At 51.8% G+C, this 57,671-nt stretch carries 41 protein-coding genes; 19 read left to right on the plus strand and 22 right to left on the minus strand.

Going from position 1 to position 57,671, the window contains the following annotated elements; genetic code table 11:
* Nucleotides 1-111: 111 nt before the first annotated feature.
* Nucleotides 112-702 (minus strand): MalM family protein, encoded by a 591-nt coding sequence (locus tag ACNRUY_RS04970; protein WP_488110536.1) that lies wholly within the window; start codon nucleotides 700-702, stop codon nucleotides 112-114.
* A 1-nt stretch (nucleotide 703) separates the two neighbouring features.
* On the opposite strand from ACNRUY_RS04970, the gene ACNRUY_RS04975 reads away from it, so the two are divergent.
* Both ACNRUY_RS04975 and ACNRUY_RS04980 read left to right on the plus strand, forming a co-directional pair.
* Nucleotides 704-976 carry a hypothetical protein gene (locus ACNRUY_RS04975; RefSeq protein WP_488110537.1) on the plus strand — a complete coding sequence of 91 codons (273 nt, stop codon included), beginning with the start codon at nucleotides 704-706 and terminating at the stop codon, nucleotides 974-976.
* Nucleotides 977-1,406: 430 nt separating this feature from the next.
* Nucleotides 1,407-2,714, plus strand: a complete 1,308-nt coding sequence (locus ACNRUY_RS04980) for a maltoporin (protein ID WP_488110596.1) — start codon at nucleotides 1,407-1,409, stop codon at nucleotides 2,712-2,714.
* A 75-nt stretch (nucleotides 2,715-2,789) separates the two neighbouring features.
* Here the strand turns inward: ACNRUY_RS04980 and ACNRUY_RS04985 are convergent, their stop codons facing one another.
* The 4 genes from ACNRUY_RS04985 to ACNRUY_RS05000 form a co-directional block, all read right to left on the minus strand.
* A complete protein-coding gene (locus ACNRUY_RS04985) occupies nucleotides 2,790-4,241 on the minus strand; it encodes a sulfatase-like hydrolase/transferase (protein ID WP_488110538.1) in 1,452 nt (483 codons plus the stop codon).
* Nucleotides 4,242-4,372: 131 nt separating this feature from the next.
* Nucleotides 4,373-6,700 carry a beta-glucosidase BglX gene (bglX, locus tag ACNRUY_RS04990; protein ID WP_488110539.1) on the minus strand — a complete coding sequence of 776 codons (2,328 nt, stop codon included), beginning with the start codon at nucleotides 6,698-6,700 and terminating at the stop codon, nucleotides 4,373-4,375.
* 318 nt (nucleotides 6,701-7,018) lie between these two features.
* The gene (locus ACNRUY_RS04995) at nucleotides 7,019-8,026 is read right to left on the minus strand and encodes a hypothetical protein (protein ID WP_488110540.1); all 1,008 of its coding nucleotides are present in this window, start codon (nucleotides 8,024-8,026) and stop codon (nucleotides 7,019-7,021) included.
* Nucleotides 8,027-8,063: 37 nt separating this feature from the next.
* Entirely contained in the window at nucleotides 8,064-9,491 is a 1,428-nt protein-coding gene (locus ACNRUY_RS05000; RefSeq protein WP_488110541.1) for a hypothetical protein, read from the minus strand.
* Nucleotides 9,492-10,001: 510 nt separating this feature from the next.
* Between ACNRUY_RS05000 and ACNRUY_RS05005 the strand changes: the two genes are divergently transcribed.
* Together ACNRUY_RS05005 and ACNRUY_RS05010 are read left to right on the plus strand one after the other, a co-directional pair.
* Complete coding sequence (locus ACNRUY_RS05005) at nucleotides 10,002-11,318, plus strand: putative glycoside hydrolase (protein WP_488110542.1); 1,317 nt, start codon at nucleotides 10,002-10,004, stop codon at nucleotides 11,316-11,318.
* Between the two features lie 44 nt (nucleotides 11,319-11,362).
* Nucleotides 11,363-11,770 (plus strand): hypothetical protein, encoded by a 408-nt coding sequence (locus ACNRUY_RS05010; protein WP_488110543.1) that lies wholly within the window; start codon nucleotides 11,363-11,365, stop codon nucleotides 11,768-11,770.
* Between the two features lie 87 nt (nucleotides 11,771-11,857).
* Here ACNRUY_RS05010 and ACNRUY_RS05015 read toward each other — a convergent pair whose 3' ends face one another.
* The 4 genes from ACNRUY_RS05015 to ACNRUY_RS05030 all read right to left on the minus strand — a co-directional run bounded on the left by ACNRUY_RS05015 (nucleotide 11,858) and on the right by ACNRUY_RS05030 (nucleotide 18,525).
* The gene (locus tag ACNRUY_RS05015) at nucleotides 11,858-12,088 is read right to left on the minus strand and encodes an AbrB/MazE/SpoVT family DNA-binding domain-containing protein (protein WP_488110544.1); all 231 of its coding nucleotides are present in this window, start codon (nucleotides 12,086-12,088) and stop codon (nucleotides 11,858-11,860) included.
* A gap of 188 nt (nucleotides 12,089-12,276) precedes the next feature.
* Nucleotides 12,277-13,029, minus strand: a complete 753-nt coding sequence (locus tag ACNRUY_RS05020; protein ID WP_488110545.1) for a methyltransferase domain-containing protein — start codon at nucleotides 13,027-13,029, stop codon at nucleotides 12,277-12,279.
* Between the two features lie 249 nt (nucleotides 13,030-13,278).
* Nucleotides 13,279-16,725 carry a hypothetical protein gene (locus ACNRUY_RS05025; protein WP_488110546.1) on the minus strand — a complete coding sequence of 1,149 codons (3,447 nt, stop codon included), beginning with the start codon at nucleotides 16,723-16,725 and terminating at the stop codon, nucleotides 13,279-13,281.
* 243 nt (nucleotides 16,726-16,968) lie between these two features.
* The gene (locus tag ACNRUY_RS05030) at nucleotides 16,969-18,525 is read right to left on the minus strand and encodes a sulfatase family protein (RefSeq protein WP_488110547.1); all 1,557 of its coding nucleotides are present in this window, start codon (nucleotides 18,523-18,525) and stop codon (nucleotides 16,969-16,971) included.
* 537 nt (nucleotides 18,526-19,062) lie between these two features.
* On the opposite strand from ACNRUY_RS05030, the gene ACNRUY_RS05035 reads away from it, so the two are divergent.
* The 3 genes from ACNRUY_RS05035 to ACNRUY_RS05045 all read left to right on the plus strand — a co-directional run bounded on the left by ACNRUY_RS05035 (nucleotide 19,063) and on the right by ACNRUY_RS05045 (nucleotide 21,896).
* Nucleotides 19,063-19,437 (plus strand): hypothetical protein, encoded by a 375-nt coding sequence (locus ACNRUY_RS05035; protein WP_488110548.1) that lies wholly within the window; start codon nucleotides 19,063-19,065, stop codon nucleotides 19,435-19,437.
* A gap of 133 nt (nucleotides 19,438-19,570) precedes the next feature.
* Nucleotides 19,571-20,245, plus strand: a complete 675-nt coding sequence (locus ACNRUY_RS05040) for a GDSL-type esterase/lipase family protein (RefSeq protein WP_488110549.1) — start codon at nucleotides 19,571-19,573, stop codon at nucleotides 20,243-20,245.
* Nucleotides 20,246-20,327: 82 nt separating this feature from the next.
* On the plus strand, nucleotides 20,328-21,896 hold the full coding sequence (locus ACNRUY_RS05045) for an alpha-L-fucosidase (protein ID WP_488110550.1): 1,569 nt from the start codon (nucleotides 20,328-20,330) through the stop codon (nucleotides 21,894-21,896).
* Between the two features lie 40 nt (nucleotides 21,897-21,936).
* Here ACNRUY_RS05045 and ACNRUY_RS05050 read toward each other — a convergent pair whose 3' ends face one another.
* The 4 genes from ACNRUY_RS05050 to ACNRUY_RS05065 form a co-directional block, all read right to left on the minus strand.
* Nucleotides 21,937-22,650 carry a phosphatase PAP2 family protein gene (locus tag ACNRUY_RS05050; RefSeq protein ID WP_488110551.1) on the minus strand — a complete coding sequence of 238 codons (714 nt, stop codon included), beginning with the start codon at nucleotides 22,648-22,650 and terminating at the stop codon, nucleotides 21,937-21,939.
* A 176-nt stretch (nucleotides 22,651-22,826) separates the two neighbouring features.
* Entirely contained in the window at nucleotides 22,827-26,051 is a 3,225-nt protein-coding gene (locus tag ACNRUY_RS05055; protein ID WP_488110552.1) for a hypothetical protein, read from the minus strand.
* A gap of 128 nt (nucleotides 26,052-26,179) precedes the next feature.
* Entirely contained in the window at nucleotides 26,180-27,628 is a 1,449-nt protein-coding gene (locus tag ACNRUY_RS05060; RefSeq protein WP_488110553.1) for a sulfatase-like hydrolase/transferase, read from the minus strand.
* Nucleotides 27,629-27,665: 37 nt separating this feature from the next.
* Nucleotides 27,666-27,896 (minus strand): hypothetical protein, encoded by a 231-nt coding sequence (locus ACNRUY_RS05065; RefSeq protein ID WP_488110554.1) that lies wholly within the window; start codon nucleotides 27,894-27,896, stop codon nucleotides 27,666-27,668.
* Nucleotides 27,897-28,263: 367 nt separating this feature from the next.
* On the opposite strand from ACNRUY_RS05065, the gene ACNRUY_RS05070 reads away from it, so the two are divergent.
* Nucleotides 28,264-28,380, plus strand: a complete 117-nt coding sequence (locus ACNRUY_RS05070) for an alpha-L-fucosidase (protein WP_488110597.1) — start codon at nucleotides 28,264-28,266, stop codon at nucleotides 28,378-28,380.
* Between the two features lie 231 nt (nucleotides 28,381-28,611).
* Here the strand turns inward: ACNRUY_RS05070 and ACNRUY_RS05075 are convergent, their stop codons facing one another.
* From ACNRUY_RS05075 to ACNRUY_RS05095, 5 genes are all read right to left on the minus strand, one after another.
* Nucleotides 28,612-30,105, minus strand: a complete 1,494-nt coding sequence (locus tag ACNRUY_RS05075) for a sulfatase (RefSeq protein ID WP_488110555.1) — start codon at nucleotides 30,103-30,105, stop codon at nucleotides 28,612-28,614.
* Complete coding sequence (bglX, locus tag ACNRUY_RS05080; RefSeq protein ID WP_488110556.1) at nucleotides 30,102-32,351, minus strand: beta-glucosidase BglX; 2,250 nt, start codon at nucleotides 32,349-32,351, stop codon at nucleotides 30,102-30,104. The genes ACNRUY_RS05075 and bglX (ACNRUY_RS05080) overlap by 4 nt, the downstream gene beginning before the upstream one ends.
* A 247-nt stretch (nucleotides 32,352-32,598) precedes the next feature.
* A complete protein-coding gene (locus ACNRUY_RS05085) occupies nucleotides 32,599-33,792 on the minus strand; it encodes a YibE/F family protein (RefSeq protein ID WP_488110557.1) in 1,194 nt (397 codons plus the stop codon).
* A gap of 6 nt (nucleotides 33,793-33,798) precedes the next feature.
* Nucleotides 33,799-35,313 (minus strand): alkaline phosphatase, encoded by a 1,515-nt coding sequence (locus ACNRUY_RS05090; RefSeq protein WP_488110558.1) that lies wholly within the window; start codon nucleotides 35,311-35,313, stop codon nucleotides 33,799-33,801.
* A 156-nt stretch (nucleotides 35,314-35,469) separates the two neighbouring features.
* Nucleotides 35,470-37,221, minus strand: coding sequence for a sulfatase family protein (locus ACNRUY_RS05095; protein WP_488110559.1), 1,752 nt, complete (start codon nucleotides 37,219-37,221; stop codon nucleotides 35,470-35,472).
* A gap of 500 nt (nucleotides 37,222-37,721) precedes the next feature.
* Between ACNRUY_RS05095 and ACNRUY_RS05100 the strand changes: the two genes are divergently transcribed.
* Nucleotides 37,722-39,257, plus strand: a complete 1,536-nt coding sequence (locus ACNRUY_RS05100; RefSeq protein ID WP_488110560.1) for an ABC transporter substrate-binding protein — start codon at nucleotides 37,722-37,724, stop codon at nucleotides 39,255-39,257.
* Between the two features lie 83 nt (nucleotides 39,258-39,340).
* Here ACNRUY_RS05100 and ACNRUY_RS05105 read toward each other — a convergent pair whose 3' ends face one another.
* From ACNRUY_RS05105 to ACNRUY_RS05120, 4 genes are all read right to left on the minus strand, one after another.
* A complete protein-coding gene (locus ACNRUY_RS05105) occupies nucleotides 39,341-39,745 on the minus strand; it encodes a hypothetical protein (protein ID WP_488110561.1) in 405 nt (134 codons plus the stop codon).
* Between the two features lies 1 nt (nucleotide 39,746).
* A complete protein-coding gene (locus ACNRUY_RS05110) occupies nucleotides 39,747-39,923 on the minus strand; it encodes a hypothetical protein (protein ID WP_488110562.1) in 177 nt (58 codons plus the stop codon).
* Between the two features lie 122 nt (nucleotides 39,924-40,045).
* Nucleotides 40,046-40,462, minus strand: a complete 417-nt coding sequence (locus ACNRUY_RS05115; protein WP_488110563.1) for a hypothetical protein — start codon at nucleotides 40,460-40,462, stop codon at nucleotides 40,046-40,048.
* A complete protein-coding gene (locus ACNRUY_RS05120) occupies nucleotides 40,455-41,975 on the minus strand; it encodes a DUF4280 domain-containing protein (RefSeq protein WP_488110564.1) in 1,521 nt (506 codons plus the stop codon). Before ACNRUY_RS05120 ends, ACNRUY_RS05115 begins: the two co-directional genes overlap by 8 nt.
* Before the next feature lie 441 nt (nucleotides 41,976-42,416).
* Between ACNRUY_RS05120 and ACNRUY_RS05125 the strand changes: the two genes are divergently transcribed.
* The 10 genes from ACNRUY_RS05125 to ACNRUY_RS05170 all read left to right on the plus strand — a co-directional run bounded on the left by ACNRUY_RS05125 (nucleotide 42,417) and on the right by ACNRUY_RS05170 (nucleotide 57,652).
* Nucleotides 42,417-43,532 carry an ABC transporter ATP-binding protein gene (locus ACNRUY_RS05125; RefSeq protein ID WP_488110565.1) on the plus strand — a complete coding sequence of 372 codons (1,116 nt, stop codon included), beginning with the start codon at nucleotides 42,417-42,419 and terminating at the stop codon, nucleotides 43,530-43,532.
* 154 nt (nucleotides 43,533-43,686) lie between these two features.
* The gene (locus ACNRUY_RS05130; RefSeq protein WP_488110566.1) at nucleotides 43,687-47,079 is read left to right on the plus strand and encodes a GH36-type glycosyl hydrolase domain-containing protein; all 3,393 of its coding nucleotides are present in this window, start codon (nucleotides 43,687-43,689) and stop codon (nucleotides 47,077-47,079) included.
* Between the two features lie 334 nt (nucleotides 47,080-47,413).
* A complete protein-coding gene (locus ACNRUY_RS05135) occupies nucleotides 47,414-48,415 on the plus strand; it encodes a LacI family DNA-binding transcriptional regulator (protein WP_488110567.1) in 1,002 nt (333 codons plus the stop codon).
* Nucleotides 48,416-48,724: 309 nt separating this feature from the next.
* Nucleotides 48,725-49,984, plus strand: coding sequence for an extracellular solute-binding protein (locus ACNRUY_RS05140; protein WP_488110568.1), 1,260 nt, complete (start codon nucleotides 48,725-48,727; stop codon nucleotides 49,982-49,984).
* Nucleotides 49,985-50,051: 67 nt separating this feature from the next.
* A complete protein-coding gene (locus ACNRUY_RS05145) occupies nucleotides 50,052-50,930 on the plus strand; it encodes a carbohydrate ABC transporter permease (RefSeq protein ID WP_488110569.1) in 879 nt (292 codons plus the stop codon).
* The gene (locus tag ACNRUY_RS05150; protein ID WP_488110570.1) at nucleotides 50,930-51,778 is read left to right on the plus strand and encodes a carbohydrate ABC transporter permease; all 849 of its coding nucleotides are present in this window, start codon (nucleotides 50,930-50,932) and stop codon (nucleotides 51,776-51,778) included. The genes ACNRUY_RS05145 and ACNRUY_RS05150 overlap by 1 nt, the downstream gene beginning before the upstream one ends.
* A complete protein-coding gene (locus ACNRUY_RS05155; RefSeq protein ID WP_488110571.1) occupies nucleotides 51,778-52,248 on the plus strand; it encodes a hypothetical protein in 471 nt (156 codons plus the stop codon). The genes ACNRUY_RS05150 and ACNRUY_RS05155 overlap by 1 nt, the downstream gene beginning before the upstream one ends.
* Before the next feature lie 42 nt (nucleotides 52,249-52,290).
* Nucleotides 52,291-54,456: a glycoside hydrolase family 3 N-terminal domain-containing protein gene (locus ACNRUY_RS05160; RefSeq protein WP_488110572.1), complete on the plus strand. Its 2,166-nt coding sequence runs from the start codon at nucleotides 52,291-52,293 to the stop codon at nucleotides 54,454-54,456.
* Nucleotides 54,457-54,525: 69 nt separating this feature from the next.
* Nucleotides 54,526-56,175, plus strand: a complete 1,650-nt coding sequence (locus tag ACNRUY_RS05165) for a sulfatase family protein (RefSeq protein WP_488110573.1) — start codon at nucleotides 54,526-54,528, stop codon at nucleotides 56,173-56,175.
* Between the two features lie 88 nt (nucleotides 56,176-56,263).
* Nucleotides 56,264-57,652 carry a hypothetical protein gene (locus ACNRUY_RS05170; protein WP_488110574.1) on the plus strand — a complete coding sequence of 463 codons (1,389 nt, stop codon included), beginning with the start codon at nucleotides 56,264-56,266 and terminating at the stop codon, nucleotides 57,650-57,652.
* Nucleotides 57,653-57,671: the final 19 nt, after the last annotated feature.

Genomic DNA, 57,671 nt, shown 5'->3' on the forward strand with positions numbered 1-57,671 from the left:
GCTTATCAGTGAGCGAGGAGAATTTGGAAAACAGGGCTTTTGCAGACATCGAAAGACAGGAAAAACCCTGATTATACAGGCTGTTTCTTGATGGCGCTGTTCAATTGGTGATCATGTTTTTGCCCTGCCGGTTATGCCATGCCGGGCAAAGGTATCCGGCACCGGGGGCGGAACCACACCATGAACCCTGGCGTACTCTTTCGCCTCGTTCATCAGCCGTGTTTCTTCCTTCTGCAACTCGTCGGTAGTGTACACCAGCATACAGGCAACCCGGGGAGAAACACGGCTGTCTACCACAAAGCTGGCCCCTATGCCCTCCGGGGTGATAAAGCCGGGCCTCTGGTACTTCATCTGGCTGCCAGCGATGGTGCGGACAACACGGCGTTGTTTATCCAGCAAAGCGACCTCCGGATAGAAAAGGGTTTCTTTTTTCTGGCCTGCAACATGGGTCACCAGACTGCCCAGAGAGACTTTAAAATACCCTGTATTGGGCAACTCATAAGCCACATAAGGTGTTTTACCAGACGGCAGGTTCAACCAATGGGAGGACCTGTTCACCCGGGTTGAGAATCGAACCTTCTCTAAAGATGTCTCTGATAGTGGCTGGGGCAGTGGCTGGCATTGAACCTGCGCCAGATCATCCAATACCCGGGCTTCAGACTCTCTTGAATTGAGATCGGCTGAATCCGGAGACAAAGGCATTGTGTCGGCTTCTGTTTCAGAAGGCATGGAAAAAGAGCGACAGCCGGAAAGCCCCCCAACCAATAGGATCGTTGCAGCGGTTGTTATAGCTGCTGTAATAAATGAAGGAAATAAAGAAATCCGTGGATGTCTTTTCGAAAGAGAAAAAGATGCCCATAGCGAAAACAAAACCGCTTTAATCAATAAAACAAACCTGAAAACAGCCATCACGATAACACTCTTTTGCCTCAGGATGCAGGAAACTATATCTCAGTATCCGTACGATAAAAGTTAGACGACAAAAAAACACATTTTTTTTTTGCCCACTTCCCAACCCTGAACTAACTTTCCACCTGACAGTTTACTGAAAGAGAGCTGGCTTCAAGCTTACCAACACAAGCTGAAGCCATAAGGCTATAGCAATGGGTATTTCCTGAATAGTTCATTCAAAAAGAAAGATTCAGGGGTTAAACATAACCATACGCACAAGGTGAATGATCATGCTTTCCAGGCATACTGTTCGTTCTTATTCCCATGAACGGGCTGCTTTATCCAATTCAAGCCGCCACTCACAACCCTGTAAACTCAAAACCTGCAGAGTCACGAGCGCTGGCTTTCAAGCACCTTTGACACCTCAATCAAGGTTGGCACATTCTGTCGCGAAAATGGCGTCTGCCATTGCTTTAACAGCAGCCTCAACCAGCGCAGTAATGGCGGTTGAAGGGATGGACATCAATTTCCACGGTTATGCCAGGTCCGGTGTTGGCGCTTCAGCCGATGGCGGCAACCAGGTGGCCTTTCAGGCACCGGGTGCAGGCTCCAAGTTTCGCCTGGGTAATGAAACAGAAACATACGCGGAATTGAAACTGGGTGCTGACCTGTTCAATAACGATCATCAGTCGTTTATCCTGGACAGCAACATTGCTTTTGGCATTGACCAGGCCAAAGACTGGGAAGCCACTCAACCCGCTCTCAGGGAGATGAATATCCAGGGTAAAGGCGTTATCGACGTTTTTCCAGACGCGACGCTCTGGGTGGGTAAACGGTTTTATAAGCGCCACGATGTCCACATGAGCGATTTTTACTACTGGAACGTATCGGGTCCAGGAGCAGGAATTGAAAACATATCCGTGGGTGGTTTCGCTGATTTCAGCGTTGCATGGGTAAAAAGCAGCGCATCGTTTGAATACTACAATACGCAAGGCAATGCCGAAAACAGAACAAACGTTCAAAAATTTACTCTTGATCAAAATATCATGGACTTCCGCCTCGAAAATATGGCCATCAATCCTAATGGTGCCTTGACCCTTGGATTTGACTATGCCTTTGGCAATCCGGCGGGCGATTTTCCAGACAAAAGATGGGCAGCCGACGGTTTTGATCCAACCACAGGGGCAGGAAAAGCCAAACCGATCGATCCGATTAAAAAAGAAGATATGGAAAAGAAAGGCTACATGGGAACGATTGAACATACCCAGAGTGATTTTTTGGGAGGCTTCAATAAGTTCGTTGTCCAGTACGTAACCGACGGCATGACGGCCTGGGGCATAGGCAGCAATGGCCAGGGCATGTCTGCTTTTACCAGTGCAGACCTGGATGGTAACAAGCTGATTCGAGTCATGGACCATGGGGTACTGGGACTTGCCAGCGCCGTTGAAATGCAATACCTGCTCAGTTACAACAAATTAAGCTTCAAAGACGATAAAAAACCGGAGCAGACCTGGATCAGCGCCGGTATTCGTCCTGTCTATTTCTGGAATGACATTATGAGTTCGGCGCTCGAACTCGGTTATGACCAGGTACAAAATGCCTTCACAGATAGCAGTGGAGAATGGAAAGACGCAAAACTGACAAAGCTGACCGTTGCCCAGCAGTGGTCTGCTGGTCGCGGCTACTGGGCCAGACCTCAGTTAAGGGTTTTTGGAACCTACGCCGTGTGGGATGAGGACGCAAAAGGAAGAATCGGCGGCAGCGCTTTCGCGGACAAAACCGATGGTTTCACTTTTGGTGCCCAAATGGAAGTATGGTGGTAAGTCACCCTCACCCCAGCCCTCTCCCAGAGGGAGAGGGAGAGGGAGAAGGGAGGGCTAGCGCTGAAGGCTGAGGACTTATCCCCGCCCTCTATAGCCATTACTTACCGGGAACATTTTTTTCGACCAACCCCACTTGGGCGTGTCATTTTTAGCATTCCACTGGTCGTAAGCCTTTTGCAACCGGGCCACCTGCTCGGGGTACTGACCAGAAACATCCTGCTTTTCACTCATGTCGTCACTGATATGAAACAACTGTGGCTGGCTGGCTTTGTGCAACTTATTGTCCAGAACCAGCTTCCACTCACCATCCCTGACGGCATAACGCATATGGTTATCCCAGAACAGGAAGCGGTCTTCCAGCTGTTTCTGTTCCCCTTTCAGGTAAGGCAACAGGTTCTCTCCCTCCAATTGCCACTCTTTTTCCGGTTCCACTCCAGCAGCTGCCAGGGAAGTGGTCAGGATATCCAGGGAGCTGACCGGCTCATTGAGGGTCTGTCCCGCAGGAATCGTTCCTTTCCAGGTAACCGTATAAGGAATACGGATCCCCCCTTCATAATAAGTGCCTTTGGCTCCCCGGAGCGGAGTGTTATAGGAAGCATTCCCCTTTGGCTTTCCACCGTTGTCTGACAGGAAGTAAATCAGCGTGTTTTCAGACAGACCAAGACTCTCAACCTTATCCAGAATACGTCCGATGTTCTGGTCCATGTTGTAGTTCATGGCCACAGAAATACGACGCTTTTCATCCTTGATATGGCTGAACCGCTCCAGATCTTCCGGCTTCGCCTGCAACGGACCGTGAACCGCATTAAACGACACATAAAGGAAGAAGGGCTCATCCTTATGACGCTCGATATAGTCAACAGCTTCCTGTCCAAACCGGTCAGTGAGATAATCACCGAAATTCTCCACCGGTTCGTCATTACGATAGACCGCAGACCAGGGCTTTTTCTTCAGCTCCTGGCGGTTTTTCGGTCCTATAAAATAGTTGGCAGCACCGTTATTAAACCCAAAGAACTCCTCAAACCCACGGTTATGGGGCCAGAATTTCTTTTGATCGCCGTCGTGCCACTTGCCCACCAGCCCGGTTCGGTAACCGGCTGCTTTCAGGTAATCACCCATTGTTGATAACTCAACAGGCAGCCCCTGAACCACGTTTTCGTCACGAACGTAGGGTGCCACATTATCGTGGTACCCAAAGCGTTGCTGATATCGCCCGGTCATCATGCCCGCCCGTGAAGGTCCGCAAACGGAAGCCGTCACATAGCCGGTGGTCATGATCGCGCCATTGGCTGCCAGCCTGTCCAGATTCGGAGTTTCCACATCTTTGCTCTGTTTCTGGAAGCCGGTATCGGCATAGCCCAGGTCATCGGCAAAAATCAGCAGAATATTGGGCTTTTCAGCCACCTTCTTCATATCTGCCGAGACCGCCGGTTTGACCGGCGCAGCCTGAACGGTGGCAGGCTGCATGCCGCTCATGGCTACGGCACAGGCAGCAGCCATCAATCCCAGTTTTAATTTTGGTATCATCTCTGTTCGCCCTCTGGTCAAACGGTATTATTCATTTTCAAGCCGTATCCACCGATCAGGGTGAATACGCACAGTGTCAACTTCCCCAAACGGGGAGCTACAGGAAGCCAAAATCCAACACCGACACCGTGTTATTCAACTAATGTAAACTCAGCCATTTGCACCCGGTCTGAAGCGGTGCCGACAAATACCTGAAACTCACCCGGCTCACTGCCCCAGCTCATATCCGCCCGGTAAAACGCCAGATCCTCCGGAGTCAGAGTAAACGACACTTCACGGCTCTGGCCTTTGTCAAAATGCAATTTCTGGAAGCCTTTCAGCTCTTTCACAGGGCGAGTAGTGGAACCCACCAGCTGGCGGGTATAGAGCTGAACCACCTCTTCTCCGGCATAGTCCCCGGTATTGGTGACTTTGACAGTGACCTTCAACTCACCACCGTTCATTTTCAGCTGTTCAGTGGACAGTCGAACCTCACCATACTCAAATCTGGAGTAACTCAGGCCATGGCCAAAGGCATACAGAGGGGTATTGGGAGAGTCGTCATAGCGGGACTTGTAATGTTCTGCCCGTGGCTTTGGATTATCCGGGTTGTAGGGTCGCCCGGTGCTTTTCATGTTGTAATAAATGGGCACTTGTCCAACGGACCTGGGGAAGGTCATGGGCAACTTGCCAGATGGGTTGTAATCCCCCATCAGAACGTCGGCAACCGCCTGCCCACCGGAAGTTCCCGGGTACCAGGCATGGACAATGGCATCCAGGTTTTCATCTTCCCAACTAAGGTCATTGGGTCGACCGGACATCAGCACCAGTACCATGGGCTTGTTCAGCTTTTTCAGTTGCCTCATCAAGTGCTTCTGAGTACCAGGTAATCCCAGTTCCACCCGGCTGGAAGCCTCACCGGACATACGCCACTCTTCACCCATGGCCAGCACAATCACATCGGATTTTTTCGCCACCTCAATGGCTTCCCTCATATCCCACAGCAGATCCGGGTCATTGGTTTCCAGGCGGGCAACGCCATTGCCCTGAACATGGGCTTCAGTACTGCCAGGCTTATGGAGGTAGGCATAAGTCGCCCCCTTGGCATAGTGAACCTTTACCTTGTCTCCCAGACGAGCTTCCAACCCTTCACGAATGGAAACAGGATCACTCTTTCGATCCCCCGCCGCAGCCCAGTTACCGATCATATCCGCTTTGGAGTCGGCCATTGGGCCAATCAGGGCGATGGACTTAATCCTGTCTTCTTTCAGGGGAAGCGTCTGGCGGTCATTTTTCAGCAACACCATGGAACGGCGGGCCGCATCCCGGGCAAGCTCCCGGTTTTCCTGACTGAGAATCTCTTTTTCTGCCCGCTCAACGCTGGAGTAGCGGTAAGGGTCTTCAAACAACCCTAGGCGCCATTTCATTTCCAGAATCCGACGAACCGAGTCGTCAATCTTCGCCTCTGAGACTTTTCCTTCCCTGACCAGCGACTCCATGTAGTCGATATAAGACATGCCCACCATGTCCATGTCCGCTCCGGCATTGAAGGCTATTTCTGCAGCATGCTTGTCATCCCGGGCAAAACCATGGGGAACCAGCTCATTGATGGCGGTGTAGTCTGTAACCACAAAACCTTCAAACCCCCATTGCTCCCGGAGAATATCCGTAAGCAGTCGTTTAGAACCGGATGCCGGGATACCATTAAGATCATTGAATGCCGTCATCACCGTGGCCACACCGGCATCCACCATGGCCTTGAAGGGAGGTAACTGGGTGGTCCAGAGTTCGTGCTCAGAAACATCGGTGCTGTGATAATCCCGGCCAGCCTGAGACAGACCATACCCGACAAAATGCTTGGCCGTGGCCATCATCGTGTCCGGTGCACTCAGGTCATCTCCCTGAAAGCCCTGTACCCGGGCCACCGCCATTTTGGAACCCAGATAAACGTCCTCACCGGCACCTTCCGACACCCGGCCCCAACGGGGATCGCGGGTAATATCCGCCATGGGAGCAAACGTCCAGGCAATGCCATCAGCGGTGGCTTCACGGGCCGCTACACGAGCCCCTGTTCTTGCCACCTCTAGATCCCAGGAAGCCACCTCTCCCAGAGACTGGGGGAAAATAGTCTTGTGTCCGTGAATAATGTCATGGCCGATAATCAGGGGAATGCCCAGCCGGGTTTCCTCAACAGCGATCTTCTGAAGTTTTCGGGTAAAGTCGGCACCAAACGCATTGAATACCGCCCCCACACGGCCTTCACGAATCTGCTGCTCATAGGCCTCATTCACATAAGGTCCAGTGGTATCCCGGGAACCCGACTGAAGATCCAGCTGCCCGATTTTCTCTTTCAGGGTCATCCGGGCGATCAGGTCCGAAATAAAAGTATTCATCCGACCTTTATCATCGTGCCAGTGCTTGACCGATGCAGGCACTTCCGCCCGAACCGGGTTCAGGACTGTCCCGGCATCGGACGCCATGGAAGCGCTTGCATTAGCACTTGTGATAACACTTGAGATAGCGAGGGACATAACAACAGGCAGCAGTTTCTGCTTCATATAGGCTCAGTTAACAAACAACGAAAAGTTAAGGAAGGTGCGATTAAACTCTGTGCACCCCAGACCAGGGAATCCGAATTCGCAGCTTCCTTAACTTCACTCCCAACCGGAAGCGGATAAAAAAGATAAAAAAAAGCCCTGCTTTCACAAGGCTCCAGGCTTATAAAAAAAGCCACACAAAAGCGTCACACAAAACTCCGGAGCAATCGGCTTCCTGCCTTACAGGAAGCCGGTTTTTCATCAGAACTTGGAGACAATAGCCAGTTTGGTGAAGAACTGGTCTCGATCGCCCACCGTGTTACTGGCCTGGTTATATTGCTTGCCTACCTTGTAAGAAACGTTGGCGACAATATGGAAATGGCGATTGATCGGCCAGTTGGTGTTCAGGTTGTAATAGGTGTAATTGAAGCCTCTACGAACTTCCGCTTTATTATTATCGAAATCAAGCGCATCCCCACCGTCCTTACCGACAACAACCTGACCTTCTACACGAACACGATTCTTGAAGCGATAGTTAACCAGTGCCCGAAGATTCTTGTTGCGATTATCGGAGTCATTACCAGTTTCCGCGTAGAGAGCTTTAAGCCCCAGGTTCATGTTTCGCTTCCAGCGATACACATAGTTGGCTTCAAAATCAAAACCATAGGAGTTATTAATCTCCTTGTAGTTATGTTCTGTGGTCAGGCTCAAAAAGCTCTTGCCAAAGTTAAAGTTAAAACCTGGCTTGATTCGATACGTTTTTTCATCAATGTATTTCGTGGTCCCATTTGCCAGCTCATTGGCCTCATAGGAGGTTTTATACCCTGCCGCAATAAAGTAGTTAAACTTGGGGCTCACCCACTGCTCAAAACGGGGGGTAATGTTCAGGTTAATTCGGTCCGGCTGCTTATCATCGTGCTGGCCGAAGTATTGCTCCCTTTCTGACACCACATAACTGATCCGGAAGTTTGGACTGATACGGGTGTTACCATCCGCATAGATCTTGACCACGTTTTTGGTTCTCTGGCTATTCTCAAAGGTGCTTTCCGTGTACTCAACACCGGTCAGAACATTGGTCCGTATGGGAATATCTCTCCCCCGGTACTCATCGGGCGCTTCCGCCTGCATGATCTCACCGAACTCACCGATGGCTTCCAGGTCCTCTTCCTGAACCCCCTTTAAATTAACGGACTGCGCCATGGCAACAGCCGGTAAAACACTTACCCCGAAAGCGGCCCCCAGAGCCAGCGATGTCATTACTTTTTTCATCTTGATGTGTCCAGGTTTATCCATTATCAGAAGTTATTTATTCAGCAGCCTGCTGGTCAGGAACAAAGGTCTGGTACATAGTCTGGATATCATCCCAGTACCCCCTGGCTTTCATGTAGCGCTCAACATCGGCATTAATGCTGTCCGCCAGAAAAGCGCCCACAAACATCCCCTGGTCCAGGGATAGGATTTTGGTGCTCATCCCGCCTTTGCCATCCAGAGCGTCATACCAGCCAAGATCGGTTTCGATTTCAGGGTAAAGCGCCTTGAGGTTTTTCAGATCCTTGACCGCCTCTTCTTTATTCACCATGTAGGACAGGGCTGTGGCATGAGGCGTTCCGGTTGAAGCCCCGGCAATCTCTTCCTCGAACTTCACATAGGCCTCAGAAAGGTGAGGAATACCAAAAGGCTTGTAACGATCATCCACGGTCGCCGAAGAGGAAATCATGGGAATCTTGTGCTTGCGGGCATACCGGCGCTGCAGCTTGGTCATGTCTTCAAACATGGAGTAGTCTGGCACCAGCTCTTTTTCATTCAGCCAGATGGCGGGCAACAGGGCCTGGAAGTAAGTACCGTCCCAGGTCAGAAGCGGGTTATAGACTTTGCCATCCACTTTATACTGCGCGGTGTGGGTTTCCATTTTGGTGAACACCGTCATGGGAATGGCGTCTTTACCCAGGTCCCGGGTGATCAGCGGTGCCCAGACAGCAGCGGTTCTGCTTTCGTTAGCCTTTCGGTCCACCAGATATTCGGTCAACTGGTCGCCTTCCCAGCTACCCCTTAACAGGCCAGACTTCTTGTCATAAAGGGAAAGCCAGCCAGGAATCTGGGCCTGAAGCATCGCTTCGACGCGTTTGACGATGCTCTGTTTAACCGGGTCTGTGGATTCGATATAGGCACCGGCCACACCGGCCATGGCCAGGGCAAAATTACCGTTATCCACCGCAGGGGCAAGCATACCGTCACCGGGTACCAGCTTGCCGTTATCAATATTCATGGGCCAGTAGAACAGGCCGTCTTTCTTGGGAGCCTGTTCCAGCATCCCCAGCACTTCCTGAATCCGGGTCAGTGCTTTTTTATTTCCAGCCTTCTCAACTTCCACCAGAATATTCAGATACAAGCCAATTTCAGTGGTATTGGTGTAATGGAATGGTCTGATGACCCCTTTACGGTACTGAATCGTGTCGTAAGGGGCGAGAGTATCCGGGTCAATACCTGCGCCATCCCGAAAGAAGTCCAGGTTAACCTGTAATTCCTTTTCGAACCCTTCGGGGTAAAATTGTTCGCGTACTTTCAGACTGTCCAGGCGAACAGCGCTGGCACTGGATTGTCCGGTAAAAAAGGCAAGAGCACTGGTGCTGCCCAGAGCACTGATGGCCACAATACCGGCCGCTGCCAGGCTTTTTGTAACAAGAGAGAATATCGGCTTCTTCATAGTTGAGTCGTAAAGCTTGTTCCGTTGCATTCCATTCCAAAAGCCCGGCAAATATAAACGTTTCAACAAACATCATCAATATTGTGCGGTTTCTGATACAGAGCGGCTAAAAAGCGGTAGAAATTTTGAATAACTGACAAACCCCTTACAGCCACTGAGCCAGACCGGTCTTTCAAAGCAAATTCGCCTCAAATGGGAAGCGATATGGATTCACAAAATCGGACATTTGTTTGATTTACATCAGTTTTCACTCTTGAAAGACAGATAAAAGGCAAGACAGCCTTAAGTTAACGGACCATAGCCGTGCGACATCTGTACAAATAACAGACACCCAAAGAGAATTTTTGATAAAGGTCATGTAAAGAGGCTGTTTTTATTTTGTATTAATCGTGAACGCTTGACCTGATTCGCGGTTTTACGTACTTTTCCATCTGAGAAACGTTTCACCTGATTAAGCCTGGCTCACGCGAAGTTATTTTCGCCCAGAGAGCGGTCGGATCAGGTTAGACCCAAATAACGAACTCCGGACGCACCCGAACCATGGATATGCCCACAAAGATGCCTCTGAAAAAAATCGCCCGCTCTGTGATGCTGGCCAGCCTTTCTGTTGCCGCACTGTCTGGCTGTGTGGAAGATAATTACGACTATGGGGACAGCAATGGAGGCGGGAATGGTGGAGGTTCAACACCTGGCAAAATTTATCATCTCTATGGAAACTCTTTCGATGGCTCATTTCCGCTTCAAATAGAGGGTGAAGCTGGCGACATCGTCCTTGTGGACGATAATGGCGATGCAATGGCCAGCAGTATTTCAACAGAAAAAGATCCTGAAAATGATCAGTGGAATACAGGAGACACCGTTAAAGTCAGCATATCCGATCTGACGGATGGAGAGTCCGTTCAAATCAGAACGACCAGCGACAACCCCAAGGATTTATCCGTAACAGCCGATTCTGGTGCAGGCACCTTGCGCTTTTTCGTCCGCACGATGGGAAAAACAGAAGCGGGTAAAAAAGTCATGTTATCTCTCCCAACACAAGATGGGTTAAGTGCTTCCGTCGATCTAACCAGTGCATTTAATGCTTTTTCTGGCTCCCCTACTGACCAGAATGTCATTGTTCCGGTTTCCTGCTTCACCGATCCGGAAATCACTGAAAACACCGTCGACTTCAGTAACACTGACACTCCATTTGCCCTGACCTCCGAGTCCAATCTTGAGTTCACTCTGGGCAAAATCCAGATGAGGGCATATCCTGATAGCGGTGGTGATAAATTAAACCTTATCTCGTGCGCCTCCGATAGCCAGATTCTCACGGACACACCTGAAGATACTGAAATATTCACTCATGTGCAGGGCGGAGACGACACGGGGTGGGGAACAAGAATTACTCGCTGGAATGGCGCCAAAGCAAATGGATTCCCAAAAGGGTTCGTGACAACGCACTACCCAGATATAGAGCCTGGTAAAAATGGGGGAATGGTATTTAACATCACCAACGAGACCGATCCTCATAAAGACCTCAGCCGCTTTATTGAAACCGGAGCTCTTGCTTTCAAACTGGGTGTTGACAGCTATGGAGCTCATCCTGAGCGTATAATGGTTGTCAAGATGGAAACGCCAACGGGCATCGCCAGTTCAAAGACTATCGAGCTGGAACCCGGACTTGCCGACGGCTCCGTGGTAGATGTAACGATTCCCTTAAAATCGTTCTTCCCTCAAAACGTACAAATGGATGTAAATCAAATCCAGAATGTCATTAAACCCCTGGTCATTCAGCCAAAGCCAGTCAGTGCCCCTGATACTTTGCAGGGAATGGCCTTCAAAGTTGGTGACCTTCGCCTGATTATGAACCCATAAGAGGCACCGACCCTCGCTCCCATGTCAGGTTCTATGGATCTTGCATGGGGGCGCAAACGGATAACCTCAACAAATACACATCTGACACTATGAAAAAAACACTTGCATGCCTCACAGCCACCCTGACCCTCTGCTTCTCCCTGAATACCATCGCCAACGACTACCTGGACGACGCCACCAAGGTACGGTTTGAAAAAGAAGTGGCCGAGATGACCGGGTACGCTAATCTAAGCCCGGAACAGGCCGGCAAAATGATGCGCCTGAAAGTGAAACTCTACACCGGCAACCAGAAGGCAATGGCTAAATATGGCCAGGACTCGGCTAATTTCAGGGAAGAACGAAAAGCCAATATGAAAGCGTTCCAGCGCGAGCTGCAAAACACGATTACCCCGCAGCAGCTGAAGATTCACCGCCAGCATGTTGCAGCAAAACGAAAAGCCAGCAACTCCTGAAGCTCTTTATTACTGAGCCTCTCCACTTGAACCATTCCAGTTCCCATACTGCTGTATGGGAATGCCTTGCAAGCCGTGCCCTGGGTATTACTCAATGCTGAAAGCAGAGGCATCCATGATCTCCTGATCCGACAGGCTGATATCGGTTTGAACGATTCCACGCAAAGCCATCACACTGTGCTTACTGGCCCTGATTTGCCAGGAGCCATCTTCCAGCCGAATAAACTCAATCCGGTCCCCTTCCGACAATGACATTTCCGCTCGCACTGCCGCAGGAATAGTCACCCGCCCTTTAGAATTGACTTTTGCTGTGGCCATTATCCTGCTGCCCTGACCCAGGAAAGCGCAAATACCCATAAATACACACCCATAGCGTAAGAAAAAATACGGCTTTTGTTGCGCTTCGCTGTGCTCAGCAGCAACCTACGGGCGTTCTGCAGTAGGTTGCTGCTGAACGTAGTGAAGCGCAACAGAAACGAGCGCAAAAGCGGTCCTGAATTAGAACGTCACCCCCGAACAGCCACCATTAAATTGGCAGGTGCCTGGCCATCAAAAAAGCAATCCCAATACGGGTTCCCCTTCTGCGCGGGGTGGAGTTGGGCCTCCCCCCATGTGAAGCTCATGCCTGCTTCCCGGAAGGCCCACTCATAGGTTTCTGGCATGATATTGTAGTTTCTGATCAGCTCCGTCATTCCCACAAAGTCCCAGTTAACACGGGCTCCATCATAATCCCCGGCATCATCAGCCTCATGGGTCTTGGTAAAACCATAAGGACTGTACTGGCTACCACCTGAACGCTCAAAAGGGTTGTTATTAAAACTGATAAAAGCCCCGCCCTTCGCCAGATGACCCGCAATGGCACGGCAATATGCCAGGGTTTCCTCCGGGGTCCGGGCATAATTCATCAGCCAGGAACCAACAATAAGCACACAATCCTGCGCCCCAACCGTATTCTGAACCCAGGAAGCGTCATAATTTACCATAGCGTTGTATTCACCACTGTCCTCCCGGGCGCGACGTATCATATCCCGGTCACCATCGATTGCCAGAACACTGCCTGCCCCCATATCAATGAGCTTTCGGGTGTATAGACCCGTTCCGGAACCGAAGTCGCCCACCCTGGCGCCATCAAGGGGTATTCCCGTTGACCGAACCGCGTCAAAAATACTCCACAATTCTACCCACAGACGCCAGGGCTGGGACTTTACCCGGGCATATTCATCTGCATCATAACCAATGGAATGATCGCCATCAGACATAGACAAACTCCTGAAGAGGTCGCCAAAGAAACTATGGTTTTGCTATAGCCAGGTAAACCTAGACCGGTCTGGTTTATTTGCAAGAACAGGCACCCATTATCAGCCAGCAGAAAAACGACGGCTAAAGGGCAGTTAATGCTTCCCGATGGTGAAAATGCCGATGCTTTTCTTATTGGGCACAGGGCTCTGCAGAGGAAAAGAGAAAGGCGTTCCCATGATAAACCACAGGAACGCTCTTAATAGAAAGGATCAGTTCAGAGGGGCAGGCAAACAACCTGTGGGGCTGTCACTGACACAGTCGTTTTCATCAAACAACCGCTCTTTATCCAAACGGAAGTTGCTGATATAGACTTTGGCATCACTGCTATCGGCTTCAGACTCCTTTCGCTTCATTTCAAAGGTTACCTCATGGTCGCCATCACCCGGTCTTTTTCTGAGAGTAAACGACACCTCTCCCCGATCTCCCGGAATCACATGGGCCACACTGTCACGTTTGATTCCCTGCTCCTTACTGTCAATATTCACATGAACCAGAAACGTAAAGTTATCCGGCTGGGTGGCGTGTACATCAAAGCGGTAGATATACCGGGTTCCAAGTGGATCATTGGCCACTTCATCAGAAAAGGTGCGGACAACCTTCTGAGTCCCTGTCTGCCCGGTTTTGCGCAGCATCCTAAGCGCCATCACCCCATCTTCTTCAGGATGGCTCTCAACTCTGGCTCCTGCGCTTAAGCTCCAAAGGTGGTCACCACTGGAAAAGTCACCATTCTCAATGGATTCATCGGCTCCACGGCGGACAACCGAGGTATTATCAAACAGGAACACACTGTTTCCTTCCACCCCGTACTCTATAAGGAGTGACTCCGCACCCGCTGGCTTGCTGGTAGCCACCTCAAGCTCCACAAGTCCGTCAGCAACAGCCGCGGTATTACTCAACTGCTGCCCGCCAATTGGCTGGCCAGACCGCCCCAGCCATTGCAACCTCATCACGGCAAGACCGCTGCCAGAAATCCCCCTTGCATTGCTACGGACAATATAGCGACTGCTCTCAAGATCCAGTGGCAGGTCAAGGCGCTGAAATAAACGTCCACCATTATCAATGCGGGCGCTTTGTCCAACGATTCCGACCTGTTCTACGTTGACGTTTCCGTCAACAGACCAACCCTCAAGACCTCGTTCAAAGGCCGGGTTGGTAAACCGCACAGGGCGACCATCCAGCTCATTCACCCGATCCTCAAGCTCCAGCCATTCACCTTCCGGGTCTATCACTTCGTAGCGGTTATGAGCCACACCCTCAGGCAGGGTAAAAGGCGACAGCTGGAACCCATAGGAAGTACGGGAACCATCTGAATCAATCCCCACAACACGCCGGGGGGTAATATTTGAGTAGGTTAATGTCACTGAGCCAGCGCGGCTGGATTCAGTCACCTCCGGGCGATAAAAAGCAGACCGGAAACGGTCGATGGTGCCCGGCTGAATGGCCTCTACCAGACCGACTCCACCAAACCAGAAATCCGCAATGCCTACCGCCTTCATGGTGTAGGAAGCGTCTTTCATGGACCAGCGGGTCAGCATAGAGATCGGCTCTTCACCCGATGCATTGTTCATCTCCTGGCGAACCCCGTCACGATAAGCCATATAGGCCCCTACAACCGGTGCCGTATGCCCATGTTGCCCAAAACCAAGCACTGCCGGGAAATGAATGATGTCATTGGGGTGATCGGACGGTCCATCGGCATAATAGCCACCACAGGGCAGGTTTTCAGGGTTAGGGGTTGGGCATTTGGGCTGGTTACCTGCGGAGAATGCCGCAAAGTAAGGTGCTCCCATATCGTCAGTCTCAGCCATGGTGACGGCATAGTAATTCCGGTTCCATGCATTCCAGTCAGGGGCATCGAAATGGTGCTTGAGAATCAATGTCCCCCCCATGACGATAAAGGCGGCATGATCAGCCTTGATCACCGGCTCCCCGGCCAGCCAGTTATCCACCCTGAAATTATCCCGGTCATACACATATTCGGCGTAATCACGGGTGGCCAGAGGATCCTGGGCGGCACCAATATCCCCAAACAACCAGGTCTCATTGGACATCTGGTTGTTATTGGGCAGCGGCCCATGATCATCATTAGTCCAGGTAATAAACTGATTGCCGTTTATGGTATCCGAAGAACGTTTGACCAGCTGCCGGAGGTACTCTTTGTAGAGCTTCAGGTTTTGATTGTCCGGATACATTTCCACCGCCTTATAAGCAGCCGGCAGAAACTTCATGCTGATGTAGACCTGGGGTTGGGGGTTATCCGCATGGGGTTTGCCATTGCGATCATAATGCCTGACAAAATGCCCATCCACCGTTCGAACGCCCCCGTAGCCATCAGGGTGGAGGCCGGCATGTCGCTGTATCAACAACTCGACCAGAGTTTCAATGTCCGGGTCCGGCCTGACCTGGTCAATGGCCATTAACAGAAACAAAGCCCAGCCGACATTATCCGCCACCGGATCTCTATTAGGAGCACTCCCCGACTGGACAATCTTGCTGATCAGAAAACCTTCCCGGCCCGTCACATTGCCGGTACCGGACAGGCCGCCATGGTCAATCAGGCTTTTGATGGCAGCCGTATACTGACCCAGCTCATCCTCAAGCCATTGATCGTAACTGAGCCGGGCATCGCGACTGTCCGACATCATCAGAACCTGCTCACTGGCCAGCATCATTCTGCCATCCGCGGTGGCGGCGATATCCGTGACTTCAGGCGCTACCGGAGTGTAAGCCACAGGGGTTACCCCCCCTCCCTGGCGCAGTTCAGCCATAGGGACCTTGAGAACGCGCCCTCCTCTCTGAACCTGCTCCAGCATATAAAGCCCCTGGGAGTCGTCGCTGCCATACACCCTTCCCATGGTCAGACCAGCCAGCCCCTCTCCTTTGGCGATCACTGACTTTCCACTGCCGTCGGGGTGCATCTTCATAAGGCTGGTGGCGGTGGTTGCATAAAGCGTGTTGCCTGGCATATCCACAGCCAGTCCCGTTACCGGCGCGCTGGTAGGAGTCAACTGACGGGCAAATTCCCACTGACCGGTATAGGCCACATTACGGCTGGCATCATAGCGGTAAATGCCTGAGTCACTGCCCACATACAACTGACCTTTAAAATAAGTAAGGCCATACCGGCCGGAGCCCTGCTCAGAAAGGGTGACCCGATCAAAGACTTTAAGCGCTTCAGTGTTGGTATTAAAAGAGAGAATCGCGTCTCTGTCCTGCCCGGCTTCACCGGAGCAGACGGCCAGGTAAAGAAAACGGCCTGAAGGCGTCAGCGTCATGCCACAGACACCGCTGTTTCCGGAAGATTCAGAAGAGCCCGCAGAAAAACTCATCCCTGCGACAGTGGCAATATCACCGGCATCGATACGGTGTAAAACCTGTTCACGAACATCCCTGATCTCGATATAGTCCGCCTCAGTATCGGCCACCGCATACAGACCGGAAAGCTGGGCTGCACTGACCATGGAGGCACGACTGCTGTCAAATGCCCAGTCCTCCATCTGCACATAAGCGGGTATTTCCGGATCAGGGCCCGGAGGGAGGCCGGCACTGTTATCAGTCTCATCCCCCCCACAACCTGTCAGCAACAAGGCTGCAGAACCCAGCAGAGCACAACGAACCGCCCGGCTCATTGGCAACAACCACGATTGATCATCCATAGTGTATTTCACCCACTTCTCCCCATACCTTTCTTAAACTGATTTCGGTTCAGTCGCTTTCCGGAAACCAAAAAAAAACCCTGCAGGACTTATCAGCCACTGATCCACACAGACCTGAAGAATGAGGGGCAACAGGCCTGCCTTCTTTTCGATATAACATCGATAAAAAAAGCGGTTCAGCATTTGATAAACCCAGGCAGGGTTAAAGACATCAGCGACCAACCGATGACATTCTCAAAATAATCAAGAGTTCTGTTTCTTATTACGCCCCTGGCGTTTGGCCCGCTTGGCGGCTCTCTTGGCTTCAATGGCCTCTTTCTGCTCCTCGGGCATCAGGCTGTCCTTGTCCGGATAGTGAGTGGCCATCAGTTCACGCATTTTTTCAGGATTATCCCGCGCCTCAAAAATCTTCAGCACCGGATCATCATTGCTCTTCATCCAGGTTTCCAGCCTGGCACGGTATTCCTGTACCAGCTTCTTATATTCCGGATTGTTAACCAGGTTCCGGGTGTTACCAGGATCGTTATTCAAGTCAAAAAACTCTTCCGGCACCCGTTTGCGGAAATAGTCCGCTCTTTTCTGTTGCTCAGCATCACCGGAGCTTTTCATCAGATTAATCGTGGCCCGGTCATACCCTACCCGAAACTGGGAAAAGCCCGTGAATGCATTAAATGTGTAGCCATAGTCCCTGCCCTGAATGGCCCGCATGGGGGTGGCCGGACCGCCGATTTTGTAGTCAATCTGGGAGAAGGCAAAGTCACGGTTATCCTGCTTTTCCCCCCGCAACAGCGGCAACAGAGAGCGACCATCAACCGTGTCGGGAATGTCAACACCCGCCGCCTCCAGCATGGTGGGCATCAGATCCACCAGGGATACCACATGCTCTTTATCCACATGACCGTTCTTCAGGCCGCCCTTTGGCCACTGAACCAGTAAAGGAGTTCTGGTGCTGGCCAGGTAAGTATTGGCTTTGGCAAACGGGAAAGGAGAACCATTATCCGATACAAACATCACCAGGGTATTGTCCGCCACACCGGTTTCGTTCAATGCATCCAGAACTTTGCCTACGGTGTCGTCCAGTCGACGCACGGAATTGTAATAGTGGGACAGATCAAGACGAACTTCAGGGTAATCCGGCAAATAAGAGGGTACTTTTACCTCATCCGGTGAATAGAGCCTGGATGGTTTTTTCTCATCATTGCCCAACCGCCTTGCTTCGGGATCATAAAAAACCCGGTGAGGATCGTGGGAGTTAACCATTAAAAAGAACGGTTTTCCGGCCTTTTTACTTTGTTCAATATAAGTTTTGGTTCGCTCATGATAGAGCTGTGGAGAACGCCCAGCCCCCAGGTCATTGGCATCGTATGAGTAATCCCAGCGATAATTCATGTCCGGTGTGGAATGACTGACTTTCCCCAGGATACCGGTTCGATACCCTTTACCCGCCAGAGTAGTCATGATGGTGGGGACTTTCTTCTTCATATGAATAAAGCCCATCATACCGGAATGGGTACTGTACATTCCGGTCAGCATACTGGACCGGCTTGGCTGGCAGATGGCATGGTTGACATGGGCATGTTCGAACTGAACTCCCTGTCGCCCCAAACGATCCAGATTAGGGGTCAGATCCGGCAACTCGTTGTCGAACAGGCTGTATGCCTCATAGCCAAGATCATCCGCTGTGATCAGCATAATATTCACCGGAGCACTTTCTGCCCACGCCCAGGAAGAAGCGACCAGACAGCCAGTAGCCAGACTTGTGGTCAACCCTCTGGTCAGAAAAGCAGTTGTTTTTTTCATAGACAAAACGCCCTGGTACTGAGAGGCCATCAGAAAAACAGTGTCTCTTAAAGACGGCTGTAATATAAACGTTTCACTGAACTCGAATCAAGGCGCTCGAAGTTTGCTGAAACAGCCTAGGAAAGGAGAACCTCTGTCCATAAATACCCGGCCTCAGGCCTTTTCAGCAAATTGCCGTCTTGTTCTCAACCAACAGAAAATAACATTTTTTTGATATACGTCAGTTTTCCTGCAGAGGAATGTCTACGCTTTGTCTGCAGCCACTGAATATAAGGGCTGCTCACTTCTATCGGGCCCTCGAAAACAACAACTGCACCTCACTTCTGAACAATAGATAGCCGAACAAGTGCAATTTATGACCCTGATCAATGTGACTCTTTAATCAGTTGCGTTCTCTGTTGACGCCTTTCAACAACTGCCGTATGTTTTTGGCCAATGTTGAAACGTTTCTTTCATGAAATCGTTACTCTAACTTTTCTGCTACGCCTGACAGGCTGGCCTCCAGTTCTCAGCACCTTATTTGAATGGAAGGTTGTTATGAAAATGAATTTTGGAAAAACCCTCTCATCTCTGGTTGCCGGCCTGGCCCTGGCCTGCTCTGTCAATGTCTCCGCTGCGGACATCAGCCCCAAAGCCATGAACAAGATTGAAAAAGACGTGGCTACCATGGCCCAGGTTATGGATCTGAATAAGCAACAGGCTGAGAAAGTGACGGCACTGAAAACCACCCTGTTTATCAATAACCGGGACACCCGAAAGAAATATGCGAACGATCCATCAGCATTGAAAGAAGCCCGCAAAGCCAATATGAGAGCCTACCAGAAAGCTCTGACCAACTCTGTTTCCCAAAAGCAGATGCAGGCATTCAGAGCCTTTCGAAAAGAGCAGATGGCCCAGAAGAAAAAGGGCTGAATCCGCCGTCATCCTCTGACAGCCCGACAAGGGATGGATCGCTTATTCATAGCGGTTTTATACAATGTGCGGGCTGCCCCCTCAAAGCCATCGCCAAAGCGATGGCTTTTTTATGGATCACCCAGGAAATCCAATGAAAATAATGTTTCGTGCCTCAGTCAGAGTTTTCCTGCTTGGCATTCTGTTACTGACCGGAGAAACCGCCATGGCAAAGACCAGGACCATTGCCTGCGTAGGCGACAGCATCACCTTTGGCCTCACCGTTGAAAACCGTGACGTCTATTCCTATCCAGCCGTTCTTCAAACCCTCGTGAATGAACACTGGAAGGTCATGAATTTTGGTGAAAATGGCGCAACCGCCATAAGGGACACCCCTAAATTCACCCCCTATGTCAAAAGACGCTCCTACCATAAAAGCCTGGACTCAAACCCTTCCATCGTCGTCATCATGCTGGGCGCCAATGATTCAAAACCGGCTTTCTGGGACAGAAAGGCCTATCGGGATCATATGGTTACCCTGATCAATGAATACAAGTCACTTCCAACCCGGCCTGAGATCTTCCTTGGAACCCCGGTGAAGAGCTTCACCACTAAACAGGGGCCCTGGGATGTCAATGAGGGCAACCTTTCTGTAGCCCGGGATATCATTGCCAGCGATATTGCCAGAGTCACCGGAAGCACCCTTATTGAAGTGACTCCTCTACTGGACAGCAAATCGTACTTCTCCCCCGACGGTGTCCACCCTAATAAAGTAGGGGCAAAAGCGATTGCCAAAGCCATTTTTGCCGGTTTAAAAGATCACCTCTGAATCCGCAACCCCTGAAACAGGGCCTGCCGGGCAGGCTCTTCCACCCGACCTTTCCCTGCAGACAAACCTCTAAAACAAAAGCATGCAAACCACAGCGCTACCCAAGTTAAGAATCTCCGCCCTTGCCCTCACTGCCAGCCTGGTTGCCGGCTGCGCACCGGCCGAAAACAACAGCAACGTCATCAAGCCCGAGGGGGAAAAATACCAGCCAACCCCGGAATCTCTCAGCCACTACGAGGTGCCCGAATGGTATCAGGACGCCAAATTTGGCGTCTGGGCTCACTGGGGTCCCTATTCGGTGCCAGAATACCGGGGTTACCATGCTGCGGAATGGTATCCAAGGCATATGTACAGCCGGAAGAACAACGAAAATAACTTTTTCAAACACCACAGTGAACACTATGGTGATCCCGCCGAATTTGGCTACAAGGACTTGATCCCTTTGTTCAAGGCCGAACAGTTTGACCCGGATAAGTGGATGGATCTGGCGGTTGAGGCCGGGGCTAAATTCTACACCGTTGTCGCACAGCATCACGACGGGTTTGCCATGTATAACAGCCAGCACACCCGCTGGAACTCCGTTGAAATGGGCCCGGAGAGAGACATCACTGGCGAGCTGCTCGAAGCCGCCCGAAAACGGGGACTGAAAACCGGCGTTTCCAACCATTTCGCCTTTAATCTTGAATATTACCGGATGAACCATGAAGAGGGCGGCGACGTTGGTCCCGACACTTACGACCTCTATGGGCATGGTAAAGCGGTGGATCAATGGTATCTGGAGCGATGGTGGAACCGAACAACTGAAGTCGTCGATATTTACCAGCCCGACCTTTACTACTTCGACTGGGGCTGGAACAAATGGCCGGAATTCGAACAACCCAGAAAGGATTTCCTCGCCTATTTCTACAACAAGTCGATAGCGTTCGGCAAAGGCACTTTTGGCCAGCCCGGCGTAGTGATGAACTTTAAAAACAAGCGTATGCTGCCACAAGGAAGCGCTGTTCTGAATATGGAAAGGGGACGCTTTAACCGGATCCTGCCCATGACCTGGCAACAGGACACTTCCATCAGCAAGCATTCCTGGAGTTATGCCAGAAACGATGAATACTGGTCTGCCAACGAACTGGTGGATCAACTGGTGGATGTGGTGTCCAAAAATGGGGTCGTAATGCTGAATTTCGGTCCCCGTGCCGACGGTTCAATCCCTGAGGAATATACCTCCCGACTCAGGAAAATCGGCCAATGGCTGAAGCTTAATGGCGAAGCGATCTACAAAACCCGTCCGTTCCAGATATACGGCGAAGGGCCAACGGTGGTTACCCATGAAAACAGGAAGGCACTTCATGACTACGGCTACCATTATAAAGCTCAGGATATTCGCTTTACCCGAAGCAAGGATAACAGAACCCTGTATGCCATCGCACTGAACTGGCCCGGCGACGGAAAGGAGCTAGTGATCACTTCGCTCAACAAAAAGGCAATGAATCTGTCCAGCCTCCAATCGGTAACCATGCCCGGGGTCGAGGGTGAGCTTGGCCATCGCCAGACCGATAAAGGCCTGATCGTGACCATGCCCGGTGAAAAACCCACGAACTATGCCCACCCGGTCATTCTTCGTTTTTCTGAAAAGCTCCCTTTATTAGCTAACTGACCGAACCCTGTCTTCCATGGGTTTCCATGGAAGACATCAATCACCCTCTCCTGAACAATGCCACCTTTTCCAACCGCCCTTGAAACCCGTCCAGAAACCACTTCTGAACAGGGGTCAACAACAGCCAGGGCAGTACCAGCAGGCAGATGGCCAGAGACCCCATATAAATATCGGTAAACCAGTGAGCACCCACCATAATACGGGGCAGGCTGAACAGCACCACAAATGCGACACCCAGCCACTTGGCCGGCCAGGGGAAGTAACGAAGCATAAAGGCCGCAAAAATCATCAGCATCATGCCGTGGTCCCCAGGAAAGCTATTGCTGGAAGCATCCTTGGTCGGCCAGTCCAGAAGCTGTGTCAAACGCACGGCGTCCGGCAGATAAAGAGAAGGGCTGGGGCGCTCAAAAGGCAGCAGATTAGCTAGCTGCTTACAGACCAGAGCCACCAGCACCATCAGCAGCCCAATGGCTACTACCTGAAGGCGATCCCGGCGCCCCCCGTGGAAATAAAAGTGCCCCATCACCAGCAGCATGGCAACCAATGACACCAGATCAAACAGACGGTAATTCATCACCGCAAGTACATGGCGCCAGACAGAGCTCACAATGATCCAGTGGTCAAAATACCGGAAAATACCCTGGTCCCAGATGGACCAGAAGCCATGATCCGGCAGCAGTAGCCAGCTCAGGGCGATGGCAACACCCACAGCGTTCAGCAAGGCAATGGACAGTAAGTTCTTCACAGGCGACATCAGGCTTTCCTGTTATACAGTCAACGGCAGACGTTCATTTCAACAACCTGCAGCTCCACCAGAAAGCAGGCTACAGATTGTCCGTTAAAACCGCCGAAGATACTCCTGCCCGACTCTGTAAAGTAACCCGGAATTAACGAAGCGATAAACGGCTAGCCCTCATTCCAGAGGGGACGCTACAACCGGGGGTCCTGCTTGACCACTGAAATATTGCGAACAACAGCGGTTTGCACGCCTCCAGCCTTGCCAACTTCCTGACTGAAACGGAAAAAGACCCGCAAACGGTCCTCAAGCTCATCCAGCCTTCGGCCCGAAAAGTGAAATTCACGATCAGTGACACTGAAGCGGATCACATCGCCTCCTTCTTCCCTGGTTTTCTGGTTACCGCGGAAGACCTGGGTAAAAATCATCATCTCCCCTCCACTGCCTGTCACAGTATCCGCTTCTGCAGAAATAATATAACGGGTGCTCAGAGGGTCATTCGGGTCCAGCACAAAGTCTTGATAAACCTCTGCGTAGTCACCTTTTGAAGCCCCGGTTGAACTGCTGAACTCCAGTCGGCTAGCTCCATCTGAACCCGCAACATTGACAGTAACAGCCCCTTTGCTTTGTGGCGTCCAGTTGCCACTGGAACTATCCAGCTCAATCCCCAACCTGCGAACCGACAGGTTATCAAACACGTATCGTACGTATTTGGGCGCCACACTCTGATTCCGCTTTACCTCAAAGCTGACATGCAGAAAGTCGGCACCAACAGGCTTGCGGGTCACCAGCTCAAAATCCACCTCAGGATGATCCCTGTCCATGATATTGCTGTATTCTGGAGCATACGGTGAGTCATTATCCGGGTTTTGATCGTCATCCCACTGAACTTTCAGATAGGCTTGATCGCTGGCATCGGTCATCAGGATTTTTCCCTGTGCCCGCAATACCAGAGGCGTCGGTGTGGGTAAATCCGAAAGATCCAGGGTCTGCCGCAAAGCGCCGGATTCAGAAGTGACCTCTTTGGTATTTCGAATCTCCCCACTGTCTCCATCAATAGACAAGTCTCCGGTTATCCCGTAATACTGAAAATCACTGTCCACCTTTTCCCAGCCATCCAGTTTGTTATCAAAACTGGCGTTAATCACCGGCAACCGATCTGCCTCAGCCTCGAAATCATAAGGCCCAAAGCCGTAACCGGGTGGTAATGGCCTGTCATCAGAACGGCTGTCCCTGGCAATCAGCCGATCAATCACTCCTTTGTTCCCATAACTATCACGCAAATGCTCCACTAACCCGAAGAAACCAAAAGCGGCATCAGCAACCCCCAACCGGTTCAGCTCCCAGGAGGGGTTATCGTTGGAGTAACGGGTCAACATATAAGCACCGATGGTTCCATCCGGACCGGTCACTCCAGGCTGCCCCTTGAGTTTCTGGCGACGTCCATCCCGATAGGCAAAATACCCTCCCACAAGAGGAGCACTGTCCCCATACATACCAAACCCAAGAACCGCGGGAAAATGAGTGATGGTGTCCGGATGGTTCACTAAGCTGTCTGCGTTGTAACCGCTGGTTTCCGTCCCCCCGGCGGAAAAGGCATTGAAATAATCCGGGTTGTTGTCGTCGGTCCAGGCCGCCTGATGCCCATAGAAATGTTTAAAATTCTCTCTCCAGGCCGCACTCTGGCGATGGTTCTTGAAAAATATATGTCCATACTGCTCAACGAAGGAGGCTATCTGGTGTTTGATCACCGGCTCCTCATTCAGCCAGCTGGTCTGGTATTGATGATTTTCCCGGTGTTTCCACCAGTCTTCGTAAGCCCAGAAGGCCATCGGGTCAAACATGGGCGCCAGCTCAGCAAAAAGATAAGACTCCTGGTAAGGCTTGGATGTGCTGAGTTTATTCTCGGGAGAAGGACCATGGGTCTGGGGCTGCTGATCCACTTTCCCGTAACGGCGCAGGTAGTCCGCATAATTTTTCTGTCGCCCAATGATGGTGTTGGCCGCTGCCTGTATCTCCTGATTATCCGGATAGAACTCCCTGGCCCGAAGAGTGGCATGAACCAGCTTGCCCGTTGCATAGATTGAGGCGTGGCCATCGTGCTGGGAACCCGAGGCAATGCCTTCCCCGGTATCCGGGTCGTAACTGGAAAAGTACAGTCCATCCCGGGTCAGCTCCGGCTTGACACCATCCTCATGCAACCCCGCATAGCGGATGAGGATTTGTTTGACATTGTCTTCAGCAGAATGGTTGAACATGACTTCATCGGTCATCAATGCCAGGATTACCCAGCCGGCCGGGCCAGTGCCTACTATTGAATAACGATTCAATCCTGGCCGGGCTTCCGAGCCAGACACCCAGCCATTCCTGATGCCATCAGGCCAGAGGAGCGTATGAAAATACGTTATATATTGCTCATATTCATCTTTCACCCAGCCGTCGTAAGCCATCCGGTCATCCGAAAGATCCTCCATAACCAGCGGATGGCCACTGGCCAGTAACATACGACCATCGGCAGTGGCGGCAATGTCCGAGGCCTTTTCGATGGGAGCGTAAAACTCCAGTGTCAAATTCCCATTCTGGCGAAGTTTATCCGTTGTCAGGTAATGCAACGCATTCCGGTCACCCTCATCCACCAGCAGATAAAGCCCGCCATCACCCTCCCCACCATAGGTACGGCCAAAAGTTGCAGCCTTCAAACCGGAAACGTCCATCAGTGGCTCAACGGACGAAGAACCGGTATCCAGTCGATACAGGGTGCGTGACGTAGTGATGTAACCCTTAAGATCGGCACTGTCGATTGTAATGTCATGAACACCACGCCCATCCAGTGTCTTTCTGCTCAGCAGTGTACCGGTTTGATCATTGCGCCCCGCCTGATAGCGAAGAATCTGACCATCCCCCGTTCCCACCCACAAAATACCATTGTGGTGAGATAACCCGAGGTTACCTGTGTCGGGAAGCCTGTTGAGATCAAGACTGTCGACAAATGGCACCAGAGATTGAGTGTTGGTGTTAAACCTGAGGATACTGTCCTGCTGTGCGCCCGCGACCGTGATAAACAACAACCGGCCTGATGAAGAAAAAGCAAGGCCAACCGGTCCCAGCTCATCACCATGAACGGTTGAACCATCAGGCAGGGCCCCCTTCAGGTCATCCGCCGTGATCTGCGCCACCGGGTTCTGGTGTATATCAAATACCGTCACGGAATCCGAGGCCCGATCCGCTACCGCATACAATCCGGCGTAGCGAGCCGCTGCAACAAGATCGGCACCGGGAGCCTCGCCCCAGGGCTCCACCTGTATAAGCGCAGACTCTTCAGGTCTGTCAGGTTGTTCGGTCGCAACTTCTTCTGAGTCTCCAGTACAACCAGCCAGGAATAGAGAAAGTGCCAGAGTAGTGATCCGTAAAACTGTCATTGTCTTTTTTCTTGTTGAGCCTGGTGCAAATCAACCCTGAGGGCACTGTGCAAAACCAGGTAATGAGAGATTGTTCCCTTCAACATAAACGCCCCCAGCTACAACTGGAGGCGCTTTTTATTCACCGGTCATTGATGGCCACGCCACCCGGTACTTACCGGAAACTCCCGCTTGGACCACCCCCACTTCTGAGGCTCGTTGACCTTCTCCCAGTCGTCATAAGTTGCCTGAAGTTTCTTAGCAACTTCCGGGTAACGATCAATAACATTGTGCTGCTCACTGATATCCTGACTGATTCTGAACAGCTGGGGCTGGCTGGCTGGATTCAACTTGTTTTCCTGAATCAACTTCCATTCATCATCACGAATCGCCATGGACATATTGGTATCCCAGAACAGATAACGACTCGCCAGTTTTTTCTGCTCTCCTTTCAGGTAAGGCAGCAGGTTGGCCCCCTCCAGCTGCCACTCAGGCTTCACCTCAACTCCTGCCGCTGCAAGAGAAGTGGTGAGTATATCCAGGGAAATAACGGGCTGGTCCAGCGTCTGACCTGCAGGGATTTTACCTTTCCAGGTTACGGTATAGGGAATTCGAATCCCCCCTTCCCAGTACGTCCCCTTGGTGCCCTTTAAAGGTGTATTCCAGGAATAGTTGTTTTTGGGCTTGCCGCCATTATCCGAGAGGAAAAAGATCAGTGTATCTTCTTCCAGCCCTTCGGCCTTCAGCTTATCGAGAATCCGGCCGATGTTTTCGTCCATGCTGTAATTCATGGCCAGCAATTTACGACGCCCTTCGTCCTTTATATGACTGAACCGATCAAGATCTTCTTTTTTTGCCTGCATGGGCGCATGCACCGCATTAAAGGCAACGTAAAGGAGGAAAGGCTCATTTTTATGCCGGTCAATATAATCCACGGCCTCCTGACCAAAACGATCGGTCAGGTAATCATCAAAATTGTCTACCAGCTTCCCATTGCGGTACATGGACTCCCATGGACGGTGTACAAACTCCTGCCGATTGGTTGATCCTCTCCAGTAGTCCGCAGCGCCATTATTGAAGCCAAATACCTCTTCAAAACCACGATTATGGGGCCAGAATTTAGGCTCATCCCCATCATGCCACTTACCCACCATACCGGTTCGGTAACCGGCTGCTTTAAAGTAGTCACCCATTGTCAATAGATCGGTAGGCAGCCCCATCTCAACCGTTTCGTCCCGTGTATAAGGCGCAGTATTGTCATGATACCCAAACCGCTGCTGGTAGCGCCCCGTAAGCATACCCGCCCGGGAAGGCCCACAGACACTGGCGGTAACGTAGCCGGCCGTCATAATGGCACCGTCCGCAGCAAGGCGGTCCATATGAGGCGTTACAACATCTTTGCTCTGGTTCTGGAACCCTGCATCCGCATAGCCCATATCATCCGCAAACAACACCAGCACATTGGGACGACGAACTTCTTTGACCACCTTTGCTTCCGGTGCGGCCGCTGCCTGAACATCTACTGGCTGAAAACCGGAAACCGCAGCTGCACAAGCAGCAGCCAGCAATCCCATTTTTAACTTTGGGAGAGAAATCATGAAAGTACCTGTGTTTAACACTTGAAAAAACAGCTCATCAGACATTCACTGAGACACCGACCTTGGCAAACACCCCTTTCCGGTCACCCCAGCTCCACTGGGTCGGATAGAACTGCTCACCCTTTCGATAACCGGGGTTCATCAGGCCGGCAAAGATCTGGTTGATCGGAATATCGGAATTGAGGTTTTCATTGTTCAGACCCTTCGCCGTCAGCTGCAGACAGAACCTTAGAAGCCTTCTGGCCGTAATCACCGACCGATAAAGCAAGGGAGCCTATGACAATTGAAGTCAATATAAACGTTTCGAATAGAGTGATCAATTTCACCAATCCTCATAGAGCGTTTATAAAATACACAAACTATTGCCACCCCCCTAAAACAGCGGGGGTTACGGAAATCAGCACTTCCCAGAAAACAACAGACTCTTGATGTACATCAAGACTCCCCCTTTCACTTCTTCAACAAACGTTAAATTATGTATAACCCCTGACCAGCCATGGCCTATAGAGCAAGCCCCATTGGTTAGCGGCACTCTGCCACACTCCATACTGTTCAAAATATCGACTGCTTTTTGTAGTGTTTGTCGAAAAGAAACGTTTCAGTAAATCGCTTATTTTTCCTCATAAAAACACACACTGTCTCTCGTCCATCATTGCGGGAAACAGCCCCCCTGGGAATCCCCGAAACAGCAACAGACACCGGAATGGTTCCGTGATGCCAAATTCGGCATTAACCCCCATTGGACACCTTGAAATCAAGAACTCAACCGCCCATGAGGAGGACGCCAATAACGGCCAGGATATCCGATACCCAATCAAAGGATGGGCTCGCAGTGCACGCCTTTGCCCTGGGAGGGCCAGAAGGAAATGAAATTCAACTGAACTCGGTCAAGGTTCGCGGGCAAAACTGACCAACACGAGGAAAAACAATATCGGCCTCGAAAGGGGATGAAGGCAACTGACGACACGATTAATTATGCCGGTCTAATCTTGGCGGGTACTTTCCTGTAATAGTCCCAACCTTTCAAACTGCTCTTCCGGGGCATCGCATGCTCTCATCAGCTTCACCATTTCAACCATAAACATCCGTTCAATATCGTCTCTGTGAACCGGGTGCTCCTGCCCAGGGTCTGAACTCAAGTCAAACAACAAATGTCCTGTATCAAAGGGGTTGTAAAATGTATGGGCAGGTTTGGTTTTCAACACCTTCACCCCCTTGGTAAATGAAAAACCTTCCACTAACTCAGCACTCAACAACTCTTCATGGAAATAAAACTCCCGCATATGCATAGGCATCAGACTGTACTGATACAGAGGGGTGTTTTCTGGAGTGACGCAAGACCTCATATAGACCCAACGCCCATCTGTTATGTTGACATGCCCACCGTGATAGCCATACAGAGCATGACTCCGAATAGCCTGATGGTGCTCCAGGACGCCCTGCAGGGGCTTGCCTTGCATATCGATGGTTGGCTTGATATCAAAAGCATCGAGTAACGTTGGGGCAATATCAATGGTTTGCGCCAGCTGTGATCGGCGCTCGCCAGCCTTCCCAACCCTTGGGTCCCAGATAAAGAAAGGGGTGTGGGCTATTTCATTGTATACGGGCATGACTGACTTCCCTGACCAGCCTTTTTCGCCAAACAGAAACCCATGGTCGGTGTTTACAATCAGCATCGTATCCTGCCACAGGTTATGCCGATCCATACAGTCCAGAATGCGCCCCATCTGTTCATCGCAGAGATCCAGCAACGCCTGGTAGTGCCGTTCCGCCATCGCAATCTCATCCTCCGCACCTTTACTGTCGACGGAAGCGTACACCGGCCAGTCACTGAAATTATTCTTCAGGTCCGGGTCAATCTTCTCTTTAAAGCGATCCGGCGCAAAAAACGGCTCATGGGGGTCAAACACCTCCAACTGAAGAAACCAGTTATCCCGATCGTGGTGGGTCTCAAGAAAGTCCACACCCAGGTCAAAACATTGCACCTGGGTATGCCTGGATTCATCCGTCAGGTAGTGACGATTCACCTGATCGTGCTGCTCCAGATTGACCCGATCACACCGGACCAGGTTTTGCCACGTTTTCGACAGAGCGGGCTTCCAGGAATCCCCTTCCTGACCACGGACAAATTCATAGGAGTTAAATCGGTTGTGATAGGTGGCCCCACCGTCCTCCCAGTAATGCTGATGGTCTGTGATAAGGTGGGTATACACCCCATGATCCGAGAGGATCTGGGGTACTGAATCATCGAAAGGCTCCAGAGGAGACCAGCCATTGTGCAGGAAATTATACCGCCCGGTGTGCATCTCCCGGCGGGCAGGCATACAGGGCATACTGCCCACATAAAAGTTGTCAAAGGTGATGGTGTGCTTCTGTAACCGCTGAAAATGCTTTCTCCTGAAAGCGAAGGTATCCTCACTGTAGGCCGGTAATGCATCCCGTCGAAGGGTATCAAACATCACGATGATCGCTTTCATTCCGTATCCCCCACCAACATAAACGACGATTGCTGAGTGCGGTCAGAGGCCGTTCCTACAAAAACCGTAAACTCCCCAGGTTCCGCCCCCCAGCTCATATCCTGCCGGAAAAACGCCAGATCAGCAGAAGTCAGTGTAAACACCGCTTCCCTGGACTCTCCCGGTTGCAGGAATATTTTTCTGAACCCTTTCAGCTCCTTCACCGGGCGGGTAATGGAGCCGACATGCTGACGAATATAAAGCTGCACCACCTCTTTTCCCGCACGACAGCCCCGGTTAGTGATATCCACAGCCACTACAAGCTCATCGTCGTTCATTCTTAATACGTATGACGAGAGGCGAATTTCTGAGTAATCAAACTCCGTATAGCTCAATCCATGGCCAAAGGCGTACAGAGGCCGGTTGGGACAGTCGTCATATCGGGAGCGATACTCCTGGGTCATCTCATCCTCTACCCCATCCTCGTAAGGGTGACCGGTGTTTTTCATGTTGTAGTGGATGGGCACCTGACCGACGGAACGGGGAAAGGTCACCGGAAGTTTACCGGAGGGATTACAATGCCCCAGCAACACATCCGCAATGGCATACCCCCCACTGGTCCCCGGATACCAGGCATGAACAATGGCATCCATCGCCTGATCCTCCCAGCACAGTTCGTTGGGGCGACCGGACATCAGCACCAGCACCATGGGCTTGTTCAGCCTTTTCAACGCATTCATTAATGCCCGCTGATTACCGGGAAGTTCCAACCCTGTGCGACAGGACGCTTCACCGGACATTCGCCACTCTTCCCCCATGGCGAAAATAATCAGATCGGAGCGACTGGCCGCCTCAATCGCCTGCTGAAACGCCAGCTCAAGGGATGGGTCATCCTCAACCATGCGATCAACACTTTTGTCACGAATATAGTTTTCCTGACAGTCCGGCTTATGCAGGTAAGCGTATGTTGCGCCCCTGGCATAGTTAACCGCCACGGTCGCACCCAGGCGCTCTTCAAGCCCTTCCTTCAATGTGACCGGGTCCGTGGCCCGGTCACCAGCGCCAGCCCAGTTGCCAATCATGTCTTTTTTTGAGTCCGCCAGAGGGCCGATCAGGGCGATGGATGAGAGCGTTTCAGGGTTCAAAGGCAACGTTCGCCCACTGTTTTTCAACAGTACTATTGACTCACAAGCGGATGCCTTCGCCAGATCCAGATGCTCTTTGCAGAAAATCACTTCTTTGGCGCGACCAGGGGACGAATAACGGTAAGGGTCGGCAAACAGACCCAACCGCCATTTCATCTCAAGAATAATCCGTACAGAGTGATCGATTTTCGCTTCACAGACCTGCCCATCAGCCACAAGGTCTTTCAGGTAGCGATCGTAGGACAACCCCACCATATCCATATCAAGCCCGGCATTAAACGCCAGGCTGGCTGCATGGCGGTCATCTCGAGCATAGCCGTGGGGAATCAGCTGGTTAACCGAGGTATAGTCAGCCACCACAAACCCTTCAAACCCCCACTCTTTCCGAAGAATATCCTTCAATAACTTTTTTGAAGCAGAACAGGGCACGCCATTCAGTTCATTAAACCCGGCCATAACGGAAGCAACCCCCGCATCAACCATGGCTTTGAACGGTGGTAATTGTGTGCTTCTTAACTCCTGTTCAGAAACATCCGTCGTATGGTAGTCCCGGCCCGCCTGGGAAAGTCCATAGCCAACAAAATGCTTGGCCGTGGCCAGCATTGTATCGGGCTGGCTCAAATCATCGCCCTGAAAGCCCTTTACCCTGGCCACAGCCATAACCGACCCGAGATACACATCCTCCCCGGCGCTTTCTGCCATGCGCCCCCAGCGGGGGTCCCTGGCAATATCCGCCATGGGCGCAAACGTCCAGTTAATGCCATCTGCCGTGGCCTCCCTTGCCGCAACCCTTGCCCCGAGTCTGACCAGATCAGGATTCCAGGAGGCCACCTCCCCCAGAGATTGCGGAAAAATCGTTTTATGACCGTGAATAATGTCATGCCCTATCAGCAACGGAATGCCCAGACGGGTCTCTTCTACTGCCATTTTTTGAAGCCTGCGGGTCAGTTCCGCTCCGTAGGCATTAAACACCGCCCCCACACGTCCCTCCCGAACCATCTGCTCGTAGGCTTCGTTGACATATGGACCGGTGCTCCCCATAAATCCAGATTGAAGATTCAACTGACCGATTTTTTCTTCAAGCGTCATTTTGGCAAGCAGAGCTTCGATAAATTGGCTCATCCTGGGCCGGTCATCATTCCAGACTCTGGTCGAAACACATGTCCTGGACTTGCCCGGATCAAGCAAAACACCGGGGGCAGGAGCCAACGAGAAGTGAAGGGCAATGTTCTCAGTACAGACTTTCGTTCGCTCAGCAAGGGGCATGACGGTATTCACTCAACAATAAATCAACCCGAATTTCCTTATTCGCCGTAAATAAGGAAAATACAAAAAAAGTGATAAGACTCTATTTTTTCTACACATGCATTCATGTAATCACTGTATGACAACCCGCTTTATCGCTTACCTTTGCCCCCTTATTCCTCCCCCTGACCATCACCAGCGACCCCACCAGCGCAGTCAAAGGCATCACCAGAACAAGCCCGAAACTGCCCGCCAGGGTATGCATGATTTCCGCCGAGACGTAATTCATATTAAATACTGTCTCAAGGGGAACGCCCTGACCCATAAACGTCATCAGCATTAAAGTGAGACTGGTGGAGTAGGCCAGCAGCAAGGTTGTGGTCATGGTACCCATCACCGCACGCCCCACCCGTATACTGGCGGCAAACAGCTCAAACCGCGATATTCCGGGACTGGCAGCCACCAGTTCCTCCTGGGAAGCAGCAATATCCATGGCCAGATCCATCACCGCCCCGGCACAGGCGACAAAGATTCCGGAAACAAACAACGCGTTCAGATCCAGATCAGGAAATCCTGAGTAGAGCAGGGTTTCAGAAAAGGAACGCACGGCTCCGTTCAAGTGGAAAGGTTCATTCAAAAGAATGGATAGCAGACAGCAGACCAGTGTACCGGTCTGTGCACCAATAAAGGCAACAGCAGCCTTCTTGCCAAAGCCCCCGATGAGAAAAATGATCACCCCGTTCAGAACCGTTACTGAAGCCAGTGACATCAAAATGGGATCATAGCCGTTGAGGTACCCGGGAATCATAATTTTCCAGATCACCAGGGCGGTGAATACAAAGGAGAGCAGCGCCTTCATTCCGGTTCTGCCGCCCAACACTACCAGGGCTGCAGCAAACGCCAGAAAGAGCCACCCTTGAATGTTCAGCCGGTAATAGTCCGTTGCCCGGATGGAAAACAGTTCAGCTCTATCGCCAGCCTCTTCATGCACTTCACCGACATAAAGATTAAGGTGAACACGGTCGCCTGCCTTAAAGAGCTTATCCTGCTCTTTTTTACCCACCAGGATATTGGAGGATGGGTGAACCTGACCCCTGAACGGACCTTCAGCAATACGAACGGTCAGCTGCTGCTCACCTACCATCACCAGGCCAAACTTCTGCACCATGTCATTATTCACCTCCAGCACCTCCCCATGGGAGGGCTTCCAGGTCGCCTGCCTGGACTCATAACCGGTGGGCAGATAATAAAGGGCAAAGCAGAGTCCAGCGATCAACAAGACCAGCTGGACGTCACGATCAAAAAACCATCGGGGCATCCGGTATTAAATCTCCATGACCTGCTTCAGGCGCTTGAACACATCAACATTGTCGTAATAGCCGGAGAACTGCTCTGCCCCTTCTCCTACCGCACTGGTCACCACCGGCGTGGCGCTGTGGTAATAGCTGGTCCAGCCAATACCGGCCTTACTGTTCAGTAAGTGAGTCATCGCTACCGCCAGAGGCTCATATCCCCCATAGGCAATACGCTTAGCCCGGGTACGTTCTTTGCGGCGCTGGGCAGGAGGCTTCATACTCTCCTCCCAGGCGGCTCTTACCAGCTCCAGCTCCTCAGCATTCAATAATCTCTGCCTTGCGGCCCAGGCCACCCGTCTTCCCGGCGTGTTCTTTTTATGAGCCTTCAGCGCTTTCTGGACAGCAGCCATGGTTTCCGGTGTTTCCGGGCGCATGCCAAAAGCCTGCTCAATCAGTGCCAGCGCCTCTTCAAAACTTCCCTGACGATTACGCAGCTGAACCACCTCCCGGGAGAAACGGTCTGCCGTCATGACCTGTCCGTTCAAAATGTCGTAATTCATGGTGACGGCAGTAAAGCCCTGGGTCATCCCACCGGTTTCGTGATCTCCGGTTACCAGAATAAAAGTGTCTTCCGGATGCTTCTGATAAAAATCCCAGGCCACCGAAATCGCTTTATCCAGGGCCAGGGTTTCATGAATATTACCCACAGCGTCATTCTGATGGCCCATGGTGTCTATTTTGGCCCCCTCCACCATCATGAAAAAACCTTCCGGATGGTTTTCCATCAACTCAATGCCTTTACTGACAAACTCGTGCAAGGCCACCGTTTCCGGATTTCCGGCATCATCCAGGGCGTAATTGATCGGTGCTACCGCCACCCTCTTCCCCCCAGGCTCTTTATCCCCAGGCCCTTTATTCCCAGATGTGGCCGCCATCAACCCCTGACGGTCACGGGTCAGGGTGTAACCGGCCTGCTCTATAAGGTCATAGACATCAGGCTGATCTTTCTTTTTACCGGTGGGCTGGAGCAGATAGTTGCCACCAAAATAATCAAATTCGGATTCGGAAAGCTGCCTGGCAATATCGTAGTAATTAGATCGCCTCGGCGTTTTGGCATAAAACGAGGCAGGTGTTGCATGGTTAAGGGCAATACTGGTGACGATGCCTACTTTCATGCCCTTTGCTTTTGCCATTTCAGCAATGGTTTTGTGGGACTGACCATCAGGGGTCATTCCTACAAAACCATTATTGGTCTTTACCCCTGTAGCAAGGGCTGTACCGGAAGCAGCAGAGTCGGTGATGGGGTTATTCAGGGAATAAGTGGTGGTCAGACCCTGAACCGGAAAACGGTTCATCTGCAGGGCTTTTGCATTGGCGATCTCGCCGGGGGTGTACTGCCGGTTCATAAATGTCTCAGCGGCATTACGCTGCTGAATCGACATGCCATCCCCAATAAAATAAAACACATATTTTGGCGCAGCCATTGCGGTGCCAGCAGCGGCCATCAGCAAGCCAGCGACCAGTCCCCGAGCGACTCTCTTCATTATCTTCCCCCTCGAGCGTGCCCTAAAAAAAAAGCAGATTCCACCAAGCCTCTGGTAAAACCTGCCTTTTCCTGGCGCACGTCTTTAGACGTTTACGCATTATTACAATGAACATTACCAGCCCACCCCGTGAAACAGGGGCGGGTCAGGCATGGATTACAGACCGAGCTTTTTCCTTTCCTCGGGATACATGAACGGGTAGGGAGCAACAAAGTCAGACTCTGGCACTTCGTAGTCCTTACGCAGCTTTTTCAGCTGAGCCATCATCGTCTTGCGCACTTCCTTATACTCTGGATTATCATAGACATTGTTGATCTCGTAAGGATCATTCTCCAGATCGTACATTTCAAAAGAACCTGCACCGGTATAGAAGTTGATCAGCTTATAACGGTCGGTCCGGACACCATCATGACGGGGAACATTGTGAGCACCCTGCATATAGTAGTGGTAATAGAGGCCCGGGCGCTCAGTCTGCCACTGCTCTTCAGAAACCTTGCCAGTCATCAGACCCAGGAAAGATTTGCCCTGCATCTCAGCAGGCGTATCCACTCCAGCAATGTTCAGCAGGGTCGGAGCAAAGTCAATATTCTGAGTCATGGCATGAATTTTCTGCCCTGGCTTGATCTTGCCCGGCCAGCGCATCATCAGGGGCATCCTCATGGCTTCATCATACATGTAGCGCTTTTCCGCCCAGCCATGCTCACCAATAAAGTAGCTCTGGTCGGAGCTATAAACGACAATGGTATTTTCAGCCATATCGTTGTCGTCCAGCCACTGCAGAATGCGGCCAATGTTTTCATCCATGCTGTAAACCGTCGCCATATAATCCTGCATAAAGCGCTGGTACAGATAGCGGGTACGGGCTTTCAGGTTGTCTTCCGGGATGTTATCGCCATAGATCCGCTTATAAAGAGGAGTATGGGTCTTTTTCCAGTAATCCACATTTCTTTCGTCGTAAGCGTCATGCCATGCCTGACGCTGCTCCGCCGTCATCCGGTTCATCCAGTCGTTGTACTGACGACGTTCAAAGTCTGACATTTTCGCCAGCCACTTTTTACGAATCTCTTTTTCTTCTGCAGTACTGCCATCGGGCGGGAAGGCATTGACGTCGATATCGTTCAACCCATAAATCTGCATCCAGGCATTAGCAGCATGGTCACCCCGGGTATTGTAATCATCGAACAGAGTTGCCGGTTCGGGGAACTGGTGATCCTTGAACAGGTTCAGGTTGCGGATCGCAGGGCGACGGGGTGTATGAGGGGACTTGAACTGCACCATCAGAGAGAAAGGCTTGCTCTTGTCCCGCTCCTTATCCAGCCAGTTGATGGACTTATCCACAATAACATCGGAGGAATACCCCTGCTCGGAGTAAATCACTCCCTTATTGTTGATAAATTCAGGCTGATAATAGGTACCCTGACGGCCAGAGCCGTTCAACACAGTTGAATATTCAAATTCGGTAGTAGGCGCCGGCTCCATATGCCACTTGCCGATCAGGGCAGTCTGGTATCCTTTGCTGGCCAACAGCCTCGGGAAAATAATCTGGTTGCCATTCCAGCGGGAAGTGTTGTCGATCACGCCGTTCAGATGAGAATGCTTACCGGTTAAAACCGCTGCCCGGCTGGGCTGGCAGATGGAGTTACCCACAAAGTTGTTTTCAAAAATCGCGCCTTCCCGGGCGATCCGGTCAATATTCGGGGTATTGATGAACGTATCATCGTAAGCGCTGATGGCGCGGGTGGCATGGTCATCACTGAAAATAAACAGGATGTTGGGCTGCTCTGCAGGCTTTTCCGGCGCTGCCAGGGCGGACTGGGCCATCACGGAAGCGGCTGTCAGGACAATACCGGCCGTCCTGGCAACGGTCTTTGAGACCGTCATGGCAAGGGGGGAGCGTTTTAATGGCATAAGGCTTTGCTTCACTTGCTCTCTTGAAAATAAACTGAAAAAGTTTAAGAAAGTGTCAAAACGTTTAAACAGCAATATGGGGCCAACTATTTACACACAGCCACCCCAAAAGTCCACTTCACTGCGTTTTTTTACTGCCCATCACCAGAAAAACACCGTATTTATTGATTAAGATCACATGACCGCAAAATAAAGCAAAAACCACAGAGGGGCTCAGGCGTATATAAATCAGCCTTTAACTGTACGACAAAGTGAGAATTTAAAACGTTTCACAAGCAATACCCTTCGTCATCCGAACCCTATGTGAAACTTTAACCTTCATCCATAGCAGCAGGTTAAATGGTCAAATCAGACACCTCCCCTGCAATCACTCTGGCCCTTGTTCTGAGTCAAGGATACCGCCCCTCACTCTCTATAAGTTATCGCTACAAAGGCTGTATCCAGGCAACAAAACACGGCCGTTTGCAGACTGAATTGTCATCGGGGGGAAAAGCATATCCATGAAAAAAATGAACGATATAAAGAGGTTAGCTGGCATACTGCTGTCACTCCTGTTCACTCTTACCGGGTGCAGCAACGATGAAAGCACCTCATCCACCAGCAGCAGAAAAGTTCTGACAGTCGGCATAAGCGCTGATGCCAGAACCCTGGATGCCCATATGGCCAACGATGGCAGCTCACTGAAAGTCAACAAAATGCTGTATTCAAGGCTGGTTGAGGTAACCGGTGACCTGGAGATCATTCCCGGACTTGCAGAGAGCTGGCAACAGATTGACCCGGTCACCACAGAGTTCGTACTTCGCAAAGGAGTCCGGTTCCACAATGGCAATGAGCTAAAGGCAAGCGACGTTCAATTCTCTTTCAAGCGCATGACCCAATCCTCCCGGATTGCCTTTGTACTCCCCCCGGTTGAACGCATTGAGATCCTGGACGATTACACCTTCAGAATGATCACACGGGAATCCTTTGGTCCACTGCTATACCATCTGGCACATCCAGCACTTGCCATCCTGAACCAGCAGGCGGTTGAGCAGTGGGGAGAGGACTATCATGAGCACCCCATAGGTACCGGCCCCTACCGGTTTGTTCAATGGGACCGGGGAGATAAAGTGGTACTGTCCCGTTTCGATGATTATTTTCAGCCCCCCGCCGCCTATGATGAACTGATCTACCGGGTCATTCCTGAGGACTCCAGCAGAACCATCGGCCTGGAAACCGGCGAGCTGGACATTGCCCTGGAACTGCCCTCAGTGGATAGGGAGCTGGTCAAGAGCAACCCGAAACTGAAACTATTGGAAAAATCATCCCTGAGCTACGGGCACCTGGGGTTCAACAACACCCGGGAACTGTTCAAAAACAAAAATCTGCGCCTGGCCATCAACTACGCCATCGACCGCCAGGCCATCATTGATGCGGTACTTGACGGTGCCGGGGTAGTGGCGACCTCCCCCATTGCATCAGGTGTCTTTGCCTTCAGCCCGGACACCCCCTATTACGCCTATGACCTTGAAAAAGCCCGTGATTACTTCAAAGCATCGGGTGTACAGCCTGGCACCAGCATCCAGCTGATGATTTCCGAAGGAGGGCGAAATCGCCAGACAGCAGAGATTATTCAGGCCCAGCTGAACCAGATTGGACTCGACATCAAAATCCAGACCCTTGAAGTGGCCTCCTATCTGGAAGAGACTGCTGCCGGACGCTTCGATATGTTCCTGGGCAACTGGGGGTGTGTAACCGGCGATGCCGATTACGGCCTTTACGCAATGTATCACTCCAGCGCCAAGGGCAACGCCGGTAACCGAACCTTCTACGACAACCCTGAAGTTGACCATCTTCTGGAAGCAGGGAAAACCACCATCGACCCGACCGCAAGAAAACAGATCTACCGGAGAATCCAGAACACCATCATCAGCGATGCTCCGGATGTTATGCTCTTCAACCGCACATTGCTGGTGGGAACCCGGAAAGACATTGAAGGGCTGAACCTGAATCCCGTAACCCTCCACGACCTTTATCCCGTCACCAGTAAGCTGTAAAGCAGCGGACACAACAGGGCATACTACAGAATTCGGCTCTCCATCGGGGCCGGGCTCTACATACCAGGCTGTACTCTAAGCGATCATTTGGGAATAGTATCAATCCCAAACACCACGCATATGACAGCATATGTGATGCCTATAAAAGACATGCGAAAGCCAAGGCCCTGCATATAAAGCAGCCGGGTCCAGCCAATACCCAGCTCCTTTACAAAGGCCTCATAGACTTTCTGATGAACAACGCGGTCTTCAGCCGTCCTCCACCAGGAGCGAAACACAATATCCGTTGCAGGCCCCAGAGCCCACTGGCCAGGAATGCACCAGGAAGCCCCGATTTCAAACGGACGGGCATTGCGAAAGTAGATATCCTTGATCTGCTTTTTTTTGAACATCAGTGGAATAAAAGCGGACATGCACATTAGCATGCCGATGACTGTTATAAAGATAATGAGTGCACCACCAAACTCATGGATTGTGTATATATCCATATTACTTGAACCACTCTGGTAGCTTCTCAAAGAACAGTATCTCGGCACCCTCGCCAATTGCATCCCCAAAATCACTGCTGTACAAGGTTGACGCGCCCAGCAACAAGGCTCCTACCGCCCAGCCTGCAGGCCCTGTCAGAGCTACAAACCCCACCCTGATGCCCTGGGCGACAATCATCCGAGTCAGCAGTTTTCCTGTGATATTGCTCTCCAAAAAAACAGAGACTCAATTCTGTCACGCCATGCTTCTATGGTTATTTCCAGATCATTATTCGAATGACGAAAATTAGTAGCCTTGTATCAATTAGGAGTAGGGTCAATTCCAAACAGCAAGCAGATACCTGTATAAATCCCCCCAACAAACATCATGCGAAAGCCAAGGCCTTGCATATAAAGCAGCCGGGTCCAGCCAATACCCAGCTCTTTCACAAAGGCCTCATAGACTTTCTGATGAACAACACGGTCTTCAGCTGTTCCCCACCAGGAGCGAAACACTATATCCGTTGCAGGCCCAAGAGCCCACTGGCCAGGAATACACCAGGAAGCCCCGATTTCAAACGGACGGGCATTGCGAAAGTAGATGTCCTTGATCTGTTTTTTTTTGAACCATAACGGAATAAATGCAGGCACCCACATAAGCATGCCTATCAGAGAAGGAGTGATAAAAGCAATCATTAAAATCAGTTTAATGATGTATATTGTTTCTTCACTATTCATCAAAGAACTCTTTTACTGAATCCACCAGGTCAAAGGTCAACCACTCCGCCCTGTCCCCAAATGCTTCACTAATATTACTGTTATACAAGGTTGATACCCCCAGCAACAGGGCTCCTACAGCCCAGCCTGCGGGCCCTGTCAGAGCCACAAATCCCATTCTGATGCCCTGGGCGACAATCATTCGACTCAGCATCTTGCCTGTGACTGTACCCAAACCATAACTAAAGCCTAAAGAAACTGTATTATTTACCGTTAACCGGCTGGCCTGCTCCCGTGAAACCCGCTCATCACGCCAGGCATCCACAGTTTCATCTGCCTTGGGGATCGCGCTCAGAACAAACAGGGTCTTCCCAGCCCTGTCAAAGCCCTTGCTGAACTTGAAGGCATTGGTATAGACATCGCCCCACTGTTTCGGCATATCAAACGACCCGGTTCTGTGCCATTTGTAGATGTAACGATTTTTCAGGCCCAGATAGTTTTTCAGTGACGTCTGGCCGCTGGCTCTCAGGGGGCTTGGGGTATTCGGTATTGCATCCAGGGCATTTTTAATATGGCCAAGCTGCTGGTTCTGGAGTGACCGGAACTGTTTCATGGCCGGTGTAGACGGCCACTGACTTTTTGGAGTAGTCCCCAGTGTCGTATACAGGTTTCTGGCTCCGTTCTGAATATTCTGCAATGAGTCACGGATGCTGTTCGCCTGGGACCCCAGGCCGGTAATCACCCCACCGGTCCAGGCAACGGTGGACTGTGCCGGACTGTTGCTGTCGGCCAGGTTGCAGACATAACACACATCCTCAGCTTCCTGGGCAGCCATGGTGATATTGGTCACCGCATCATGGTTGCTCTGGAAGGCAGCTATCTGTTCCGGCCCCAGCTCCTGATAGACACGGTTGACCCCGGCAGCAGCAGAGGCCGCCTCCTGTTCTCTGGCTGTAAAGCCGGGCTTGGTCCAGGGCGAGAGCACCACCGGCTGGCAGGTTCTGACCATGCCACCCTGCAGATGCCGGTTAACGGACTGGAGGTGCTGGAGCACACCGGGATCACTGGTGCCATAACACTGGCCTGCCAGATCCGACAGCAGCGTATCCGCTTCCGGCATAATGACATAAACGTCATCAATGTCCTGAGCCCTGGATTGCATGGGGGACAGAGTGGACGACCTGGCCACGCTTGATCCCATCCCGGCATTGGTACTTGACTGCCCGGGCTGGGCAATGGTGATCTTGCCACCCACATTGCATTTCAAGGTTCCATCGGCCGTGAGCAGTTTTGACCCGTTCAGAACCACACTGTTGGCGCAGCCCCGCCATTTTCCGGAAAGACTGGGACTGCAGGGCTTATTGTCTTTTCTTGAACAGGCACCGAAGGGTTTGACATTGCCGCCAGCGGATGAATCATCGACGGTGGCCATCAGTGAGCTTTCCACACGGCCGGTGGCACTGGCTATGCTCAGGCTGGAAGGTGAAGAACCGCAATTACAGGTCAGTTTTGCGCCATGGGTGACAACTTTCACAGTAAGTCCCTATGTGTCAGACAGAGAAAAGCAGCAGGAATTGCTTGGTCTGTACTGTATAAGCATTGCAGGAGTGGAGGTAGAGCCAAAGGTCCGGTTGGGATGACCTGAGTCACAACCCGGGCAGTTTTCTGGTAGCAGTCCTGCTATCTTGAAAAACTCTGACACTCCCTTGCCATGCAAAACCGGGTTATGGAAATCGTTGACTGATATTTCGATAACGCTCAGGTTCCGTTCATGAAATACATTTTTCATTCCTCCTCTGCCACCGCCATTTTCCCGGAAAACGGTCAAAGTACCGACCTGGATCAATTTTTCGAACCGGGTTGAGCGTTGACAGGGTGACCCTGCCTCAATATGATGCCGAAACGTTTCTACAACACGGTACGAGCTTCTGTTCAAAGCCCGTTTCCAAACCCAGCAACATCAGGGAACACTTCAATGGCCCGGGTCAAGCTTCACAATATCAACAAGGTATACAGCAACGGTTTTCATGCGGTCCATGATGTGTGCCTTGACATCCAGGATGGCGAATTCATGGTGCTGGTGGGTCCTTCCGGCTGCGCCAAGTCAACCACTCTGCGGATGATGGCGGGCCTTGAAAGCGTTACCAGTGGCGATCTGATCATCGGGGAAAAGCGCTGCAACAACATCCCCCCCAAGGATCGAGGCATCGCCATGGTTTTCCAGAACTATGCCCTTTACCCTCATATGACCGCCCGGCAGAACCTGGCTTTCGGGCTGGAAACCGCCAGAAAACCGAAAGCTGAAATTGAAAAACGGGTGAAAGAGGCGGCAGAGCTGCTGGAAATCACTGAACTTCTGGACCGCAAACCCGGCCAGATGTCCGGTGGACAGTGCCAGCGCATCGCCCTTGGCCGGGCCATGGTGCGCAAGCCTGAAGTCTTTCTGTTTGACGAACCCCTCTCCAACCTGGATGCCAAGCTGCGTGTATCCATGCGCATGCGCATCAGCCGGCTGCACCAGCAGCTGAAAGAGTCCGGCCGTCCGGCCACCATGGTCTATGTAACCCATGACCAGGTGGAAGCCATGACCATGGGCGACAGGGTTTGCATACTCAATAAGGGTACCGTCATGCAGGTGGACACTCCGATGAATGTTTACCATCGCCCCAAAAACAAGTTCGTTGCTGAATTCATTGGCTCCCCTTCCATGAACATGTTCGAGGCCCAACTGGTTCGCCATGAAGACAACCTTATGGTGGAAGCATTTGGCCAGCGTTTTCTGCTGCCGGAAGACAAACAGGAACGGGTCCGCTCCCATGAGGGCAAGTCCGTTTATATGGGACTGCGTCCTGAGCACGTTGTACTCCATGACCCTGATGCTGAAGACAGCATCACTGCCAGCATTTCGGGCATAGAGGAAATGGGTTCCGAGTCTTATGTCTACTTTGACCTTCAGGGCAAGCAAATTATCTGCAAGCTGGTCAGCACAGAGCACAACCTGAAGCAGGCGGGCCAGGAATCCATCCGGTTCCGAATGAGCAAATGCCACCTGTTTGACAAAGACACCGGGGAAAACATTTCCCTGCCCTGAGAAATACCAGCCGGACAGCCAGAGCCTGCAAGGCGCAGCTGGCTGCCCATACCCGGGTTTAACACCAGTTAGAAACACTGAACTTTTGAGCACACCACCCAGAAGGGCATCGCTCGAAACCAGTCAAAATCCAGCCGGAGATGATTTAGTTTCAATGAATTTTGCAATTTCCAACCAGACCCACATGCTCTCCAATGGCCAGCTGGCCCTGGAGTTCAACCAGTACAACGTGCTGCGATCCATTAAATCCGGCAACGTAATGGTGGGTCAGTACGAAACCCCCGAGCTGGAACAGGCCCTGTCCAACATCTACCTGAGGGTGAAGCAGGATGGAAACATCAGCGCCACCCCGCTGATGTATCTTAACCCCCGGATTGAAACCTTCCGCACCACCTCCGGACAGATTGTCTGGAAAACAGAAACGGATGCTTTCCGCGCTACCGTCACTGCCACAGTGGCCTCTGACAGCAGCACCCTGTTTTTGACCACTGATGTCGAAAACACCGGAACTGACGAGCTGACCATGGACCTCATCTACGGCCAGGACATTGCTCTGGCCGATGAAGGGGCGGTCAAATCCAATGAAGCTTATTGCAGCCAGTACATTGATCACCAGGTGTTCTCCGTAGAGAGCGCTGGATATACCGTCTGCTCACGCCAGAACCTGCCACAAAGCACTGGCAACCCCTGGGTGCAGCTGGGCTCTTTCTCACCGGTTGCGCATTTTGCGACGGATGGCATGCAATTTTTCGGCAAGGACTATAAGTTCACCAATCAGCCTGAAGCCCTGTCAAAGCCAGCTCTGGACGACACCCGCTATCAGTTTGAAATTGCCTATATCGCCCTGCAGAGCGAAGACATCACCCTGACCGCTGGAGAAAAGACACAGACTGTCTTCTATCTCCATTTCCAGCCGGATATGCCTTCTGTCAATGTCTCCGAAGCCCTGCCGGTTGCAGACATTAAAAAACATTACCAGGCCCCGGAAGCCTCCATTACCGATGAGAGCGCCCAGGCAATCGACCTGTCCGACTTTGCCCAAAGCTGTCTGGCCGCTCCTTCCGTAGTTGTGGGAACGCCCCTGAGCGAAGAAGAAATCCGCCACTTCTTTGGCAGTGAACGACGCTTTGCCGAAGAGGAAAATGGCGAACTGCTGTCTTTCTTCCATAAAGACAGTCGCTATGTCACCCTTCAGGCAAAAGAGCACCTGCTGGAGCGCTCTACCGGTCATATGATCTCTTCTGGCAACAACCAGAATTTCATGAATCCGGTGATGAGCTCCACCCACTGCATGTACGGTGTGTTCAACTCCCATGTGGTACTGGGCAACACCTCCTTTAACAAACTGATGGGTGTAGAAAGAAGCTCCCTGAACCTGTTCAAGTCCAGCGGCCAGCGTCTCTGGGTAAAAGAGGATGGGCAATATCGACTGCTCACCATGGCTTCCGCCTATGAAAATGGCGCCAACCACTCCCTGTGGATCTACAAGTACAATGGCGGCTATATCCAGGTTCGCAGCTTCAGCGCCCTGGCCAGCTCTGCCATTCAAATGGATATTGAAGTATCCGGCTTTGATACACCACTGGACGTCATGGTCACCAACCAGCTGATCATGGGCAACAATGAGAATGAAAATGCCGTCACTGTCCGTCAGGAAGGTCGCCATATCCACATTTCCGGCTACAACCCGCTGATTGCAGAGACTCACCCTGAACTCAGTTACACCCTGATGACCGATGACACCCTGTCGGATGTATCCGTCATTCATGATGATAAAGACTCTGCCCGCTTCCTGCTGATCAGTGGCCAGATCAGCAGCACAGCCAGTCTTACCATTGCCGGCAGCCTGAGCGACAAGGATCAGAGCCCTGTTGAGCACCTGGATTTTGAAACAGAAACCCGTGCCTACCAGGAAGCCCAGAACCGACTGATCAACCACTTCAACATCCAATTTGAAAACGACAGCTACAATGCCGACAAGCTGAACGACACCATGCAGTGGTTCACCCACAACGCACTGGTTCATTACAGCACACCCCATGGCCTTGAGCAGTATTCCGGCGCCGCCTGGGGCACCCGTGATGTCTCCCAGGGACCCTTTGAATTCTTCCTGTCCATGCAGCGCTATGATCGAGTTGCCGACCTGCTGGAAACCATTTACAGCCACCAGCACATGGAAACCGGAACCTGGCCACAGTGGTTCATGTTTGACCAGTATGCCCGTATTCAGCAGGAAGAAGCCCACGGCGATGTTGTCGTATGGCCCCTGAAGGCACTGGCCGACTATCTCACCGCCACTGGCGACCTGGCCATTCTGGACAAAGAGCTGCCCTACACCAGCATTGAGCAGGGCTTTGCCTTCACCGATGAAAAAGTCAGCCTGTTCGCCCATGTGGAAAGACAGGTCAAACACATCATTGACAACCTGGTGCCCGGAACCTCCCTCTCCAGCTACGGCGATGGGGACTGGGACGACACCCTGCAGCCTGCCAACCAGGCTCTGCGTGAAAACATGGTCAGTGGCTGGACCATTCCGCTGACACTGCAGGCGTTCAAGACCATCAGCAAAGCCCTGGCAGGTCACGAACAATACGCCCGTTTCGTAGACGGCATTATCAGTCTTACGGAGCGTATGGAGCAGGATTATCACAAATACCTGATCAAGGACGGTGTCATTGCCGGCTTCATTCACTTTGATGAAGGCAAAACCGACCAGGTGGAATACCTGCTGCACCCATCTGACCAGAAAACCGGCATCAAGTACCGCCTGCTTCCGGCTTCCCGCTCCATTATCTCCGAGACCTTTGACCCGGAGATGGCCGATCGCCACATGGGAATCATTAACGAGCACCTGGTTCACCCGGACGGCGTTCGCCTGATGGACCGGATGGCAGAATACAAGGCGGGCAAACAGAGCTACTTCAAGCGTGCCGAGCTGGCTGCCAACCTGGGTCGTGAAGTGGGCCTGCAATACTGCCACGCCCACATCCGGTTTATTGAAGCGCTCTGCAAAATGGGTAAGGCCAAAGAGGTATACGACAACCTCTATAAAATCATTCCAGTGGGAATTGAGGGAGCGGTACCAAATGCTGAACTGCGCCAGTCCAATGCTTACTTCTCAAGCTCAGACGGCAAGTTTAACGACCGCTATGAAGCCTATAACAACTTTGACAAGCTGAAGTCCGGTGACGTCAAGGTGAAAGGTGGCTGGAGAATCTATTCCAGTGGTCCTGGCATTTACATCAACCAGCTGATCAGCAGTGTTCTGGGTATTCGCTATCAGCAGGAATCCCTGCTCCTGGACCCGGTCATCGCAAGAGATCTGGGCAAGGTCACCCTGGACTTCCAGCTGTATGACAAACCCTGCAAGCTGGTCATTCATCCGGATCAGGGAGAGCACACCCCCAAAAGGGTCACCCTGAATGGCAGTGAACTGGCCATGGTTGAGCAGCCTAACCCATACCGCAGCGGCGGTATGCTGATTGACAAAGTGGTGCTGAACAAGCTGTTGAAAGACGCTGGCAACACTCTCGAAATCAGACTGTAATCAGTATGACCTGCTGAAAACCCAATGAGGGGCTACGTGCTTTTCTGACAGACCTGCGAGCCGCAGAAACATCGGAAAACACGTACCTCTCACACTTCCCTGGCATTAAATTATTGATGTCAGGAGGGAAACTTGCTGGTAGAATCGTTTCTACAATTTAACCGAGCTACACGTACAAGCCCCGGAGAACACCGAAAACCCCCTGAATGAACAGAGGTTACCAGGTACATCCCAGGCTTGTACGCCACTGTTTTTTTTTGCGCAGAGACTATTTTCCGCAAAACTATGTCGTCAAGACAGTTCGAAGACAGTCCGCAAACCAAGGAGCATTGCGGTGAAAGCCACTATTAAAGATGTCGCCAGAGAGGCAAAGGTTTCCATATCGACGGTTTCCTATGCCATCAACGGTAACGAACGGATCAGCGAAGAAACCCGCCAGCGCGTGCTGAAGGTTGCCAAAAAGCTCAACTATGTGGCCAACGGCAATGCCAAGCTGCTCAAGCAGAAAAAGACCCGCGCCATCGGCCTTTTCTTCAACTCCTGGTTTGGCCCGATCTACAGTGAAATCGCCAGAGGCATTGAAAGAACGGTTCACCAGATGGGTTACGACCTGCTGGCCTGCAGTCTTTATGGTGAAGAGAACTCCACGGCTTATAAGTACCTGCGCGACCGGATGGTTGACGGCGCCATCATCCTGACCAACTCTTTCGACGACAAAGTTCTCACTTCTGTTGCCTCCAAAGATCTTCCTCTGGTGGTGCTGGACCGTGAGATTCAGGCCGACAACATCTACAGCATCCTGATCGATAACTTCGGTGGGGCATTTGCAGCTACCAAGGAACTGATCAGCCAGGGATGCCGTGAAGTCTATTACTTCAGTGGTCCTCAGGACTCCTACGACAACCAGAAGCGTCTTGAAGGTTACATCGCCGCTCTCGGTTTTTTCAACGTTGAGTTTAACCGGGACTTTATTATCCAGTCCGACTTTACTGAAGAAACCGCTTACCGTCAGATGAAAGAAATGCTGGCCAAAGGTACCCTTCCCAAAGCCATCTTCTCCGGAAACGACGAAATGGCTCTCGGCATTAACCGGGCGGCCCGTGAGCACGGAGTCACCATACCGGGTGATATGAAACTGGTTGGCTTTGATGACATCCGTGAATCCGAGTTAACCGTACCGGCCCTGACCACCGTTTCACACCATAAGCTGGAAATGGGGGCTATGGCTGCCGAAACTCTGTTTAATGCGATTCAGGCAAAAGACGACGCAGAAAGACAGAAGATTGAAGGTCTGAAAATGATTCCTACAACACTGGTGAAAAGAGAGACCCTTTAAACGGTCATTTAATTGGCAACAGGCCATATAAAAGTTTTTTAAAAATAAAGATTCATGGTCAACGCTTCTTAAAGCAGGCCATGGATCCGCTGAATACTCAGCCCTTTAGCTGAATAATTGGGGTGAATAGTTGTAATGAGTTTAAAAGAGCGGGTAGGAATCATTACTCCTCTGACTCACCCTTTCACCCGATTTAAACCGGACAGCACCTTTTATTGTAAGGGATTGCGCAGGCGCTTCAATCTGGAAGACCGTTGCCTGTGCCTGTCAAAAAATTTTTATATGCCCTGTTTCTTCAAGGTTAATAAGATGTATAAATGGTTTGCACTTGCCTTAATAGCATTCACATCCCTTGTGCCCATTGACAGGGCACAGGCCAGAGAAAAAATTGAGTTCATGGTGCCTTCCGGGGACTACATGACCTTCGTTACCGATGTCATAAAACCGGAATATGAAAAACGTCACCCAGACATAGAACTGATTGTTACCAATGACGGCAACCTGGAAACCCGGATGGCTGCCGGTGACTCCCCCAATGTGTATGCCGGAGTCTTTGGGTTTCAGGTTGCCCGCTACGCCAAGCTTGGCAAGCTCTCCTACCTGAACCAGTTTCCCGGTTTTGAAACCCTCAAGAACCGGGTAGACCCTCAGTTCGTGACTGAGAACTTCGGGCGGAATTATTACATTCCCTGGCACCTGACCACCCAGATGATGATCTACAACAAAAAACTGTTTGTAGAAGCGGGTCTTGATCCGGAGCGTCCCCCCGCCACCTGGGACGAATTCCTGGTGGCTGCCCGAAAAATCAACCAGCTTCCCCCAAGGGCCAACGGCAACACAGTGTATGGCACCGTACTCTGGAACGATGCACTCTCCACCGGAGGCTGGTACTGGAACCTGCTGGCCCAGATCTATTACAACTTTAATGAAGGGCAGTATCAGCTGCTGAACCGCTATGGCACCCACCCGGTCTTTGACCAGAAAGAGGCGGGCATGGTTGAGTTTTTCTCGGTCATGAGCCAGGCACAGAAATATGCCCCCTTAGCCATGGAGCAGAACTTTTTCTCCCGCAGTATTGGCATGTGGCTGCAGTACGGTTTTGGCTGGAAAGCCAACCTCCAGGATGCCGCAGGCGGCCCAATGGTCATTGGCAAGGATGTGGGTGTGGCTCCCATCCCGGTCAGCCGACCCGGTGCACCTCATATGTCGACCCTTGACGGACGGGCACTGATGGTCTTCAAGGGTACCAGAAAACAGGAAAAGCACAGCTGGCAACTGATTGAGCTGCTGATGGAAGACGACATCAACCTGCAGGCAACCAAAACCCTTCAGCAGCTGCCGACCCTGATGACCCTGCAGGACAACCCCTATTTCCAGAGCCCGGACACCAAGCCGTTCATGGACCAGCTGCGCAATACCGTGATGAGTGAGTCCTTTGTCAATATCTCGGATGTCGCCAGCATCATTTTGAAATATTACTCCCGTGTCGTACTTAAAGGAGAGCTTGAACCTGAAGAGGCGGTGAAAAAGGCCGGTCAGGAAGCCCGGAAGCTGTTGAAAAAAGGCTGACCTCAGGCCCTGACCATCACCCAATATTGAAATGAACGAATTCAAACCTTTTCACAGGCTGTAAGTTATGAAATTCAAAGAGAACTGGATTGCCTATCTGTTTTTATCGCCCTGGGTTCTGTTTTTCCTGGTGTTTCTGCTGTACCCGTTTTTTCTGTCGTTCCAGAACAGTTTTCTCGATGTGAATGTTCTGAACCCGGAAAACACCCGGTTTGTAGGTTTTGGCAACTGGATCAAAATTGTCGCCGACTTCAAGTTCTGGCTCTCTCTGTTCAACGTCCTGTTTAACCAGGTCATTTTTGTGGCACTCAGCTTCGTCATTGCCCTGACGGCGGCATTGATGTTGAACGAAGTGAAGTTCATGGCCAGCGTGTTCCGCACCATCCTGTTTATTCCGGTCATCACCTCTATTACCGTTGCCATGATCATCTTTGACTTTCTGGCAGCCCCCACCGGCCCGATTCAGGACTCCATGGTGAGTGCCGGGATGCTGGCTGAGCCCGTGTTCTGGAAATTTGAACAGTGGCTCCCCATGCCGGTCATTGCCGTATTCAGCTCCTGGAAGTGGTTTGGTGTCCAGATGATCATCTTCCTGGGCGGCATCGCCAGTATCAACAAGTCCCTGTACGAAGCCGCTGACCTGGACGGCGCTACCTGGTGGCGCAAGGCGACAAAAATTACCCTGCCCATGATCAAGCCCCAGATCGTCTTTGTCCTGACCATCAACATCATCAATGGCCTGCAGATGTTTGTGGAAGTGTTCATGAACTTTGACCTGCAGGGTGGCCCTTACAACTCAGCCCTGACCCCCGTGCTGTACCTTTACCAGACCGGTTTCGAACAGATGAAGATGGGTGAGGCTTCCACCATTGGCCTGCTGCTGGCCCTGATTATTTACACCCTGACCATGATGCAGCTGAAGCTCACCAGCAAGGGGGATCACTAATGACTTTTATGGACCGTCTGATGAAAAGACAGATGCCCACCAGGCAGCAATGGCTGATCTACGGGTCATTGATCCTCGCCAGCTTCGTGGTGCTGTACCCGTTTTTCTTCATGATCATCAACTCGTTCAAGACGGGTGCCGAGATCATGCACACTCCAAATGCACTGCCTACGGACTGGTCTTTCCAGGGTTATATTGAGGTGTTCAAGAGTGTCAATCTTGTCCGGATCTTCCTGAACACGATTTTCATTGCCACCTCCATTACCGTGCTGAACTGCCTGTTCTCATCCATGGTCGCCTACGCCATCGTCAAGACCAACATGCCTGGTCGTGAATTCTGGCTGAAGCTGATTCTCTCTTCCATGATGATCCCGGCCATCCTGTTCACCATTCCGGTGTACATGATGATGTATGAGTGGGACTGGATAAACACCTACCGGGTTTTGATCATTCCCGGCTGCATCAGTGCTTACAACATTTTCCTGCTGGTCCAGTTTATGAAACAGATAGACAACGCCTATCTGGAAGCCGCCCGGATTGACGGTGCCGGTGAATTCAGGATCTTCTTCAAAGTGGTGCTGCCCATGCTGCGGCCTGCACTGGCCACGGTGGGCATCCTGACCTTCATGGGAGCCTGGAACGATTTTATGGGGCCACTGCTGTATATCCGTGATGACTCCATGCTGACGCTGCAAATGGCCCTTTATAAATTCCAGTCCGATGTACCCGGTGGCAAGCTGGAGCAGCTCTGGGCAATGACCACCATGATTGCCGTACCGGTGGTGTTTGTCTTCTTCTTCCTTCAGAAGAACTTCATCAAGGCATTTACCGGCGTAGGAGTGAAGTAATGAGCCTGGGAAAAAAACTGTCGCTGATCCTGGTCTTTCTTGTGGTGACCTATTGCGCCGCCTGGATCAACGCTTATCGCCAGTCCAGTGCCTATTTCGACTTCGCTGTGGAGCAGATGGAAAAAGGCAACCGGGTGATCGCCCTGAAGGGCATGAACAAACTGGAGCTGCGCCTGGATGAACCTTACCTGGGGGGCTTCCAGCAGGTCATTGAAACCTGGGAGTCCAGCGTGCCTGGTCCCCGTCCGGGCTTTTACCAGAAAGCCATAGAGCAGGCCAAGCTGGTGCTGCCAGAGCTTTCGGATGACGAACTGCTGCAATTCATCGACCTTTATGTCCAGCTGGATCGTCGCTATGTCCCTGAGGCTGCCCTGGAGCTGCTCAAACGCGCTCAACTGCTGGGCAACCAGGCCATGGGCTGGGAAATGAATGAGTTTCTTCAGGAAGCGTTCCCTGACTTTGAGTATTAATACCCGGATCCAACGTTAACTGCCGTATTGCCTGGATTGAACATGATGAACCACCCTTACCGGAACCCCGCTCTCCCCGTGGAAGAGCGTATTCAGGACCTGCTGTCCCGCATGACCCTGCAGGAAAAAGTCGGACAGCTCTGCCAGACGCCCATGCTCAACTATGAAGAGCAGAAAGAGGCTTACCTTGAAGGGGTTCGTGAGGGTCGCTGGGGATCCAGAATCCTCGCTGATACAGCCTGGGCCGGGAATGCTCCAGGCATCACCGTGGACCCGGCGCAGTTGAACGAAATACAGCGGGTTGCAGTTGAGCAGAGCCGTCTGGGCATTCCCCTGATTGTTGCACGAGATGTGATCTACGGTCAGCAGACGGTTCTCCCTATTCCCCTGGCCCAGGCTGCCTCCTGGAACCCTGAGCTGGTAGAGCAGGCATACACCGGCATTGCCCGGGAAGCGGCCTCCCTGGGCATTCATTGGACCTTCGCCCCCATGCTGGATATTGTCCGCGACCCCCGCTGGGGCCGTGTGATTGAGAGCAGCGGCGAAGATCCTTTCCTGAGCAGTGAACTGGCTAAAGCCGTGGTCCGGGGTTTCCAGGGAGAGAGCCCGGCCAACCCGGACTCCCTGCTGGCCTGTGCCAAGCACTTTGTGGGTTACGGGGCTGCTGAGGGCGGGCGCGATTATGACACCACTGAAATCACCGACAACAGCCTGCATAACGTCTACCTCCCACCGTTTAAAGCGGCACTGGAAGCCGGTGTTGGCACCGTCATGTCCGGCTTTAATGACCTGGGGGGAGAGCCGGTCTCCGGCAGCAAAGCTCTGATACAGGGCTGGCTGAAAGAACAACAGGGCTTTGATGGCATGGTCATCAGTGACTGGGGATCCATCTCCGACCTGGCCTACTTCGGTGTCACCGCCGATGCCGCCGGTGCCGCGGCCAGAGCCCTGGATGCCGGGGTAGACATGGCCATGACCAATGAGGCCTATGAAGATCACCTGGAAACACTGCTTGAACAGGGTGCCATCCACCTGGAAAGGCTGAATGATGCCGTCTGTCGTGTACTCAGAGCCAAGTTCCAGACCGGCCTGTTTGAAACACCCTACGTTGATGAACACCGGCATCAGCAGGTTCTGAGAAGAGAGGACCATGTAGCCCAGGCCCTGAATCTGGCAGAACAGAGTCTGGTCCTGCTGAAAAACAGACATCAGGTACTGCCTCTGACCAAACATCAGCTGAAAGTGGCGGTTATCGGTCCTCACGCTCATTCCAGACGACAGCACCTTGGCTCCTGGTGCCTGGATGGCAAAACAGAAGACGTCACCAGTATTTACGACGGAATCCTCTCTGCAGCACCGGATCTTGAAGTGCTGACCGAAACAGCTGCCTTCAGTGATGAAATGGTGGAGTGTGCCCATCGGGCCGATGTTGTGGTGCTCTGTGTCGGTGAAAGCCACCGCAGAACCGGTGAAGCCCGGAACATTTCTGAACTGGCCCTTCCCGCTGGACAGGAAGAGCTGATCAGGGCCATTGGCGAGACCGGCAAGCCCCTGGTTGTCATCCAATGCACCGGTCGTCCAATCCCCTCTCCAGCTGCAGAACAATACGCCGACGCGCTTCTGTTTGCCTGGCAGTCCGGCACTGAAACCGGCCACGCCGTGGCCCGCGTTCTGTTTGGCGACGTATCACCCTCTGGCCGTCTACCCATGACGGTGCCCCGGGCAACCGGACAGGTCCCCATTTATTACGGCCGCAAGCCCATTGGCAAGATGCGGGACTTCCAGGACTACCAGCCCTACAAAGACCTGAGCGCTGAGCCTCTCTACCCCTTCGGGTTTGGCCTGACCTACAGTGAATTCAGTTATCGGAATCTGCGCCTTTCCCAGAGAGCGCTGAGTGAAGGGGAGACTCTGGAAGCAACCGTCACACTGACCAATGAAGGCCCCATTAAGGCGACCGAAGTCGTTCAGTGTTACATCCGGCAGACACTGGCCAGCACCACCCGTCCCTGCAGGGAACTCAAGGACTTCCGGAACGTCACCCTTGAGCCGGGGGAAAGCCGGGAGGTCACCCTGACCCTGACACCGGAAAAACTGGCCTATTACGGCCAGGAAAAGCGGTTCACCCTGTCTTCAGGCCGGTTGGAAGTCTATGTGGGAGGTGACTCAAGGGCTGAACTGATGGATGCCTTTGAGCTGAGCCTTTAAATCCGGTGCCGGTGGTTCAAAAAAGACACCGGCTGACTGTCATCGATTAAAAACAGCCAGAACGCTTCAATGAAAAAGAAGGTAGTTTCACTCATGGTAGCAGGCGCACTGTCCCAGGCGGTAAGTGCCGCTGATGTGCAACCGGCACAGACCCCGCCGGTCCAGCGTCCGAACATTATCTACATCATGTCCGATGACCATGCCCAGCGGGCAGTGAGCGCCTACGGAGGGGATCTGGCCAAACTGGCCCCCACGCCCAACATCGACCGGCTTGCCGAGAACGGTGTCCGTTTCGCCAGCTCCTTTGTCACCAACTCCCTGTGCGGCCCCTCCCGTGCAGCAATGCTGACCGGCAAGTTCGGCCATAAAAACGGCTTTAACTGGAACGGTCAGCTGTTTGACGGTACCCAGGACAACTGGCCCAACCTTCTGCACGACAGTGGCTACACCACCGCCCTGATTGGCAAGTGGCACATCAATCTGACCCCGGAAGGGTTCAAGTTTGACCACTGGGAAATCCTTAACGACCAGGGGGAGTACTACAATCCGGACTGGATCACCAAAGACGGTGTGAAAATGGAAATGGGTTACACCACGGACATGATCACCGACAAAAGCATCAAATGGATTGACCAGCAGCGTGACAAGTCAAAGCCCTTTGCCCTGGTCATGCACCACAAGGCCCCCCACCGGAACTGGATGCCCGCCCCTCGCCATACCCGGATTTTCGAGAATGTCGAGTTCCCGGTTCCCGAAAACTACTTTGATGATTACGAAGGTCGTGTGGCTGCCAAAATGCAGACCATGAACATCTATCGCGATGCCCAGGAAGGCCATGACCTGAAAATGACCACTGGTGTAGGTGAAACCCAGTGGCGGGAAGATATCTGGCCGCACCTGCTGGCCCGCCTTACCCCTGAGCAGCGGAAAGAGTGGGATCAGGCTTACCAGGCACGCAATGACTACATGAATGCCAACGAGTCAAAGTGGTCTGAAAAGGAAATGGCCATCTGGAAATACCAGCGTTATATGCAGGACTATCTGGCCACCATCCGTTCTGTGGACGAGTCCGTGGGCGAAGTGCTCGACTACCTGGAAAAGCATAACCTGACAGAAAATACCATTGTCGTTTATACCTCAGACCAGGGTTTCTACATGGGTGAGCATGGCTGGTTCGACAAGCGGTTTATGTACGAAGAGTCATTCCGCACTCCCCTGCTGATGCAGTATCCCGCAAAGATCAAACCGGGAACCGTGGTCAATGAGCTGGTCCAGAACATCGACTATGCCCCAACCTTCCTGGAGTATGCTGGGGTCAAGGTGCCTGGGGCCATGCAGGGCAGGTCCATGGTCAACCTTCTGGCAGGCACGGAAAACGCTGAAAACTGGCGTTCATCTCTGTACTACCACTACTACGAATACCCGGCCATGCACGATGTCAGCCGCCATTACGGCGTGCGTGACCAACGCTACAAGCTGATGCATTTCTACTACAAGATGGATGAGTGGGAATTCTACGACCTGGAAAAGGACCCGTCGGAGATGAACAACGCAATCAATGATCCAAAATACGCCAGTGAAGTGGCTCGCCTCAGGAAGGAAATCAAAAAGCTTGAGGAAGAGTACGAGGTACCCCCGATGGCTGAGTGGCTGGACGCTGACCTGGAACGTAAGCGGGCCCCCACCCTGAAAGAGCTGTTTCCTCACAGCTTTAAATAAAACAGCAGATACCCCGGTATCCGCTCTATAAACCAGCGTTGCCCCGCCTTATGGCGCGGCAACGCTTTTTGCAGGCCGGAACAGCAACATGCAATTACAGTTTCTATCCAACTTGAAACGCAGGGTCACAGGTTTCAAACACTCAGTGGTTCTGGGTTTATTCTGTCTGCTCTCCAGCCAGGCAGTTATCGCCGGGTCTTCTGTCAAGCCCGAGAGTGACGCGGAAATTATCCAGAAACTCTACCGCAACAGTTACACCTACTGGCAAATGATCCGTAATGACAACGGTACCTATAACGATCTTTATACGTTCGAAGGGGAGTCCGAGGTAGGTTCGATTGCCAACTCCGGGATGGGGCTGATTGCCCTGACCATTGGCCATATCAATGGCTGGGAGCCCGAGGCGGAAAAGTTGATTATCCAGAGCCTGAAGGTTCTCACCGGACGTGATCCTTCCTTCTCTGTTCCCCGCAACGCCCGGAATACCTATATCCATTTTTACAATGTCAACACCGGCCAGGCCATGGGAGATGACTGGAGCCCCATTGACAGCGCCATCATGCTCAGCGGAGCTCTGTTTGCCAAGCGCTACTTCCACAACAATACGACCATTGCCGCACTGGCGGATGAGCTTTATCGAACCACCGATTTAAGACCTTTCATCGCCGATTACCGCAAAGGTCAGATTCACCTGGCCTCCTATAAAGATGGCAGCATGAAACAGTACCGGACCAAGGCGTTCAATGAGTATATGATCGTCGCCGATATTGCCCGCCAGCAAACCATCGACTTCGGGCCTGGTGCCGGGGATGATGCCCTGCGTTTCTGGAAAATCTGGTATGAAAGCACTCACTATACATCCGTGACACGCTACCAGGACATTCCCCTGCTGGGAGAGAGCCCTAACCGCTTTATCTCCATGTTCAATTTCCAGTTTAATAACTATCTGGTGCATGCTTACTCAAACTCTCCTGAGTATCAGCAAGCCTCCACAAATGCGGCCAGAGCAGACTTTTCATGGTGGCAGAACCAGTCCATCCAGGATCGTCGGGAGTACGAATGGGGCAGCGGTGCCGGTGCCTGTGCCACCGGCTACTGTGTCGACCGGATTTCCCTGCCGGGCGAGGACAAGAACAAAGAGAAGACCGTTTCTCCCCATATTGTTTCCGGTTTTCTCCCCCACCTGGACCGGGCACGGGATGATCTTCTGGCCATGTACCGGGACCCGCGCAAACGCGCCCACTATCAACTGAAGGACGGCAGCACCATTCTCTGGCGATACAGTGCTAGCAATCCACAGTGGCGCGCCAACAATATTCAAGCGGTGGATTACTCCACCATGTTATTTGGTCTGGCGGCTCTTCCTGAAAACCTGGGCATGGGTTTCTTTAACTCGTTTAATGATTATTTCAATCCAGACAAACCGGTTTATCAGAACGCCATGTCCACAGCCAAAGAAAAGCCCATGGCAAAATAAAAGTATTCTACTGAAACCC

The organism is Endozoicomonas sp. Z74, from assembly GCF_057680865.1.

What these genes read in the sequence shown, in the direction of transcription:
- ACNRUY_RS04970 (WP_488110536.1), bottom strand. Translation starts at nt 702, where the DNA reads ATGCCTTTGTCTCCGGATTCAGCCGATCTCAATTCAAGAGAGTCTGAA.
- ACNRUY_RS04980 (WP_488110596.1), top strand. Translation starts at nt 1,407, where the DNA reads ATGGACATCAATTTCCACGGTTATGCCAGGTCCGGTGTTGGCGCTTCA.
- ACNRUY_RS04985 (WP_488110538.1), bottom strand. Translation starts at nt 4,241, where the DNA reads ATGATACCAAAATTAAAACTGGGATTGATGGCTGCTGCCTGTGCCGTA.
- bglX (WP_488110539.1), bottom strand. Translation starts at nt 6,700, where the DNA reads ATGGCGTCCGATGCCGGGACAGTCCTGAACCCGGTTCGGGCGGAAGTG.
- ACNRUY_RS04995 (WP_488110540.1), bottom strand. Translation starts at nt 8,026, where the DNA reads ATGAAAAAAGTAATGACATCGCTGGCTCTGGGGGCCGCTTTCGGGGTA.
- ACNRUY_RS05000 (WP_488110541.1), bottom strand. Translation starts at nt 9,491, where the DNA reads ATGCAACGGAACAAGCTTTACGACTCAACTATGAAGAAGCCGATATTC.
- ACNRUY_RS05005 (WP_488110542.1), top strand. Translation starts at nt 10,002, where the DNA reads ATGGATATGCCCACAAAGATGCCTCTGAAAAAAATCGCCCGCTCTGTG.
- ACNRUY_RS05010 (WP_488110543.1), top strand. Translation starts at nt 11,363, where the DNA reads ATGGGGGCGCAAACGGATAACCTCAACAAATACACATCTGACACTATG.
- ACNRUY_RS05015 (WP_488110544.1), bottom strand. Translation starts at nt 12,088, where the DNA reads ATGGCCACAGCAAAAGTCAATTCTAAAGGGCGGGTGACTATTCCTGCG.
- ACNRUY_RS05020 (WP_488110545.1), bottom strand. Translation starts at nt 13,029, where the DNA reads ATGTCTGATGGCGATCATTCCATTGGTTATGATGCAGATGAATATGCC.
- ACNRUY_RS05025 (WP_488110546.1), bottom strand. Translation starts at nt 16,725, where the DNA reads ATGGATGATCAATCGTGGTTGTTGCCAATGAGCCGGGCGGTTCGTTGT.
- ACNRUY_RS05030 (WP_488110547.1), bottom strand. Translation starts at nt 18,525, where the DNA reads ATGAAAAAAACAACTGCTTTTCTGACCAGAGGGTTGACCACAAGTCTG.
- ACNRUY_RS05035 (WP_488110548.1), top strand. Translation starts at nt 19,063, where the DNA reads ATGAAAATGAATTTTGGAAAAACCCTCTCATCTCTGGTTGCCGGCCTG.
- ACNRUY_RS05040 (WP_488110549.1), top strand. Translation starts at nt 19,571, where the DNA reads ATGAAAATAATGTTTCGTGCCTCAGTCAGAGTTTTCCTGCTTGGCATT.
- ACNRUY_RS05045 (WP_488110550.1), top strand. Translation starts at nt 20,328, where the DNA reads ATGCAAACCACAGCGCTACCCAAGTTAAGAATCTCCGCCCTTGCCCTC.
- ACNRUY_RS05050 (WP_488110551.1), bottom strand. Translation starts at nt 22,650, where the DNA reads ATGTCGCCTGTGAAGAACTTACTGTCCATTGCCTTGCTGAACGCTGTG.
- ACNRUY_RS05055 (WP_488110552.1), bottom strand. Translation starts at nt 26,051, where the DNA reads ATGACAGTTTTACGGATCACTACTCTGGCACTTTCTCTATTCCTGGCT.
- ACNRUY_RS05060 (WP_488110553.1), bottom strand. Translation starts at nt 27,628, where the DNA reads ATGATTTCTCTCCCAAAGTTAAAAATGGGATTGCTGGCTGCTGCTTGT.
- ACNRUY_RS05075 (WP_488110555.1), bottom strand. Translation starts at nt 30,105, where the DNA reads ATGAAAGCGATCATCGTGATGTTTGATACCCTTCGACGGGATGCATTA.
- bglX (WP_488110556.1), bottom strand. Translation starts at nt 32,351, where the DNA reads ATGAGCCAATTTATCGAAGCTCTGCTTGCCAAAATGACGCTTGAAGAA.
- ACNRUY_RS05085 (WP_488110557.1), bottom strand. Translation starts at nt 33,792, where the DNA reads ATGCCCCGATGGTTTTTTGATCGTGACGTCCAGCTGGTCTTGTTGATC.
- ACNRUY_RS05090 (WP_488110558.1), bottom strand. Translation starts at nt 35,313, where the DNA reads ATGAAGAGAGTCGCTCGGGGACTGGTCGCTGGCTTGCTGATGGCCGCT.
- ACNRUY_RS05095 (WP_488110559.1), bottom strand. Translation starts at nt 37,221, where the DNA reads ATGCCATTAAAACGCTCCCCCCTTGCCATGACGGTCTCAAAGACCGTT.
- ACNRUY_RS05100 (WP_488110560.1), top strand. Translation starts at nt 37,722, where the DNA reads ATGAAAAAAATGAACGATATAAAGAGGTTAGCTGGCATACTGCTGTCA.
- ACNRUY_RS05105 (WP_488110561.1), bottom strand. Translation starts at nt 39,745, where the DNA reads ATGGATATATACACAATCCATGAGTTTGGTGGTGCACTCATTATCTTT.
- ACNRUY_RS05110 (WP_488110562.1), bottom strand. Translation starts at nt 39,923, where the DNA reads ATGATTGTCGCCCAGGGCATCAGGGTGGGGTTTGTAGCTCTGACAGGG.
- ACNRUY_RS05115 (WP_488110563.1), bottom strand. Translation starts at nt 40,462, where the DNA reads ATGAATAGTGAAGAAACAATATACATCATTAAACTGATTTTAATGATT.
- ACNRUY_RS05125 (WP_488110565.1), top strand. Translation starts at nt 42,417, where the DNA reads ATGGCCCGGGTCAAGCTTCACAATATCAACAAGGTATACAGCAACGGT.
- ACNRUY_RS05130 (WP_488110566.1), top strand. Translation starts at nt 43,687, where the DNA reads ATGAATTTTGCAATTTCCAACCAGACCCACATGCTCTCCAATGGCCAG.
- ACNRUY_RS05140 (WP_488110568.1), top strand. Translation starts at nt 48,725, where the DNA reads ATGTATAAATGGTTTGCACTTGCCTTAATAGCATTCACATCCCTTGTG.
- ACNRUY_RS05145 (WP_488110569.1), top strand. Translation starts at nt 50,052, where the DNA reads ATGAAATTCAAAGAGAACTGGATTGCCTATCTGTTTTTATCGCCCTGG.
- ACNRUY_RS05150 (WP_488110570.1), top strand. Translation starts at nt 50,930, where the DNA reads ATGACTTTTATGGACCGTCTGATGAAAAGACAGATGCCCACCAGGCAG.
- ACNRUY_RS05155 (WP_488110571.1), top strand. Translation starts at nt 51,778, where the DNA reads ATGAGCCTGGGAAAAAAACTGTCGCTGATCCTGGTCTTTCTTGTGGTG.
- ACNRUY_RS05160 (WP_488110572.1), top strand. Translation starts at nt 52,291, where the DNA reads ATGATGAACCACCCTTACCGGAACCCCGCTCTCCCCGTGGAAGAGCGT.
- ACNRUY_RS05165 (WP_488110573.1), top strand. Translation starts at nt 54,526, where the DNA reads ATGAAAAAGAAGGTAGTTTCACTCATGGTAGCAGGCGCACTGTCCCAG.
- ACNRUY_RS05170 (WP_488110574.1), top strand. Translation starts at nt 56,264, where the DNA reads ATGCAATTACAGTTTCTATCCAACTTGAAACGCAGGGTCACAGGTTTC.